The organism is Pedobacter sp. UBA5917, from assembly GCF_002432345.1.
Classification (GTDB): Bacteria; Bacteroidota; Bacteroidia; order Sphingobacteriales; family Sphingobacteriaceae; genus Pedobacter.
In genome coordinates, this window is sequence record NZ_DJDT01000151.1 from 1 (window position 1) to 57,671 (window position 57,671).

The following is a 57,671-nucleotide window of genomic DNA, read 5'->3' on the forward strand; positions in this document are numbered from 1 at the left end:
AGCAGGATGAACAAAAAGACCGAGGTAATTACCGTGAGCTTAACCGTTTTTACCGTAATTGCTGTGGTCATTATCTTTTACGCCAAAACTTTTGATAAGATCTTAAATTATACCATCTTTTTAGAAAGCATCAGTATGGCCAGTTCTGCAGCCACCATTTTTATCCTTCGGAAAAGAACCGCACATCTTGATAAAAAAACCATCTACACTGTTCCATTATATCCTATATTGCCTATCATATTTATTGCGGCCTATACTTTTGTGGCTTTCAGCATTTATGCTGATGACCAGAATGCGGCGCTAAATGGTTTATATATTTTTGTTGGCTTTCTGATCATCTATTTTGTATCGAGATTGTTTAATAAAAAATAGTTTCCCCCTGATCAGACCTTGCAGGTTTTAAAAATCTGCGAGATTAGTTAGGCAGACCTAAGTAAAATAAACCTGATTGGAATGAACATCCCGATTTTTCATCGGGATAAAATGGAAAGCAGGACTGATCTAACCTATAAACACAGAAACCTGCTTTACAAAAAATAAAGAATTCAACTTAAAGATTTTAAAAACCCAAGATTTAGAAAGAACTTTAAACAATCAATGAACAAAACACTCTCTTTAAAACAGGAAATTGCTTACGCTGCCGGTATGATTGGCTGGAGCACGATGACGAACATTATCATCGTAATGCTTCCCTATTTTTACCTGCCACCAAGCAACGCTGGTTTACCACCATTGGTACCGCAACTTGTTTTACTGGGTGCTTTCAATATCCTTTCCATCATTGCTGCTTCGGGCAGGCTGGTAGATGCCATTTACGATCCCTTTATAGCCTCGAGGAGCGATGCCAGCACAAACAAAAACGGCCGCAGGATGCCTTTTATGAAATGGGCCATTGTTCCGGCCATGCTTTTCTGTGGGTTGGTATTCTATCCCATCCAAAAAACAGAAAGCCTGCATAATGCCTGGTGGCTAACCATCACGCTTTGTTTATTTTTTATATCAGTTACCACTTACATTATTCCTTACAATGCTTTACTCGCCGAAGTAACCAATACACCCAGGCAAAAAGTTAAACTATCCAGCTACCAGCAGGTAGGTTTTGTGATCGGGATTATTTTATCGGCCTGTACCAATAACTTTGCCGATCTGGTTGAGGATAATTTCCATGTGGCCAACCGTAGCGAAGCCATCCAGGCTGCAATTTGGGGTTTATGTATTTTATCTGGACTGGTAATGCTGCTCCCGATTTTCTTTATCAACGAAAAGGAATTTTCGGTTGCCAAACCTACACACATACCCTTATGGCCGGCCATAAAAAGCACCTTTAAAAACAGTAATTTCAAATATTACCTGATCTCCGATTTTGCCTTTTATACCGCATTGAGCATTATTTCGAGCGGTTTATTATTTTTCTGCACCGTTTTATTGGGATTACCGGAATCGGAAGGAGGTAAATTTATGGGGGCTATGGTAATGGCTTCGCTGTTATTTTACCCACTGGTAAACTTCGGATCGGCTAAAATTGGGAAGAAACCCTTTGTACTGCTCGCTTTCGCCGTACTTTGCCTGATTTTTGTTACCATTTTCTTTTTAGGAAAATTACCTTTTGGCCCGCATACACAGATTTACATCCTGGTATTATCGGCATCCTTTCCATTAGCTGCCCTGGGGATTTTACCAACGGCTATCCTGGCCGATATTGCGCAAAAAGATACGCTGGAAACCGGCGAAAACCACGAGGGCATGTTCTTTGCTGTTAAATATCTTTTTGTAAAACTTGGTCAGACATTGGGAATTGCTATTTTTGCCATGCTCACCATTTATGGTAAAGACCCCGGAAACGATTTTGGACTGCGCCTAAACGGCATTGTAGGTTTTGGACTTTGTTTAATTGCGTTGCTGTTTTTTAGTAGATTTAGGGAGGAGAAATAGCTGAGCGCTGTGGGTTTGGCGTTTAGCGAAACACAATTTTTGAAAAATGAACGAATCGCTTGTACAAAAAGACTTTAGATTAAGGTACAGATCATTTATAATTACCGAAAAGGGACTCGAAGTAAAACACAAGAGCCTGCTCCGCTCAGGAGAATACCTGCTGGCCTACGAAAATGTTGGCACGCGAACCTACACCGATAACCGGGGAATTTATGGGCTGCTATTTTCATCGGCATTGCTGGGCCTTGTATCGGTTCTATTATACCTGTTAAGAAATGATGGAGAAGGTGTTGACAGTTCTGTTTACCTGCTTTATTCCGGGATATCGATGATATTACTGATCTTATTTCTAATTACCTATAAACGAAATTTTTATCTGGTAAAATATGGAAATGCAGATGCCATTGAATTTTTGCAGAACAGGCCATCGAAAGCTGAAGTAAATATATTTATCGAAACGCTTATCATTACCAGAAATAATTTTTTGCTAAATAAATATGGTAAAACGAATTTCAGTCTCAGCTACCAGCAAAACCATCAAAATCTGGTGTGGCTAACAAACAACGAGGTAATAGACAATGCAGAGTTCAACAATATGGTTAATAAGCTGAACTTCGAAATGCAACAGCAGCCAAACAAAATAAGCTTCGATTTTAGCCTAAATTAAAACCTTCTGTAAGCAATAATCAATTTAAGCAATAATCATAAAATACACGAACAGGGCTATGGCAATAGTACCATTTCACCCTGCCCATGTATTCCTTTTATATTTTAAGCATTTTTAGTAGCCCGGACTCTGTTTAAGTGTACCCTTGCTCCTGTCTATCTGATCCTGGGGTAAAGGAAAATACTCATCCCTGCTTTCTATACTAATGCCTTTTAAATAGTCGAAATATCCCCCCTCAAAAGAGAAATAGCTTTCCAGTGTCTGTTTGGCTATGCCCCAGCGTACCAGATCGAAAAACCGGTGTCCTTCCATCGCCAGTTCGAGCCTGCGTTCGAACCTAACCGCATTCCTGGCATAGGTATCGTTAGGGAAAGAAGTATATGCGCTTACCTTATATGCGGCAGCTGGTGCACCATTTACCTGTTGTGGGGTTATTTTGGCTGCCCTGGCCCTTACTATATTTACGAGTGCTAAAGCCCTTGGCAGATCACCTTTTTCTACCGCACATTCTGCTGCCATAAGATAAACATCGCCTAAACGGATCAGGTTTACATTCAACCCGGTTACATTGGTATTGCCCGGCGCTGTTCCGCTGGTAATCTGTGCCGCCTCAATTGTATTTTTAACAGCAACAAAAGGCCCACCATTAGAAGCATCACGGATCCATGTATCGCCGGCCATTATTCCCCAATCGCGGTAAGGAACACCACGCCTGCCTATGGTAGATTCGATACGCGGGTCAAAAGGCAGGGTTTTATCCACTACATAATTGTCTTTTGCGCTTCCGGTTAATCCAAAATCCGATTTATAGGGATTGGTGCGGTAGCTACCATCCAACAGGGGCAAACCGGCTATATCTACTTTAAAAGAATTGGCCAGATCAATAGAAGGCTGGAAGAAACCACAGCAGTTGATCGGCGTATTTCCATAAGGAAAATTCAGGATATCGCCAACGTTTCCATTGTCTCCACCCGTGCCATCAGTACCAACCGAATGCTGCACAGACATGATCGTTTCAGGCCCGTCTTCCTTTGTAATGTCGAAATTATCTGCATAAGGCATGGTGGTTAGATCTGGTTTAGCCAAAATTACAGCATTCAGCAGATCGTAGGCTTCCGGATATTTTTTCTGGTATAGAAATACTTTACCAAGGTAAGCCTGTGCGGCATATTTATCAACTCTTCCTTTTTGACTTTTAGGTTTGGTTGTGCTTAAATTGGCTACGGCAAACTGAAGATCATCTACAATATTTGGGTAAATGTCTTTATCATTTGGAACAAAAGTACCGCTGGTGGCTTCGGTAACATAAGGTACCAATTTAAACACCCTCACTAAAAAGAAGTAATAGTGCGCACGCAATAAACGGGCCTCGCCCTGTATTTCTTTGGCGCGGGCATCGGCAAATTTGGCCGAACCATTACCTGCCTGTAAATTTGCCAGTATTTTAAGGGTGTTGTTACAGCGTTGGATCCCCTCAAAACACCTGTCCCAAAGATTGGATAAATTATCGTTGGTACTGGTTGGCGAATGCTGTTCGATGGCATTCATTGGGGGCTGATCGCCGACACTACTGCCTTTATGGGCATTATCAGAAGCCACTTCGCCAAACAGCCATTGACTGGGTGCAGCGCCATAATTGCCGTAGGTACCATTTACATTCCCGTTTAGCAATGAATAAGCACCTACCAATAAACCTTCTACACCATCTTGTGTGGTTAACTGCCCTTCGGTAAGCTCGCCCTGGGGCTGCAGGTTCAAAAATTCCTTTTTACATGAGAAAGTAGAAAAGATCAGGAAAGAGAGCAGGATATATTTTACATGTTTCATCTTTGTTTCTTTTAATTAAAATCCAACATTAATACCAATTAAAAACTGACGGGGAGAAGGGTAAACGCCCTGATCTACCCCTGGCGCAGAGAAGGTATCCGTAATCTGGCTCACCTCCGGATCCATGCCCGTGTACTTTGTTATTGTGAATAAATTGGTTGCACTTACATACACCCTCAATTTGCTGATTGGCGAATTCGCACCAAATGCTTTAGCAGTAGGGATCGAATAACCGAGCTGTATGTTCTTTAACCTTAAAAAACTTCCATCCTGAATGTAATAGCTCGATGAGGCAAACTCCAGATCCGAAGCACCGGCATAAGCTGAAGGTATTAAACTGCCTGGATTTGAAGGACTCCAGGCAGTTAACAATCTGGTACTTTTTGCACCATCAAAAGATGGGAAATCAGTAAAATAACGTGTGGCCTGAAAAATATCATTGCCCTGAACGCCATAAATAAATGCGGCAATATCAAAGTTTTTATAAGATGCATTTAAATTTATCCCAGCGGTAAAATTAGGATTCGGATCTCCGATAATGGTACGGTCTTTCGGATCGATTACCCCATCGCCGTTAATGTCCTGATAACGCAAACCACCAACCCTGGCACCTGCGTATGATGGGTTGTTCTGGATATCGGCAGTACTCTGGTAAATCCCGGCAGTTTTATATCCAAAAAACGATCCAAATGGTGCACCTTCCTGCAATACACTGGTTTGTAAACTTCTGTAATTGCCATAAATCTGGTTAAAAATGCCCGGGGCCAGCCTAACGATCTCATTTTTGTTTTTAGAGAAATTCAGTCCGATATCAAATTTAAGCGGGCTATCATCTTTGATTCCATAATGATAAGCAACATTAAACTCAATTCCTTTATTGCTCATATCGCCGATATTTACAAATGGCGAACTGCCCAAACCAACCACGCTGGATGGTAAAGGAAGATTATAAAGCATATCTGATGTTTTTTTGTTGTACCAATCAACCGATCCATCTACAGCTCCGCCCAGTAAACTAAAATCAAGTCCGATGTTAAGCGCTTTTAACGATTCCCACTTTACGTCGGCATTTTGATAGGCATTTTGCCATACCCCGGTAGTTAATCCATTTCCCCCTCCAACAGCATAGGCCGAATTGATGATCGAACTCTGGAAACGGTTAATATACTGATAGGGAGGTATCCGCTGATTTCCGGTTTGGCCGTAACCTACACGGAGTTTCAGGTCATTTATCCATTTAACGCTCTTCATAAATTCTTCTTCCGATAATCTCCAGGCCACACTTGCTGCCGGGTAATTACCGTATTTATTGTTAGGGCCAAAGTTCGAAGATCCGTCGCGCCTGAAGGTAATACTCGCCAGATAACGGTCGTGATAAGAATAATCTACCTTTCCGAATAGGGAGAACAGTGATCCGATAGAGCCAAAACTGGTATTGCTGATATTGGAAGAACCGGTACTGAGGTAATAATAATCCTGATTGCCGATAATAAAGAAATCATTTCTGCCTGCGTTTAACTGGCGCGACCGTGACCTGATTGCCTCTGTACCAATAAGCACATTTACGCGGTGCAGCTCATTAAAAACCTTACTATAGTTCAAGGTATTGGTCCAGGTCCATTCTGTATTGTAGCCCTGATATTCGTTCAGGTTATTGGAGTTGTTACCTTCTGAAAACTCTAAATTCGGATAACGCATAGACAGGCCGTTAAAATTTTCGTAACGTAAACCAAAGTTGGTTCTTAATACGAGGCCCGGGAGGATATCACCTTCGGCAAAAACATTTCCGAAGAAAAAGTTGCTTTTGTTCTTGTTGTCCTTTGCCCTAAAGAGAAAGGCAAGCGGGTTTTCGGCATTCCCTAACTGACTTCCACGGCTACCGGCAAAATTTCCGGCAATATCATAAACCGGAATGATGGTTGGAATACGGTATGCCCAGCCCAATGCACTGCCCTGATCCTGGTAACTTCCGGGGGTATTGGGATTAACACCAAAGCCATAGCCTTCCGAATAGCTGTACTGGGCATTTTCACCAAAACGTACATGTTTGTTAAAAGCAGAGATACTGGTATTCGACCTAAGATTATATCTTTTAAAACCGGTGTATTTTATGGTTCCTTTCTGATCAAGGTAGCCGCCCGAAAAACTATAGGTAGCGTTTTCGCCGCCGCCTGTGGCACTGATCTGATAATTCTGGATGGGTGCCGATTCTGTAATCTCATCAAACCAGTTGGTTCCTTCCTTATTTGCCCTTGTAATCTGATAAAACAGATTGGGATCACGGCTATAGTTATACTTAGAAGGATCTGCATCCGCAGCAGTAACATCCTGACCCAATTTTGAACCGGCTACCAGGTAATCAGGTAATACAGGAGTTGGCCCCGAGCCATAATTTTTACCTGCTGCAATTGCTTTTCCTGCATTTTTATAGCCATCAAACACATATTGGGCGTATTGCTGGGGATTCATCATTTCAGGAAAACTACCCTTTCGTGGCGCCTGTGTACCAAAATAAGAATCGAGCGTAATTTTAGGAGGTCCGGCTACGCCTTTTTTGGTGGTGATGATTACGACACCATTATTGGCCCTCGATCCGTAAATAGATGCTGAAGAAGCATCCTTTAAAACCTGCATACTTTCGATATCGTTCTGATTAAGCCAGGATAACTTACCTTCAAAAGGTACCCCATCAATTACGTATAGAGGTTCGTTGTTATTGATAGTACTGATACCCCTGATGCGGATCTGCGGGGTAGAACCCGGTGCCCCATCATTTATAATCTGTACTCCTGTGGCCTTACCCTGTAGCGCTTCTACTGCACTGGCTGCGGGCTGGGCTTTTAACAGCTCCATGCTCACCACAGCTACTGCACCGGTAAGATCCTTTTTCCGCTGACTCGAATAACCGGTTACCACTACTTCAGATAATTTGTTGTTTTCGGCCAGTAAAACAATAGCAATATTGCTTTGGCTACCTACAGTAACTTCTTTTGATCCGTAGCCGATAAACGAAACCACCAATACATCGGCAGGTTTTGCCGCAATAGAAAATGCACCGGTTGCATCAGTAGTGGTACCACCAGGCCCGTTTTTGATTTTTATTGTTGCCCCCACTATAGGAAGTTTATCGTCACTCGCGGTAACTTTCCCTGTTACTTTAGATTGGGCACCTGCTTCAATTGCAAACAGCATACCGAGGCACAAGAGAAGATAACTCCTCCTGAAGAAAGATAGGTTTTGTTTCATAGGTTATAATGATAGTTAATGGTTATTAAGGCTTTGCACTTAAAAAAATGCCAATGCATGGCCAAACAGCAATAAAATTTGCAGCTCTTTTTTTTACTAATAATTAAAAGTTGAGCGGTTAATCTGCTAAATCTGGAGCAGATGCGTCAAAATCGACTTTTTAAAATAGGGATGTACTGTTTTTTTCATAGTGTAGTAATTGGTTAGATAGAGGTGGGATATTTATATTATTTACATAGTTGACTTATAATACAAAACAATAAAACTAAAAAATACATATATAACAAAATAAATATACAAAAATAAAATCAAGAGACCTATAAAATTGCTACAAATTGAGCTTTCGGTAACAATAGCTGCGCATGCGGATTGATTTAATGCAACAACTTGTTTTATTGGGCAGTAAATGGCCATGCATTATACATGTTTACGTTTTCCACATATAATTTGTATCTTTGCCCCCGAAGCAGGAATAAGGGCTTGTCATTCTGAATGACATATTCTCTCCGCAAGTTAGTCCTTCAATAAATGATCGTTCTAGCTTCTTCGATAAATATTACATAAAAACATACATGTTATTCAAAGAATTAAACCTCATTGAGCCGATTTTAAAGGCCCTTGAGACCGAAGGTTATACACAACCTACACCTATACAGGAGCAATCTATCCCAACCATATTAAAAGGAAAAGATTTATTGGGCTGCGCACAAACCGGTACCGGAAAAACCGCTGCCTTTGCCATCCCGATGTTGCAGTTACTGCACGAAAAACACATCAATACCAAAGCCACCAAAAACATTAAAGCCCTTGTTTTAACGCCTACGCGCGAATTGGCCATCCAGATTGAAGAGAGCTTTAAAGCTTATGGTAAAAATCTAAATTTACGCCATCTGGTAATTTTTGGCGGTGTAAACCAGTTTTCACAGGTAGAAGCGCTTAAAAAAGGTATCGATATTTTAGTGGCTACCCCTGGCCGTTTATTAGATCTAATGAACCAGGGTTTTATCAGTTTAAACACCATCGAATTGTTCGTTCTGGATGAGGCCGATCGTATGCTCGATATGGGTTTTATCCACGATGTGAAAAAAGTGGTGGCTAAATTGCCTGCAAAACGCCAGACCTTGTTTTTCTCGGCTACCATGCCTGATGAAATCCAGAAACTGGCCAATACCATTTTATCAAGTCCTACAAAAGTAGAGGTTACCCCTATTTCTTCAACTGCCGAAACCATCGTGCAGTCGGTTTATTTTGTTGATAAGCCAGATAAAAAGAAATTGCTGATCCACCTTTTGGAAGATAAAAACATTCAGACGGCTTTGGTATTTACCCGTACCAAACACGGTGCTGACCGGATTGTAAAAGATTTGGCTCATGCAGGGATTAAAGCGGCCGCCATCCATGGAAATAAATCGCAAAATGCCCGCCAAAGAGCTTTAACCGATTTTAAAGATCGAAAAATCCGTGTGCTGGTAGCTACCGATATTGCTGCACGTGGTATTGATATCGACCAGTTATCGCATGTGTTCAACTTCGAATTACCGAACATTCCCGAATCATACGTCCACAGGATTGGCCGTACAGGTAGAGCAGGTGCAAACGGTATCGCCATTTCTTTCTGTGATGCAGAAGAAAACGAATATTTATTGGATATCCAGAAACTGATTAAAATTACCCTTCCGGTTGTGGATGACCATCCTTATCCCTTAAGCTGGGAAAACATGCTGGCCAAAAACCAGATTAAACGTAAACCACAGGCGCAATCGAAAGGCGGTGGTGGTGGTAAAAAAAGCGGTGATGGCAACATGAGCGGCAAACCACGTAACGCCAGCAATAACAGAAGATTTGGCGGAAACAGAAGAAAGAAAGATTAGTTTTTAAGCTTAAAGACTAAAGCAGAAAAACTAAAGGTTTCAGCCCCATATATTAAAAACCCAAGTTGTGAAATACAGCTTGGGTTTGTTTTTTTAGTACATGCCAATGTTTATTAATTCCCCTAGTATCGTCATTTCGAGCGGAGTGTAACGAAGTCGAGAAATCTATCTCGAAAGCACCTTTAATTTAGATCTCTCCGTTGCGCTATGCTTCAGTCGAGATGACGGCATTTATGTAGGAATTTGCCCTAAGAAAAAAAATCCCCGAATTTCTCAACTCGGGGATTCTCTATATAAAAATTGCAGGAAGCTTTCTGCTTTGGTCTTTAGACTTTCAGCTTATTAAACTACCACATTAATAATCTTTCCCTTAACGAAAATGATCTTTTTAGGTGCTTTTCCATCCAAAAACTTCTGGAAGTGTTCATCGCCTAATAAAATGTTTTCTACCTCTGGCTGGGCTAAAGTTAAGCTCAGATTCAGGTTCATTTTCATTTTACCGTTGATCGAAACCGGATAAGCAAACTCATCTTCTACCAGATATTCGGGTTTAAATGTTGGATATGCAGTATATGATAAAGTTCCGGCTTCGTTACCCAATAATACCCAAAGTTCTTCACAGATGTGCGGCGCATAAGGTGAAAGGATAACAACCATATCTTCCAAAATCTGACGGTTTTTACATTTCAGATCGGTTAATTCGTTTACCGCAATCATAAAGCTCGATACAGAAGTATTGAACGAGAAACGCTCGATATCATCCTGTACTTTTTTGATGATCTTGTGTAATGCCTTTAACTCCGCTTTTGTAGGTACAGCATCGTTTACATGGAAAGCCCATTCTTCGTTGTGGAATAAACGCCAGAATTTGCGCAGGAATTTAAATACCCCTTCAATGCCGTTTGTATTCCATGGTTTACTCTGCTCCAGCGGACCTAAAAACATTTCGTACATACGCAAAGTATCGGCACCGTAACGCTCAATCAAATCATCCGGATTAACCACATTGAACTTCGATTTCGACATTTTCTCTACCTCAACACCGCAGATGTATTTTCCACCTTCAAGAATAAATTCGGCATTGGCATATTCTTCTCTCCAGGCTTTAAATTTATTCAGGTCTAAAATATCGTTCTCTACAATGTTAACATCAACATGCAATGCCGAAGTTTTGTATTCTTTTCTTAAACCGGCAGAAACATAAGTGTTGGTAGGTTTACCGTTCTCATCGCTAATGCGGTAAACAAAATTACTCCTGCCCTGGATCATGCCCTGGTTGATCAGTTTTTTGAAAGGTTCTTCCTCTTTGGTATAACCCAGATCCTTTAAAAACTTATTCCAGAAACGGCTGTACAATAAGTGCCCTGTAGCATGCTCAGAACCACCAATATACAAATCCACATCTTTCCAATATTCAACAGCTTCTTTCGAGGCGAAATCGTTATTGTTATTGGCATCCATGTAACGGTACCAGTACCAGCTACTTCCGGCCCAGCCCGGCATGGTGCTCAATTCGTAATGTCCGCCGGCTGCAGGCAACCAGTTTTCGGCCCTGGCCAAAGGCGGTTCACCTGTTTCGGTCGGTAAATATTTGTCTATTTCAGGAAGCAATAACGGCAACTCCTCTTCATTTACCAGATAAGGTAATCCATCTTTAAAGTAAACCGGAATCGGTTCACCCCAATAACGCTGACGGCCAAAAATCGCATCACGCTGACGGAAATTTACTTTCGCTTTACCTACACCTTTTTCTTCCAGCCAGTTGTTTAAAAACGCAACCGCTTCCTTATAAGTTAATCCGTTAATGAAACCCGAATTGATGTATTTACCTTCCTTAGTAGGGTCGGCCTGAACATCTATGTCTTTTTGTGCATCTAAAATCTGTACAATCGGCAAATTAAAGTGTGTAGCAAATAACCAGTCGCGCTGGTCGCCACTTGGAACGCCCATTACCGCACCTGTTCCATAACCTGCCAACACATAATCGGCAATCCACAACTGCACACGTTCGCCGCTAACAGGATTAATCACATAAGTACCCGTAAAAGCACCCGAAACCGTTTTGGTATCGGCCATACGGTCTAACTCCGATTTCTTTTTGGTTTGGGAGATATAATTTTCTACATCCTGTTTTTGTTCAGGGGTAGTTAATTCAGCAACCCACTCGTGCTCCGGCGCCAATACCAGATAAGAAACACCAAAAATAGTATCAACTCGTGTAGTGAAAACTTCAATCTGTTTATCGTTACCTTCCACCTGGAATTTAACCGATGCACCTACACTTTTACCGATCCAGTTGCGTTGCATTTCTTTAATCGGCTCAGGCCAATCGATGGTATCCAAACCTTGTAATAAACGATCAGAATAAGCGGTGATGCGCATACTCCACTGCATCATTTTCTTTTGCTCAACAGGGAAACCACCACGTTCAGAGAAACCATCTTTCACTTCATCGTTCGCCAAAACCGTTCCTAATGCTGCACACCAGTTCACCGTACTCTCGCGAAGGTAGGTTAAGCGGTATTTTAACAATTCGATCTGTTTTTCCTCATCGGTAAACGTTGCCCAATCGCTCGGCATAAAAGATTTGGTGTCTTCATCACAAACCGCCTTTACATCGGCTGTTCCAGAAGCATTAAATTTTTCGATCAAAGTGGTGATATCTTCTGCCCTATCGTTTTCGATATTGTACCAGGAGTTGAACAATTGCATAAAAATCCACTGCGTCCATTTGTAATAAGACGGCTCGCTGGTACGAACTTCCCTGCTCCAATCGAAAGAAAAACCGATCTGATCTAACTGGCGACGATAAGTTGCTATGTTTGCCTCAGTGGTAATGGCAGGATGCTGCCCGGTTTGTATCGCATATTGCTCTGCAGGTAATCCGAAAGAATCGTATCCCATTGGATGCAATACGTTAAAGCCTTTGAGGCGTTTGTATCTCGAAAAAATATCCGATGCAATGTATCCCAGTGGATGGCCAACGTGCAAACCTGCCCCTGATGGATAAGGGAACATATCTAACACATAGTATTTTGGCTTTTCAGAATTGCTTTCGGCTTTAAATGTTTGATGATCTGCCCAGAATTTCTGCCACTTTTGCTCTATTTCTTTGAATTGATAATCCATTGCAAGTTTTAAATTTTTAAAGGGGCGAAAATACGGAAATTCAGGGGCTTAAAAAAGCAGATCAGCGATATTATTTTGCCAAAAGAAATGCAGAATAAGAAGAAGTTAGGTGTGCGTTTTTTTTATTGACGGTCGTCACCCTGAATTTATTTCAGGGTCTATTATACAGGAGATGCTGAAACAAGTCTATTTCAGACGAAACATTTTTTTTTAGTGCCGATTAGTAACAACCCACCCCAAAAAAACGCCCCATTGATCTAAAAAATCAATGGGGCAGATATATTATAGAATATTTAATTCCTTATCGCGATAAATAGTACACTTTGGTAACGTTTGTTTTATCAATTTTAGCGGTAAACTGCAATTGACTGCCCGAAATACTGTTTATTTTACAATAATTTAATCCATCATTGATATCCATAGTAAACTGATCAGAATAAATGATTGCATAAGTACCAATTGTCCTATTTCCCGACAAACTTAACTCCACCTGGTCATCGTTATTCGATTTATAATCAACATAATCGCTGGTAGTGCCATACTTAACATCGCCATTTACTTTTTTAGGATCTTTTAAAGTATCTTCTGCGGTGTAACCTGTAGTCACAATCCTGTTTAAAGTCCACCTGCCTAACATTTGGGCTTTTAAAGAAGTAGTATCTTTCTTACATGAAATGATAGTCGACGTGAGAAGCATTAACAAACTTAGGATAGTAATTTGTCTTTTCATAGTGAATTTAGGTTTAAAGAATATCTAATTAACGCCCTGTTCTCAAATTTCGTACCGAAATTTTGAAAAAGCTAATTTTATGAAAGAACCTGCCGGTCAAACTAAAAGCCAAAGCAACGCGTTTATATTCATTTAACAATCATTAATTGGTGTTTATCAGGTATAATTTATATTTTCGCAGAAACAAAAATGAAATACATGGAAGAATTCGAAGTAAGTGAGGCATCTAAGAAAACCAAAACCATTTATATCTCTACTATAATCAGTATTGCATTGGTTTTATTAATGCTGGGACTGCTTGGGTTGGTACTTGTACACGCCAAAAACCTGTCTAACTACGTTAAGGAAAACATTGTTTTAAACATTATTGTTGATGAAGGTGCAAAAGAAGCCGATGTTCTGGCCTTTCAGAAAGAGCTGAACACAAACCCTGCGGTAAAACAGACCCAATATGTAAACAAGGAACTTGCTGCCAGAAATTTAACACAGGATTTAGGCGAAGATTTTGTCAACTTTTTAGGTTATAACCCCTTAACCTCCACTTTCGATGTGTATTTAAAAGCAGAATATGCGAACAATAAAAGCATCGATGCATTGAAGGCAAGCATTTCTAAAAACCCGGTTGTTAAAGAAGTGGTTTACCAGAGTTCTTTAATCGACATGGTAAATAAGAACATCAATACCATTGGTTTAATTATTTTTGCTTTTGCAGTACTACTTTTAATTATATCTATCGCGCTGATTAACAACACCATACGGTTAGCTATTTATTCGCAGCGCTTTTTAATTAAAAGTATGCAGCTGGTTGGTGCAACGAAAAATTTTATCCGACGTCCTTTCTTACTGTATGCTGCTTTGCATGGTTTAATTGCCGCATTTATAGCCATCATTATTTTATTGGCTACTTTAATTTATGCCCGCAAAGAAGTACCAGAAATTATTATTTTAAATAACTACCAGGAATTTGGCTTTGTATTTATAAGCCTTTTAATAGTTGGTATTTTTATAACAGGCATTAGTACATGGTTTGCGGTAAGCAGATATTTACGTTTAAAATCTTATCATCTTTATAGATAATGGCAGAAAAAAAAACAGGTCCGGTTTTAAAGGACGTTAAAGGCAAAAATGAAAGCGAACTGGTTTTCACTACACAGAACTACAAATTGTTATTGATCAGCATTGCAGTTGTAGTAGTTGGTTTCGTTCTAATGATGGGTACAACCGGCGACATTTACGATTTCAGGAGAACGTTATTAGCACCTGTAGTGGTATTGGCAGGTTTTGTTTTTGGGATCTACGCCATCTTAAAAAAATAATTTATTCTAAAAGAATTATACATGTAAACGCTTAATTTATTTGATTAAGCGTTTTCTTTATTTCTTATCTTTTCATAAAAATATGAACGCTTTTGAAGCCCTTGTCCTTGCTGTTGTTGAAGGATTAACTGAATTTTTGCCTGTATCGAGTACCGGCCACATGATTATTGCATCATCGTTGATGGGCATCGCATCAGAACCATTCGTAAAATTATTTACCATTGTGATCCAGTTGGGAGCTATACTTTCGGTATTGGTGCTTTATTTCAAAAGATTCTTTAAGTCAATCAATTTCTACATCAAATTATTGGTCGCATTTATCCCTGCGGCAGTATTTGGCCTGTTATTGAGCAAAAAGATCGACGAATTACTGGAAAGCCCGATGGCCGTAGGTATTTCTCTTCTTATTGGTGGTGTTATTTTATTATTTGTGGATAAATGGTTTAACAAACCAACGGTAGAAGAAGAAGAAAAAGTGACCTATTTAACCGCTTTAAAAATCGGTTTCTTTCAATGTATCGCCATGTTACCGGGGGTATCACGCTCAGGAGCAACCATTGTTGGTGGCATGAGCCAGAAATTAAGCAGAAAGGTAGCCGCCGAATTTTCGTTTTTTCTTGCAGTACCTACTATGTTTGCTGCAACTGCAAAAAAACTTTACGATTTTTACAAAGAAGGACATACCATTACCCACGATCAGACCAATTTTTTAATTATTGGTAATGTGGTTGCTTTTATTGTGGCACTTTTGGCCATCAAAACTTTTATCGGCTACCTGAACAAACATGGTTTCAAAGTTTTTGGATGGTACAGGATTGCTGCAGGTTTAATTATCATCATCTTATTGCTTAGCGGACACAACTTACAGATTATATAATTCCTAAAATATCTTAACCGTAGATAATAAACGTCCGTGTTTATCTGTGTGAATCCGTGGCAAAAATTAAACACCTGATAATCAGAAAAGTGATGGGCACAAACAAAGAATAATCACGGTGTGCATCCATAGTAAAAAAAATTAAGCAAACCACATTGAATCCGTATCTTTGCGCAAAAAAGATTTGTGAGTACCGAAAATTCAAAATTTAAAGATTTCAATTTTGCTGAAGGCGAATTGCTGTTGATCAATAAACCATACAAATGGACATCATTTGATGTGGTGGGCAAAATCCGTAATTCTTTAAAACCATTAAAGCTAAAAGTTGGTCATGCCGGCACTTTAGATCCCCTTGCTACAGGCTTATTGATTATCTGTACAGGTAAATTAACCAAACAGATCGATACCTTTCAGGCCGAAGAAAAAGAGTATACCGGAACCATGATTTTGGGTGCCACTACCCCATCATTCGATATGGAAACCGAGGTGGATGAGACTTTCGATATCAGTAACATTACCGAAGATGAAATTTATGCAGCCTGTAAACCATTTATCGGCGATATAGAACAATATCCACCGGCCCACTCTGCCGTAAAGGTAAATGGGGAACGTTTATACGTAAAAGCCAGATTAGGCGAGGAAGTGGAGCTGCGTAAACGTTTTGTAAGCGTACCCGAATTTGAAATTACAAGGATCGAACTGCCTGAAATAGATTTCAGGATTGTGTGCAGTAAAGGCACTTATATCCGCTCACTTATCTCCGATTTTGGCAAACAGCTTAACAGCGGTGCCTATCTTTCTAAACTTACCCGTACCCGTAGCGGAAACTTTTTGCTTAAAGATGCGTTTGAGGTATTAGAACTTGTAAATTATATCCGTAGCAGGAAAGAAGAAGCTAAAACACAGGCAGAGGTATGAACCACATTAAAAACAGGAACACCAGGTTTATAAAAGAAATTCTCTTAATTATTGCAGGTGTAACTTCGGCATGTTTTGGCTTAAAAAGCTTTTTAATGCCCAGCCATTTTATTGATGGAGGTGTTACCGGTATTTCCCTTTTGGTAAGCACCTTAACCGGATGGAATTTATCCTATCTCATCGCCATTATCAACATTCCATTTGTTATTTTAGGTTACCGGCAAATTGGTAAGGGTTTCGCCTTTAAAACAGCTATTGCTATTGCGGCCCTTTCTGTAGCCTTAATTTTTCTGCCTTTCCAGCCCATTACCCACGATAAATTACTCATTGCATTTTTCGGCGGGTTATTTTTAGGCGGAGGCATCGGTTTGGCCATGCGTGGTGGTTGTGTAATTGATGGAACGGAGGTTTTGGCGCTATATATCAGTAAAAACAGTATTTTGACAGTAGGAAACATCATCCTGATCTTAAATATCATTATTTTTGCCTTTGCTGCTTATTTCCTGAATATCGAAACCGCACTATATGCCATTTTAACGTATTTATCAGCATCCAGTACGATCGATTTTATAGTAAACGGACTCGAACAATATACCGGTGTCACCATCATTTCGGAACATCAGGAAGCCATTAAAGGTTTCATCATCAACGAAATGAAACGTGGTGTTACCATTTATAAAGGCGAAGGTGGCTACGGCGAAAAGAAAGACATTGATATTGTTTTTACCGTTGTTACCAAGCTTGAAATGAGCAAATTACAAAGTGCCATCCGCCAGATCGATTCGGATGCTTTTGTGATTCAGCAACAAATTGCCGATTTAAAAGGCGGGGTGGTTAAACGCCACGCTTTACATTAATTTCCTATCCCATTGAAGATATACAATAACCTTTCGGAATTTAAAAAATTAGATAATGCCATTGTTACCATTGGCACTTTTGATGGTGTGCACTTCGGACATCAAAAAATCATTAAACAACTGGTAGAAAAGGCAAAAGCCGATAACGGGGAAAGTGTAATTTTAACCTTTTTCCCTCATCCGCGGATGATTATCGATCCTGAAAACCAGGATCTCAAAATGATCAATACCATTAATGAAAAAGCCGATATTTTAAAAGGCCTGGGTGTTGATCATTTGATCATTACGCCTTTTACCCGTGATTTCTCTAATCAGTTGCCTGAAGATTATATCAAAAACACACTGGTTGATAATATAGGCACCAAACACATCATTATCGGTTACGATCACCGTTTTGGCAAAGACCGTTCGGGTAATTTAAGCGATTTAAAAGCAGCTGGTTTACATTATGGTTTTACCGTGGAGGAAATTATGGAGCAGGATATCCACGATGTTGCCGTAAGTTCGACCAAGATCCGCCAGGCACTTTTAGCAGGCGATGTGGGTTTGGCCAACGATTACCTTGGTTATCCGTTTTCCATCTTCGGAAGGGTAATCAAAGGCGATAAAATCGGCAGAACCATCGGTTTCCCTACCGCAAATATATTTATAGAGGAAACTTATAAACTCATTCCGGGTGATGGTATTTATGCAGTTACCGTTGAGATAAGTTCGGAATTTAAAGACGACTCTGAATCGACAAGTGAACTTCGGACTTCGGACTTCGGACTTCGGACTTATAAGGGTATGGCCTACATCGGGCAGCGCCCAACTATTAACGGAATGACGAGAAATATTGAGGTAAACATTTTCGATTTCAACCAGGAAATTTACGGACAGGACATCAAAATGAACTTCCTTAAATTCTTACGACATGATGTAAAATTTACAGGTTTAGAAGCATTAACTATCCAATTACAAAAAGATAAGGAGGCTACGCTGGCTTATTTTAAGGGGTAATTTATTTCTATAGGCCTAACGCGATCGTCATCTCGACTGAAGCGCAGCGGAACGGAGAGATCTATCACGAGTTAGATTTAGCTTCGCTGAGCACTTATGTGGTTCTCGACTACGTTGCACTCCGCTCGAAATGACGACCCTATTATATAAAATCTGTCATTCTGAACGCAGTGAAGAATCCCAAACCGACAAAGCACAGAACCCAAATTGCGAGAACAATTTTCCGTTAAACAACAAATAATTTTCTAGGATTTGTAGTCAAAAGATTCTTCATTTCATTCAGAATGACAAATTCATGTTTCAAAAAAGCCTTATTTTCGTTATATTAGCGGCAATGAGGCTTTTTTACATCATTTTCTTTCTTTCCCTTTCCATAAATTTTGCGGCCATCGCATTGCCGGAAAAAAGAAATGATGCAGCATTAAAAAATATCAAAATCAGTTTCATTTCCTGTAAAAAAAACATCAAATCCAATCTTGGATTCAGTCAGGACAACGAGAGTTTACAAAAGGATTTGATCAACAGTCCTTTTATAAAAATTGCTTCCGGGGCCTGTATCCTCCTCTCATTTTTATTGTTCCTTTTTTTAAAGAACAAAACCGTTAATACCAAAGTTGTAATCAAGAGATTAACATATAATTATTGGTGCCTGTTTAAGATGCTCTATCCAAAACATGTTTTTTGGTAAGTAATTTCATTTTATTGGAATTTTTATAAATGCCGGGCACTCGCAATGTCCGGAAATAGATTATTTAACATCATTACCCATTTTTATAGATGCATTTACCTGATTTAATTGCCGATTTAGGCTTGATCCTTGCTGCCGCAGGAATAACCACACTTATATTTAAAAGAATTAAACAGCCCCTTGTTTTGGGCTATATACTTGCCGGGCTACTGGTTGGTTCGCACCTCGATTTTTTTCCGTCTGTTACCGATACCAAAAGCATCAACATCTGGGGCGAAATAGGCGTAATTTTCCTTTTGTTTAGCCTGGGTTTAGAATTCAGTTTCAAAAAACTGGTTAAGGTAGGCGGTTCTGCCTCCATCACCGCCATTGTTAAGGTCCTATTTATCATTTTGGCCGGCTACCTGGTAGGTAAGGCAATGGGCTGGAAAGATATGGATAGCCTGTTTTTAGGTGGAATTTTATCCATTTCATCAACCATGATTACCATAAAGGCTTTCGAAGAATTGGGCTTAAAACATAAAAAATTCGCCGGCCTGGTATTTGGTGTTTTAATTGTAGAAGATCTGGTTGCCATCTTACTCCTGGTACTGTTCTCTACACTAGCGGTAAGTCAGCAATCAGCCGGAACAGAAATGCTTTATTCTATTTTAAAACTGGCTTTCTTTCTGGTATTATGGTTTTTGGGCGGAATATTCGTGGTACCGTCGTTTCTTAAAGCCACCAAAAAGTTAATGAACGACGAAACCATGTTAGTGGTATCGCTGGCTTTATGTTTGGTGATGGTTTTACTGGCCGATAAGGTTGGCTTCTCTCCTGCTTTGGGTGCATTTATTATGGGTTCTATTTTGGCCGAAACCACACAGGCCGAAAGGATCGAGCATTTAACCAAATCGGTAAAAGATTTATTTGCAGCCGTATTTTTTGTTTCGGTGGGCATGCTTATCGATCCATCCATGCTGGTTAAATATGCTGTACCTATTTTAGTAGCAACAGTGGTTATTATTTTCGGAAAAATTCTCTTTACCATTTTAGGTGCTTTACTTTCCGGCCAGCCATTAAAAACCTCGGTACAATCTGGTATGAGTTTGGCCCAGATCGGTGAGTTTTCGTTCATTATAGCCTCTTTGGGCTTAACGTTAAAGGTAACCAGCGATTTCCTCTATCCCATTGCCGTAGCCGCAGCAGCAATTACCACTTTTACCACTCCTTATCTCATTAAATTATCAGAGCCTTTTTATCAATATTTAAACCGTGTTTTACCTAAAAAATGGCTTGATGGGATCGAACGGTACAGTTCGAGTACCGAAGGCATTACCACCTTGAGCGATTGGAGGATTTTATTACGTTCTTACATTTTTAATACCATTATCCATTCGGTAATTATCATTGCCATTATCTTTTTGGCTTATCGTTATGTCCAGCCCTTTATTGTGAGTAATATTGCCAATAGTTTAACTTCCATTATCATCAGTGTAGTGGTATCGTTTATATTAATGTCGCCATTTTTATGGGCATTATCCATCCGGAGGATCCAGCGCACGGCATATTCACATCTTTGGCTGAATAAAAAATATACACGCGGTCCTTTAATTGCGATCGAATTTTTCAGGGTTGCATTGGGAATTTTCTTTGTAGGTTTTTTGATGTACGAGTTTTTCGACACCTGGGTTGCCGCGGTAATTGCACTTGGATTGATTATCCTTGGTATGGTGATCTTCTCCAGAAAACTTCAGTCATTTTACGATAAACTCGAAAGGCGTTTCATGCTGAATTTAAATGCACGCGAAAACCAAAAACCTGATATTTTACCTTGGGATACCCATTTAACCGAATTGAAAGTTTCGCCCGAATCGGAAGTGGTTGGGAAAACACTCACCGAGTTGATGATCAGGGAAAAATATGGCGTAAATATCGCCCTGATTGAGCGTGGAAGAAATAATATACCAACTCCTGGGCGGGACGAAAGGCTCTATCCCAACGATAAATTATTGCTGATAGGTGCCGACGACCAGTTAGCAGCTGTTAAAGCACTTCTGGAAATCGACACACCTGAAATTGCCGAAGAAGATAACTTCCCGAACAAGGAAATGACCTTACAAAAAGTGGTGGTTCATGCCGAATCGCCGGTTTACGGATTAAGCATCAGGAATGCCGGTATCCGCGAAAAAGCGCAGGCTTTGATTGTAGGCATTGAACGTGGTGCCGATAAGATATTAAATCCATCTTCCGACTTTGTTTTCGATACGGGTGATGTGATCTGGATCGTAGGGAATAATAAGAAGGTGAAGGAGGTTTTATAAAGACCGGGGTCGGAAGACCGAAGACGGAGGTTTGAATGCATATTTGATATTTTTTTTCACTTCGGACCTCTGACTTCCGACTTCGGACCAAAAAACCTATATTCGTACATAACCTAACCTATGAAAGTCGACAGAGAAAAGAGTGAATTTCTTGATGACATGATCGAGCAGTGGCAGAGCGATGGCATTATCAACGAAGAAACAGGAAATAAACTCCGTAAAAGTTACGAAGCAAAAAATTTCGACTGGTTGCGCCTGGCGCAGTACGCTTTTTGGGTAGCGTTGGCCTGCGGTTTTATTGCTCTCGGTTCGTTACTGATTGATAATTCGATCTTAAACTATTTAAAACGGGTATACAATACGCCAAATATCGTTATTGCCATTATTTCTGGAGGACTGGCAGGCTGGCTTTACATCCTGGGCTTTAGAAGAAAAAAGAAGCTCGCACATTTAAAATTCAGCAACGAGGCCATTGTTTTTTCGGCGATTTTATTAACGGCGAACGCCGTTGCTTATTTTGGAAAGGCATTTGATAATGGTACAGGCAATTTCTCTATACTCATCCTTGCTTCGGTATTTATTTACGGTGCTTTAGGTTTTATTTTCAATTCGCGGTTAATCTGGATTTTTGCCCTAATCTCTTTAGGTGCATGGTTTGGTACCGAAACAGGCTATTTAAGCAGGTGGAATTATTATTTCCTGGGCATGAATTATCCTTTGCGTTTTGTGATTTTCGGCGCTTCGTTAACCTCGGCATCTTTTATCATGAAAGCTTTCCCCAAAACACAGCACTTTTTCCAGGTTACCTACATTGCGGGCATGGTTTATCTGTTTGTATCGCTATGGGCTTTATCGGTATTTGGCAACTTTGCCAGTTTGGAAGAATGGTATAGGGTTAGACAGTTAAGTTTATTTTACTGGGCCTTGATTTCGGCTACCATCTGCGTTGCAAGCACTTTATTTGGCTTAAAATACCGCGACGATATTGCGAGAGAATTTGGCATTACATTTCTGTTTATCAACCTTTACACCCGCTATTTCGAATATTTCTGGGACAGCTGGCATAAAGCATTATTCTTTTCGGTACTGGCCGCATCTTTCTGGTTGATTGGTAGAAAGGCAGAAAAGATATGGAATGTGGAGTTTTTGAAATAGGCTATCCGTCATTTCGAGCGGAGTGCAGCGTAGTCGAGAACCCGAAGGCTCAGCGAAGCTAAATCTAACTCGAGATAGATCTCTCCATTCCATTGCATTCCAGTCGAGATGACGACCGTTTTATTAAGTTGTCATCCTGAGCAGATTTAGTAATTAATTCAAATGAAAATATATCAACAGGCATTAACACTTAGAGAAAGAAGAAGGGGTTTCCACATCATTACCGATGAGGTTGAAGATGCCCTACCCCAGCTGGATGAGATCAATATTGGTATTTGCCAGGTTTTTATACAGCATACTTCTGCTTCACTCACCATCAACGAAAATGCAGACCCTACTGTACGCATGGATTTTGAAATGTTCTTTAATAAAACTGTTAAGGAAAATGATCCCGATTATGAACATGATTATGAAGGATCGGATGATATGCCTGCCCATTTAAAAGCTGCGCTTTTAGGCAGTTCGGTAACCATTCCGATCAGAAATGGTAGGCTGGTACTTGGTACCTGGCAGGGCATTTACCTTTGTGAGCACCGTAACCGCGGCGGACAAAGGCGATTGATCATCACTGCCTGGGGAGAATAACTATGCTTTTTTCACTTCCTCTTTAATTTCAGGATGATTATCCTGAATAGATTTACCTTCTGTTTCTACCTCTATTTCTTTAGTGGTAACCGCATAATGCGAAGGATAGATTTCCGAACCGAAGGCTACGGCATAAGCCTTGGTAAACTCGGCACCAAAATATAAAATGATAGAAGAATAGTAGGTCCAGAGCAATACCACTACCAGTGAGCCGGTTGCACCATAAGTACCACCAACATTACTTTGCCCGATATAAATGGAAATGGCAAATTTGCCGATCATAAAAAGCACTGCTGTTACAACTGCGCCGGCAATTACATCGCGCCATTTGATAATCGCATCGGGCAATACCTTAAATATCACCCCAAATATTAAAGAGATCACAGCAAGCGTAACGAGTTGGTTCAATACATAAAATACAATAACCGATACCTCAGCAAACCTGACCTGTAAACGATTGCTGAATGCATCCAATACCGATGTTACCGCAAGTGATACCAACAATACAAAACCAAGACTTATAATCACCGAGAACGATAAAAAACGGTTCTGCAGCAATTTTACCCAACCCCGTTTAGGTTTTGGTTTTAAACCCCAGATGGTATTGATAGAATCCTGTATATCGCCGAAAACTGTGGTAGCACCGAGTAACAGTGTAAAAATCCCGATAATCAATGCAATGGTGCTTTTTCCATCCAGGTAGGCATTTTTAATTAGCTGTTGTAGAGAAGTGGCCGATTCTCTGCCTAAAAAGCCTTCCAACTGTGCATAAACCTGTCCTTCGGCAATTTCCCGGCCCAAAAATATCCCGCACAAAGAAATAATTACCACCAGTAAAGGTGCCATCGAAAAAACAGTATAGTAGGCTAGCGAACCGCTTAGCTTGGTTACCTTATGATCGTTAAAACCGGTAAACGATGCCTTTAAAACGCCCCAGATTCCTTTTAAAGTGATTTTGTTCTTTGCTGCCATAATAAACGGATTAGGTGATACCCTTTAAATTAAACCGCCCATTTTTTGAATTGTTTTTTCATTATACAACAATAACCACAAAAAAAGCCCCGGTAAAACCGGAGCTTTCAATATTAGAATATGATTGATGATGCCTTATTTTGTTTTGATCCAGGTAACAAGATCATTCACCAGAACATCCGAAACGCTTGCTGCAGCCTGGTACTGTGCCATGGTTCCTTTTCCTGTTTGCGGACTTAATAAATGGTTTAATTCCGGATAGAATTTAAGGGTAACGTTTTTCTTTTTGTTTAAAGCTTCATCCCATAAATCGAAATCGGTTTTGCCAACCTGAAAGTCGTTTCCGCCCTGTAAAACATAAATTCTTTGTTTTGATAAGGTTTTTGCTACCGCAACCTGATCATAACTGTTTAAATCGGCCCAATATTTTGCAGGCAAACCTAATATTACCGAGTCAGGCTTTATCGTTGTTCCCAGCGAAGAAATCCTACTTTTATCGATTTCTGCCATTGCATTGGCCAACTGTTGCTTAAATACAGCCGATGTATCATTGGCCTGCTCGAACATAAATTTATTCTGATCAACAATAAGATCCGTCAGTTTTCTTGCAGGAGCTGCAGCTAAAATTATCCCTGCTAAATCAGGAGAAAGTGTTGCCATTTTTGGAGCAAGCATGCCACCCAGGCTATGGCCGAATACATAAATATTTTTCGGATCGGCCCCTACTGCAGTTTTTGCAGCAGCAATTGCGGCGGTTTCATCGTCCAAAACCTCTTCTTTTACAGTGTATGGTCCGGCAAATTCGTTCGCATAAATAAGTGTTCTTTTAACATAACGTACAGAACCTATTCCTTTAGAAGCCAATCCGCCTGCCAGATCTTTAAAAGGCTTGTTGGCACCAACGGTTTCATCCATATCGCCAGGTCCTGAACCATGTACAAAAACCACCATTGGGAAATTCTTAACATTTTTGGGTATGGTGATAATGGCTGCCAACTGTTTTCCCGGAGGACCGATATAGGTCGATTTTTCAGTATACAAAGCTGTATCTACATATATTGGCTTTAAATAGGTGGTTATTTTTTTCGAAGGTGCAAGAAAAATTCCCACAATCTTCTGCGTTTTGTTAAAACCTACAATAAAATTCTGGTCGCCATTGGCAAATTTGCCTTCAACGGTTACGGCAAAAAATGCGCCCTCAGCTTTACTCTGAATGGCATCGAAAGATTCGGCTTTCCCAAATTTGGAACCGATATCACTCCAAAGTTTTTTTAGGCTTTCCTGCGGTAATTTGGTTTTTAGGGTATCGTCAAAAAATGCATGTGCATCGGCAAACTTTTCTTCCTGTAATAATTTAAAAAAATCGTTTGCACTGTTAAACAGCTGGATCACATTTTGGGAAAATGCCGAAGTGGTAAATAATAAAGCGATTATGAACAAAAGGCTCTTTTTCATTCGTATAAATTGTTTTTAGGGATCGTGGAGCAGCCATGATTTAAACTGAAAATCAAAACGGTTCCACAGTTGTGTTTGGTTGTTTACAATACCCAAAGTTAACAATATTTGACTCTGAAAAGCCTTTATTAAAACTAATTATTTAGTTTTAACTATTTTTAACATTTGCCCCTAATTTTTTCCATAAAACATATGGAATAAACATAATACATAATGCAACAAGTGGTGGGATTAACAGCGATATGCCATCGCCAATAAATGCCCTGGAGGCAAATGCCCCGATAAAATTGATGGCAAAACCTGCATAGGCCCATTCTTTAATGGTGGTATATTTATTCTGGAGGATTGATATTGCGCCCAACAGTTTGGCAATACCAACAATAATGAGCAGGTACATGGGGTAACCAAGGTGTTTAAGCACTTCTTTACCAGCTTCCTGCTGTGTTACCCCACCAAAGCCGTCCATTATCATCATTAATGCGAAAATAATGGTCGCAATCCAATACCAGGTTTTTAATTTTTTCATGTTTATCTGTTTTTATCGTAATTAATTAACCAATTGTTGCCGAAACGATCTGTTAAATCGCCAAAAAGCGCCCCCCAGAAAGTTTCCTGTAAAGGATGGGATGCCCTCCCTCCCGCTGAGAGTTTATCATAATACGCTTTTGCTTCTTCTTCCGAATTGCAGTTGAGCATCATGGATATGGAGTTGCCTTTAACTAGTCCCCGTTCTTCCACCATATCGGTACCCATAATTACCAGTTCATCTTTAGCTAATACAGCATGCATAATGCTCCGCTTCATATTCACAGGGATTTTATCTGCAGCTACGGATTCTCCAATGGTTTCGAGGGTTAACTCTCCGCCCAGGCAATCTCTATAAAAAGTCATTGCTTCGCGACAGTTGCCATTAAACGTGAGATATGAATTTATACTTGCCATTTGATCCTATTTTTGATGCCCCTCAGCACATCGGTTTCCACTATTATACATTTTGGCATCAGCCTTTTAACATCACAAACATACGTGGGGATTGCAAAAAGCTAAATATGTAGAAACGTCAATTGCAGGGGTTGTTTACGACAAATAGCCTCACTATATTTGAGATATGAAACATGTATCTATCTTAATTCCAGAGACTGCCGTGATTGAGGCCATAGCAGATCCCCGTTATTTATTTACGGCTGTTAATGAATTTTTACAGGCATCGGGCAAGCTACCGCTATTTAAAGTTGAGCTGGTTGGAATGACGAAAGAGGTAAAATTAAACAATAGCCTCTTTTCAGTGCATGCTGATAAATTGCTGCATGAGGTGGAACATACCGACCTTATTTTTGTGCCTGCTATAAGTGGTAACGTTGGTTATGCCATGGAAGCCAATGAAGAGCTGATCCCATGGATTGTAAAACAGCATGCGAAAGGTGCAGAAGTGGCCTCACTTTGTTTGGGCGCCTTTTTATTGGCTGCTACAGGCTTGTTAAATGGGCGGAAATGTTCAACACACTGGTTATTTGCCAATCAGTTTAGGGAAATGTATCCAGATGTGGAATTGGTTGATGGCAGTATCATTACCGATGCACAGGGCTTATATTCGAGCGGTGGAGCAAATTCGTACTGGAACCTGCTTTTATACCTGGTAGAGAAGTATACCGATCGTGATACGGCCATTTTAGCGGCAAAATATTTCGCTATTGATATAGATCGCGAAAGTCAACTTGCTTTTATGATGTTTCAGGGGCAAAAGGGACACGAGGATGCGAAGATTAAAAAAGCACAGGAATTTATAGATGGAAACTATCAGGAAAGGATTACAGTAGATCAACTGGCAGATATGCTGGCTTTGGGTAGAAGAAGTTTTGAGCGCAGATTTAAAAGTGCCACCAAAAATACAGTGATCGAATACATTCAAAGGGTTAAAATTGAAGCGGCAAAACGGAGTTTCGAATCGAGCAGGAAAAATATTACCGAAGTGATGTTCGATGTGGGTTATACGGATACCAAATCATTCAGGGATGTTTTCAAAAAAATAACAGGTTTAACACCGATCGAGTACCGGAATAAATACCATAAAGCAGCACCGATTTTACAGGCTTAGTAAAAAATATTAAGCTCTACACAATATATTCTGTTTACAGCGTTTATGTATGTGAGAGCGTTAATTTAGATGACGGGGATACTGCCTTAATGGTGGAATCCCCGTTCCTTTTTTAGGTATATCTCAATTGTTAATACCAGAGTCGTCACCCTGAATTCATTTCAGGGTCTATCTGCATGAAAGATGCTGAAATAAATTCAGCATGACGATCGTACATGAAAAAGGAACTAAATAATCAATCCCGCATTTTTAGGTACATTTTGTTAAACATATTCTACACTAACAAAAAACATTGTAATAAATTTTAAGCTCAACACAATATATTCCGTTTATAGCGTTTATGTATGTGAGAGCGTTAATTTAGATGACGGGGATACTGCCTAAGGGTGGAATCCCCGTTTCTTTTTTAGCACGGGGCAGCGTGCAAAGTGCATGGCTCAAAGCCTGAAGGCATACGGAGCTCCATGCTCAATACCCTATGCCAGTATGCACAAAAAAGGGACATTGTTAAAAAATGTCCCTTTTTAAGATATATGATGGAGTTAAGAATTTTAGCTTTCTTTTTGGGTAAAGTCAACTGGTTTCTTTCCGAAATACTGATCAAAATTTTGAACTTTTTTGGGTTTAAGGATCACATATAAACCTAATCCGATTAAAACCATAGGTATGCTGATTCCGGATAAATTGAAATCAAAAATACTGATGTCTCTAAGGGTGAATATGCCTCCGATAATGGTTAATGCCAACCAGCTGCTTCCCTGAAAGTTTTTGCGGTAACCCATCCACAAACCTGCACCAAACATAATGGTGTGCCAGCTCAATACCCAATGTGGAACATCTACACCGGTATTTCTAAGCAAGAATACCGAACCGATTACCAGGATTAAAATACCTAAACCTAATTGTTTATCTGCGTGATTTTTTTTGATTAAAGTTTCCATGACTGTTTGTTTTTATGATTCAAATGTAGCACAGAAACCCAGGCTGGGGAATGGCTTTTCCCTTAATTGCGACGTTTTATCGGTGAGCGGAATAAAACCGTCGGTAAAAAACTTGCGGGAGTTTGAGCGAGGTTGAAAATATCGGTGAGTGGGGGTTAGTCTAGTCCTTAGTCTTGAGTCGACTTTAGTTGGGAGTTGAGGGTTTGGAGTTGGGAGGGCCTAGCGATAGTGCCTGGCGACAATTAAACCATTTATCGATAATCAGTTTTCAATTGGCAATTTGCAGTACCAATGAACAAATGGCTAATAAATAAGTGAACCATATAAAAGATTGCTTCACACCTCCCACATGCCCCTGCCCTTCGGTTCGCAATGACGAACGGGGCTAGCAGGCGGTTGGTAGCAATTAACCGATTAACCAATTTATACAGTTAACCTAATACCCAGTTTTCAATTAGCAGTTTGCAGTACAAATGAACAAATGACAAGTGAACCAGTGAACTATCCGCTATTCAAAAACGATAATATCCGTTCCTTCGCTCATAATTACTTTCGAAGTGAGGTTTATAAACAGGCCATGGGCCAATAATCCGTTGATCTGGTTGAGATCGGAAGCCAGTTTTGCAGGGTGATCAATCAGACCAAAGTCGGCATCGATGATCAGATTTCCGTTGTCGGTGATGAAAGGTTTATGCGCTACCGATCTTAACTGGCCTCTCCCACTGAGTTCAGTAACCTGATCGAAAACATACTGGTATGCTAAAGGAATTACTTCGATAGGCACGGTAAAAGCACCAAGTTTTTTTACTTTTTTAGAGGCATCGGTAATGATAATGGCATTTTTACTTAATGAGGCTATAATTTTCTCTCTGAATAATGCACCACCTCCACCTTTGATCAAATCGAGTGTTTCGGTAAATTCATCAGCGCCATCAATACTAACATCAATTGTACTTAAACTACCCAGATCGAGGATCTGGATGCCAAATGATTTTGCTAGCTCTTCAGTACGGATAGAACTTGCGGCAGCAGTAATCTGGAGGCCTTCTTTTACACGCTTACCCAGTTCTTTAATGGCAAATGTAGTAGTAGATCCTGTACCTAGGCCCACAACATCACCATCTTTTACAAATTTTACTGCTGCCAGGGCAGCCGTTAGTTTTTCAGCATCCTGTTGGGTTTTATCTATCGTAGCCATAAAGTAAAAATAGGTTTAAATGGCAAACATCGCAAAATAAGATTGGAAGAAATGATTGGAAATGATTGGTTCGTGGAGACACGAACCAAGGACAGGACAGACAGGACACGAACCTAGGCTATAAAAAAATTACGGTCAATACAATAAATCCTATTTATAGCGTTTATGTATATGAGAGCGTTAATTTAGATGATGGGGATTCTGCATAAGTGGAATCCCCATTTCTTTTTTGCGCATTGTCTTTCCAAGAATTATGTCACCCTGAACCTGTCGAAAGATTTTTTCAATAGATTTCTCTCCGGAACATTTGGGATTACACTCCAGTCGAAATGACGACGCGGATGGTTAAACACGCTAACAAGAAAAAAAATTACGGCCTACACAATAAATCCTATTTATAGCGTTTATGTATATGAGAGCGTTAATTTAGATGATGGGGATTCTGCATAAGTGGAATCCCCATTTCTTTTTCCAAGCGCATTGTCGTTCCAAGAATTATGTCATCCTGAGCCTGTTGAAGGATTTTTTCAATAGATTTCTCCATTCCACTTCGTTGCAGTCGAAATGACGACCAGGCGCTTGATGTACGTGATGATAGAACACTCGACTAAAACCTTCCTACCAAACTTACACCGTAAGTTTTCGGATTACCTAAATGGGCGGCTCCAAAATCGTATGCATAATCGATATAGGTTTTATTGGATAGGTTTCTTCCCCAGAAAAACAGATCATATTTTTTGGCGGAAAAACCAATTTTCGCATTATAAACGCTATAACCTTTTTGCTGAATCTGGTTGCTTAAATCATAAAACTGATTTCCGGTAAACAACCATTCGCCACGGGCAATGGCATTTAATTTTGAATTTTTGTCTACCTCATAACTGTACTGCAAGGCAAGCATCGAAGTGGTTTCTGGCGTGTAAATCTGTTTATTACCTGCCAGTTCAACTAGTGCACCATTCTTAGATATGTTCAGCGACTTATAACTTGCATCGGTATAGCCAAAGTTATAATCAACACTTAAACCTTTAACCGGACGGGCTGAAAGTTCTAATTCAACACCTTTACTCACCAATTTACCGGCATTGCGTGTGGTGGTTAATGCATCGGGCAAAATCAGAACCGGAATCTGCGCATCGGTGATATTTACATAAAAGGCTGCAATATTTGTGATTAAACGCTGATCGAAAAAGGTATTTTTTGTGCCGATTTCGAAATTATTACTGTATTCGGGTTTATAGGTATCGAGCGGTTTTGCTGTTGGATCGGAAGCCAGTTGCGTTATCCCTCCTGCACGGTAACCACGACTATAAATTGCATAAACATTATTGCTGCTGCTTATGGCATAAGCAAAGCTTAATTTGGGTGAAATGGCATTAAAGTCTGCTTTGGCCAAAGTATCTCCCTGCGTAACAATTGGATCCATTGTTGGGATAAGGTATTCGCCGGAAGCCAGTAATCTTTTGTGCTCATAATCGTACCGCAAACCTGCAGTAGCGGTTAACTGTTCGATTATCTGATAAGAAAGCTGCCCGAATGCCGCAAAACCAGCACTTTTCCCCGAATTAATGTTTACAGCGGTAGTGTAAGGATCGGCTCCGAAAACGGTACCATCAGCACCAAAATACGAGCCCTGTTTTACCGGATTTTTTTGATAGAAACCATACAAACCAGCTACCCATTTAAATTTTGAAGTATTGGACGCAGGTGAACTGAATTTAAATTCCTGGGTATAAACCTGCACCTTGTTCCAGTCTTTACCATAGTTATTTACGATAGAAACAATATCGGCAGGAGAAAAATCTCCATCAATTGGTTGTTTGTAATATCTGTAATTGGATTGATAAGCCGTTTGCGAAGTGAAATTGAAATCATTTCCGCTATAATTTGCCGATAAAGAAGCGTTAAACAGGTTATCGACCATTTCTGTTGTTGAGTTTTGGTTTAACTTGAATGGATTGGCCAGGGCTTCATCAACCGAGCCGGTTAAAGGAAAAGTGCCATTGTTCCTGTTTTCGTTATGCTTCACGTTTAGGGTAAGGGCAAATTTTGATGTGGCCAAAAACTTCAGGTAATAATTACCCAAAAAGCCATGCAGTTTATCAAATTTGGTGTTATTAAAGGTATTGGTATAAAAGCCGTTCTGCCTGTTATATAATCCGGCTGCACCAAAAAAGAGTTTATCCTTAATCAAAGCAGTGCGGATGCCGAGGCTATAACGCTGCTGACCATAGTTACCCACATCAATGCCCGCAAAACCCGTAGTTAAATTAGTAGGCTGTTTGGTGATGATGTTAATTACCCCTCCCATCGCGTTGCGGCCGTATAGGGTTCCCTGCGGTCCGCGCAGTACTTCAATTCTTTCGATATCAAATAATGATGAAATATAGGTATCTAAACCGAACTGGTTTACTCCATCGATATAGGTTGCAATAGCCGGATCGTAAGAAGTAGTACCAATTCCCCTTATCGAGGTCACATTTCTGCCATCGCCTGGGTTACTGCTGTATAAATTGGGTACAAGCGTGGCTAAATCTCTTGTATTCTGAATGCGGTAATCGCTGATTTTCGAAGCCGAAAATGCAGTAACCGCAGTTGGGATGTTCTGCACATTTTCTTCGGTTTTTTGTGCTGATACGGTTACCTCATCCAGTTTTGAACTGGTTTCGGCCAATATGATATCAAGATTTTGATTATTGATGATGGTTTTAATAGCCGTAGCATAACCAATGGCACTAAATTTTAACGTTAATTTTCCGTCAGGAACATTTGTGATTTCAAAATCGCCATTGGCCTTGCTCACTGTAGATAAATTTGTGTTTAATACCTGCACGGTTACATTGGCAATGGCCACGTTTTTACCATCTTTAACGGTGCCCGATATTTTATGCTGCTGTGCATCGGCTGCAAAACAGGTTAACAGGAATACGCCTATTAACAATAAAATGTTCTTCATTTTTTTTCTTGTAAAAGTAAAAAAACGGCTAGCATTTCTACTAACCGTTCCTAACAACTATACTAACTAACTTATTTGTTTAATGAATTGATCCAGCCGGCAATTTTTAAAGCTTCAGCTTTGGTTACCTGCGGCATTGGAGGCATTTCTGTTGAGTAACCCGGCCAGTTTTGAGGCTGTGGGTTATGGATCAACTGAAATATTTTTTCTGGTGAATATTTACGTTTCGCAATTTCTGCAAATGGCGGCCCAATCTGTCTTTTGGTTGGGTTGTGGCAAGCCAGGCAGGTATTTTTGGTTAAAAGACCTTCAACTTCTTTATAGGTAGGTGCCTTTGCTGCTGTAGTAGCCGGTTTAGCTTCAGTTGTAGCTGCTCCTTTGGCTTCTGGTGCTTTAGCTCCTTTTGGTGCTGTTGTTTTCTTTGCAGGCGCAGCTGGTACTTCCGCAGAGTTTTTAGTACTTACTTCGCTGGCAGAAAGTTTGTTTCCGTCAGGAATCTGGTTTAAGGTATAATAAGCCACCGGGTGAACCAGCGAGTAAAAACCATCCTGTGAGCGGATACCATCAAGGGTTAAGGTGTGGATATAATACTGGCGCAGGTTTGAAACGATAATCCTTGCTTTTAATCCATCCGCCGAAACTTTCACACCCGAGATTTTTAATTTCTCGGTATTTACCGGAGGTGAACCATAAACCGGATGGTATTTATAAATGAAGCTTTCTGCGTTATACGAAGCCAGGTCTTCTGCCGATTTACGATCAACAGGCATGGTAAACTCTACTTCAAAACCATCAGGCATTGCCCTTACGGCTTTCATTTCGAAAGGTGTTTTGTTGTTGTAAACCAATCTTTCCAAACCTTCGTTGGCATCACCTGCCGATCCCCAACCACGGTTGGTTTCGCCTACAAATAATGATCCATCAGTACCCCATTCTAATCTTAACACACCCGAACGGAAACCTTTACGGAAAAGGAAGGCTGCGCCCTGCTCTTCACCTTTTACGGTTTCCATAAAAATCCTCGAGATGATACTCATACCCTGATCACCAACCAAAATCTGACCGGCGAACGGACCGAATGTATTGGCCGGAATTTTAACAGGCTCTGCAGATGAGATACCCAAAATGCCATAAGGCAACCAAACCGACGGTAAACGCAGTTCAGGGAATACCTTTTTCATTTCGAATAAGGTTTTGAAAGTTTCGTTTACCCTGTTTTCCGGTTTAATGTATCTTCCCTGTTCGTTTTTAATACGGCGTTCGTCCATTTGTGAATAGAAGAAATCGGATTGTAACTTAACAGGAGAATTTGGAAGGTTTGTCCACCTTAAACTTGCAGGGTGTCCCATAAAATCGCCTTTGTTTATTTTCCATAAACCTCCCGATCCTACCCAATCGCCCTGGTTTTCGGTGTAATAAAACTGACCGTCGATACTACCGATACCGGCAGGAGAACGGAAACCCGCAGCATAAGGGCTCATTTTACCATCTTCGGTAATGTTCATCGCCCAACCACGCATTGGTACACGGCTTTCGGCACGCCACCATTCTTCATCACCAAAGGCTACGTTAGCGGTAACCATAAAGGTACCATCGGGCATTAATTTAGGTCCGAAACTGTATTCGTGGTAGTGCCCGCTTAACGGCCATGCGTAAACTGTTTCGTAAACATCAGCTTTGCCATCCTGGTCTTTATCAACCAGTTTGGTTAATTCGCCACGTTGCGCAACATAGATTGCACCATTTTTATAGGCAATACCTAAAATTTCGTGCAATCCGTAAGCAAATCTGCGCCAGTAAGGTTTGGTGCTTGTAGGATTTTCTACAATATATACTTCACCTCTACGGGTAGAAAGGCCTAAATCGCCATTTGGCAGGGTAATTAAACCACCAACTTCCAAAATCGGTCCTTCGGGTACGCGTACTTTATTTATTCTGAAAAAATCTTCTTCTTTCGGGGTTTCTTGTGCAAAAACTGCAGAAAAGCTAAAACTTAATGCCAGTATTGCTAATTTTTTGAATGTATTTCTCATTGTCATCTCAATTAAAACAAAATGGTATAATTTAACTTGGTTCCGATGGCTACAATAAATTGTTTTTTGCCATCAACATCTCTGATTACCGGTTTGGCAGATCCATCGGCCAACTGGATGTAATAAGATTTATCGTCAACCAGGTATAAACCTTTACCCGCTTCTTCGATGTTTGAAGCAGTTGCCAATAAGAAATATAGGTCTTTTGATGGTTTGTCAAGCGTAATTTCGCGACTTAACCCTTGTCCGTTTTCCAATACTTTAACAGCATCGGTAACATGAGTGCCGTTAATGATATATTTAAACTCCGGGCGATCTTGTTTATCCGTTACGTAACCTTTGGTTCTGAAACCTGTTCCGGTTGTATCGGAAATCCATGCAGCCTGATCGTTTGCCAGTTTTGAGATCGCTAATACCGGTTTTCTGGTAAAACGGGTAACACTACCCAACGGGCGTGAAGTTCCGTTACCACGACCATCCCACATTGGGGTAGCATCAACGAAATCGCCATGCCAACCTTGTAATAAGGTTCCATTATCCAAATCATAGCTGTAAGCTGTTTTTTCCGGTCCGCCAACCGAAATGGCATGTACCGAACGTACACCTGGTATAACATCAACAAAACTTCTGATCATGTTGTTACTTGCTGCCTCGATATAAATCGGATCCGCACCTCCCCTTTGTTCTAATCTTGGAATATCAGCTAATTCGGTGATTGAGATATTTTTAAAAGCTACCGAACCGTGGTCGCCCTGTAAACGTAAAGGGCCTTTTGCTTTTTCGGCACCTGCTGCACCTCTGGTTGCACCAAAAAGTTCAACATTTTCGTGGATCAATACCCCGTTTAATTCAACGCCGATGATTTTTGCATTTTGTGTTTTCGTTCCTGAAGCATCAAATTTTGGTGCCTGGAAAATAATTTTAATGTGCTGCCATAAACCAGGTGCTTTACTTGCATTCTGACGCGGAGCAATACCTCCAAAACCTTTTTCGGCTTCTGGTTTGCTATCATCCCAACGCTGGTAAATACCGCCATTGTTTGATGAAGTTGCATTTTTCAATCCCCAGGCATCATCAATCTGGATTTCGTAATTGCCCTGAAGGTAAATACCGGAATTGGTTCCTTTTGCCGTTAAATAATCTAATTCTACAGCTACGTTGCCATATTCGTTAGTGGTGTATAAATCAGAACCGGCTTTTTTTGCGGTTGATTGGTTTACTAATATGCCTTCGCCCTTGGTTGTTCTTAAAACATTTTCGGCATTAAGATCGGCAACCACATTTTGTGCAAGCGACCATGAATTTGAAGGATTTTTGAAGGCAGAAAGATCTTTGAGATCAATACGCTGACCGAATGCCAGCAGGGTTCCGCAAAGCCAAAGTATGGCCGTAAAACCCGTCTTCGAGACGTTGATATTCATATATTTGGTTTGTTAGTTTAATCCTTGTTCAGGGATTAAGGTTTCCTTAAATATTAGGCTGTATCATAATTAGTAATTCGATTTTTCCTTCGACAGGCTCAGGATGACAAAATCCATTTTTATGATACAGCCTTTATTGTTTTTCTATTTTTCTGTTGATAATGAATAAGGGAAATCAGCAGGATTTGTACCTCTTGTTTTGTTCGGAGCTGCGGTCATGTTAAAATCTAACACAGCACCTTTTTGTAATCCACTATGGCTGATCCAGTTTTTAGAATAAGGTTTACCATTCATCTGCAAAGTTTGCACATAGCGGTTATTATCGCTGTTAGCTGGTGCATTGATTACAACAGTTTTACCGTTTTCTAACGTAATGGTTACCTTTTTAAATAATGGTGCACCTAAAACATACTGATCAACCGCTGGTGTTACCGGGTAGAAACCCATTGCCGAGAAAACATACCAGGCAGAAGTTTGTCCGTTATCTTCGTCACCGCAATAACCATCAGGGGTAGCTTTATACATTCTGTTCATGGTTTCGCGTACCCAATATTGTGTTTTATAAGGGGCACCACCGTAATTGTACAGGTAAATCATGTGCTGGATAGGTTGGTTACCATGCGCATACTGACCCATGTTTGCAATCTGCATTTCACGTATTTCGTGGATTACACCACCGTAAGCACTTTCGTCGAATACCGGAGGCATAGAGAAAACCGAATCGAGTTTGGTTACAAATTTATCATGTCCGCCCATTAATTTGGCTAAACCATCAACATCCTGGAAAACCGACCAGGTATAGTGCCAGCTGTTACCTTCGGTAAATGCACCGCCCCATTTAAATGGACTGAACGGGCTTTGGAAAGTACCATCCTGGTTTTTACCACGCATTAAGCCAGAAGCCGGATCGAAAAGATTTTTATAGTTCATGGCTCTTTTCTTATAGATATCGATTTCTGATGCCGGTTTACCTAAAGCCCTACCCAATTGATAGATGGTAAAATCATCATAAGAATATTCTAAAGTTTTAGCTGCGTTTTCGTTCTTTTTCACATCGAAAGGCACATAACCCAATTCGTTGTAATATTTAACACCATCGCGACCTACAGCTTCCATCGGGCCTTCGTTGTTGGCGCCATGTTTTACCGCCTGCCATAAGGTTTCGATATCGTAACCACGCATCCCTTTGATGTATGCATCAGAAACTACCGAAGCAGAGTTGTTACCCACCATAATGTTGGCATAACCTGGGCTGCTCCACTCTGGTAACCAACCACCTTCTTTGTAATCGTTGATCAAACCCTGTTGCATTTCTTTGTTGATAGAAGGATAAACCAGGTTTAGGAAAGGATATAAAGCCCTGAAAGTATCCCAGAAACCGGTACCAGCAAACATATAACCTGGTAAAACCTGACCATTGTATGGGCTCCAGTGTACAATCTGGTTCTGTGCATCAACTTCGTATAATTTGTTCGGGAAGAAAAGGGTACGGTACATGGCCGAGTAAAAAGTACGGGCCTGATCGATGGTACCACCTTCAACAGAAATTTTGCTTAAAGTTTTGTTCCAGGTTGCCCTGCCTTTTGCTTTTGTAGCATCGAAACCATCGTTGGCCAGTTCCCTTTTTAAATTAAGATCGGCCTGTTCGAAACTGATAAAAGAAGAAGCAACTTTTGCAATTACCTGCTCGCCTTTTTGCGTAGCGAAACCGATAACAGCACCTGCATGATCAACAGTTAATTCAAGGTCTTTATCATTTAATTTTTTATCATCCCATGTTTTGGCCAGTTTGAAATCTTTATTGAAATAGATTACAAAATAGTTTTTAAAGTTTTTAGGCAACGGACCACGGGCATATTTGGTGGTATAACCGATGATTTTTCTTTCTGCCGGAATGATTTTAATGTACGATCCCCTGTTTTGGGCATCTACAACTACATAAGAGCTATCGGTTTTAGGGAAGGTAAACCTGAATTGGGCCGCTCTTTCGGTAGGTGTAATTTCGGTGGTTACATCAGCATCGGCTAAATAAACACTGTAATAATATGGTTTAGAGACCTCTGCTTTATGGCTGAACCAACTGGCACGGTCGTCATCAGTAAATTTCAATTTTCCGGTTACGGGCATGATAGAGAAAGCGCCATAATCGTTCATCCATGGTGATGGCTGGTGGGTTTGCTTAAAACCGCGGATTTTATCGGCATCGTAAGTATAAGCCCATCCGTCGCCGCTTTTACCCGTTTGTGGTGTCCACATGTTCATACCCCATGGCAAACCGATTGCCGGATAGGTATTTCCGTTTGATAGTGCCGGTTTGGACGCTGTTCCCATTAAAGGGTTTATCCAGTCTACCGGATCTGTAACCTTGCCTATTGTTTGTGCGAAACTGGTTGTTGTCGCAAAACCCAATAAAGCGATAAATAGTCGTTTCATTTGTTGTGTTTGTGTTTTTATATGGGGGTAATTATTTTCTAAACTTGCGAATTTTTAACGTAATCTGCCCAAAGTGCATCTAAATCTTTACCTGTTAATTTTGCCCAGATTTCTTTGGTATAAGTATGGTCTCTTAAAGAAGCGTCAACAGCTTTAATGGTACCAGGTTTTACGCTTTTTTCGATCCATGCAAAAAATGCAGCGGTAATGCGGTAGCTGTTTTTATAGCTATGATCTGGCTTTAATGCCGGTAGCGACCATTTGGCACCGGCATTATCCACACCGAATTTATAACGGGCATAATCAGCAATACCTTCGGTTAACCAGCCCGGACCAACACTGCGGCCATAATCCTGCACAATGTGCATCACTTCGTGGGTAACCACATCAATATCTTCGGGGTGTTTAACCATCCAGATGGAGCTAAAAGTTACTTTACCATCGGCCGTTGCAGCCACACCTTTATAGGCTGTATCTACAAAAAACTTTACCTCTTTAATGGTAGATGGATTGTACTCTTTTGCAAGCTTGGGATAAACTTCGAAAAATGTTTTGATTAAACGCTTTTTCAATTGCGGATCAAGTTCTTTGAAATTGCTTTCGAACGATAAGGTGTAACCGCTCTTTTTAATAATTTCCTGTGCTTTTAACTGCACTGATAAAGCAGAAATAAGCATCATAAAAACCGAAAGAATAGATATTTTTTTCATTTATACGGGATATTAGTATTTTGGTTAGCCTGTTTGATTCTGCAAATTAAATATTTTATGTAAAACGTTTTAGTAAATAATCAAAAATTTTACTTTAGTGATGGTTATTTTTACAAAACAGGCTTAAAAAGCTGTCGTCATTTCGAGCGGAGTGCAACGCAGCCGAGAAATCTTTCTAGGTAGATCTCTCCATTTCGCTTCGTTCCAGTTGAGATAACGGTCGTTTCATTAAGCTGTCATCCTGAGCGGAGCCGAAGGATCTCCATTCCACTGCGTTCCAGTCGAGATAACGGTCGTTTCATTAAGCTGTCATCCTGAGCGGAGTCGAAGGATCTCCATTCCACTGCGTTCCAGTCGAGATGACGACGATGGGTGAAAAAGACTTCTCTATTATTTTTTACTGCTATAGGTTAGCGTTACTTTTTCTGATTCCTTGCCATAATCTGCCCAAAGCTGATCTAAGGTTTTTCCGGTTAAGGTTTCCCACGATTGTGCGTTGTACTGATGTGCCCTTAACTGTTGATCTAATGTGGCGATCAAACCTGGTTTTACGTTCTGCTCTAACCAGGCAAAAAAGCGGGCAGTAATGCGGTAACTGTTGGTATAATTTTGTTTTTCGTTGTAAGCGGGCAAACTCCATTTAGAGCCGACATTATCTACACCATATTTATAACGTACATAATCGGCAATGCCTTCGGTTAACCAAACCGGACCCGCACTATAACCATAACCCTGTACAATGTGCATGGTTTCGTGTGTAACCACATCAATATCGGTTGGATGTGCTTTCATGTAGCCCGCACTGAACAAAATCCTGTTTCCACTGGCTTCTGCTACTGCTTTGTAAGCGGTATCTACCACAAATAACACATCGCGGGTAGATTTATCGTTAAATGTTTTAACCAGGGTTGGATAAATCTCAAAATAAGTAGAAATTAAGTTTTCCCGAACCTTCGGATCTAAATTAGGGTCTTTACTGATGAAAGTTAAGGTATATCCTTTATGTTTTTCTTTACTGTAGGATGCCCAGTTTTTGATAAAAGCTTCAAAAAGTGCTTTTTCAATCTTTTTTTCTGATTTATTTTTTGCCCAATCCTTATTTACTTTTATTTCTCCTGCCTTGGCAATAACCGTTGGTGTTTCGTCTGTTACAAAATCAAGTGTTACCTGCCTCTTGGTGCGATAGCCGTCTGCCTGGGCAAAAAACGGATATACTTTCATAACTGCATTTCTTAATTTAAGATCAACGTAACCATTTGTTGCACTATCGGGATCGTTAATGGTTAGTTTATATTCCTTTTCCCTTTTCTGTGCAAAAGCGCTGGTAGTTACGAGTAACATCAATGCCATGATTAAAAATTTCTTGTTCATCTGTTTTATTTGTGTAATTGTGATAAAAATAGGAAAGATCCAGGTTATTATCCTGAATCTTCCGTTGTAATAAATTTAATAGGTAATGCCGGGGAAATCGGTTTTAGCTTTTGCAAGCATTGGTGCCCAATCGACCCCTTTTTCGTCCTTTGGTCCGAAAGCGCTTAATGCAAGCGCTGCCAGATCTGCTTTGGCTGCGCCGCTCCAAAAGTGGATAAACTCACCAAAATTCATTTTCCGGGTGTATTGCTGATAGCTTTTGCCCTGCACGGTAATGGCCTGCTTAGGAAATTGTTGCGATAACAGGGTAAAGAAACCATTTAGCACCTTCGTTTTTCCATAGTTTTCGTAAATCGGTAAAAACCAGTTTTTAAACCATTGAGTACCTGCCCTTGGATAACTGTCGGTTGTGTTCATCATTTTGTTCGACCAGCGCTGTGCATCTGCAGGTCTGTTTAAACCCAAATACACATCATATTGATAAATCTCCATCCATTTACTATCATGCCAGATATCGAAGGCTGGCGATTCTTTTACACCTTTTGATGCACCTTCTACAATATGGCCGATTTCGTGTGTGGATAAATCGATATCGTTATCTACCCCCGTTGTCCATGCGTTTAAATCGTTAGATCCGCAATCGGTTACATTGCGATAGTCGTGGCCGGCATCGAGGTATGTACCAGGGTGGCCGCCACCATATTTACCTGCGTGATAAATGACAAAGAGGCGGCTATCGTCGCCAAATTTACCATAGGCTTTTTTAGTGTAATTCCAGGCTTCGGCCATATAAGTTTTTGGCCAGGTAACAGTTGGTTTAACGTCGCCATCATAATAAACCACCACACTGGTATCGTAATAAACACGGTTTAATAGCTGAATGTGCTCAAACCAATGCTCTTTCCAGGTTTTGGGCGGTGCATCTGCAGGATCTACGGTTTCTACCAATAGAGGCGCTGGTTTTGCTGTTTCTACTGCAGCTTTTTTCGTATTACAGGCCAGCAATAAACAAACTGCAATAACAGATAATGGAAAAATGTTTTTCATAGGATCAAGTTTAATGGGTTAAAAAAAGCACCGGGAGTTCCTCCCGGTGCCATTATATTACCAGCCTGTATTTTGTACAATTACAGGTACTTTTTGAATTTCGCCACTAGGTATTGGCCATAAATAGTGTTTCTTTTGGAAAACCCTGTTTTCGGTAACCACAGGCGTAAAAAATCCCGGAGCATTTTGCGTAATATTTAAACCTTTTATCTGCGTATCGGTAGTTTCGGCAATTTTCCATTCCCTGGTGTAGAAATAACGGTCTAATTCGAAAGCCAGTTCTACACGCCTTTCTCTACGGATAGCATCTTTCATATCGGTTGGTACCGGCAGTGTACCGCTTCCGTAAGCCGGAATACCAGCCCTGCTACGGATTCTGTTTAGGTAAATCAGAATATCCGGATCAGAAGGATTCGACTCCTGTAATGCTTCTATATAATCTAAATAAATCTCTGCCAACCTGATCATTGTAAAAATAGTTCTGCCACTTGTCCAGCCTGCTACCGTTAAATGTTTTCGGGAAGTATAACCGGTTTTGGTATAATCGGTGTTTGCAATAGCCGCTTTACCTGCATTACCATTAAATTCAAAACTGGTAACGATGTTTGATGAAGTGTTGATCCACTTACGGCCTGAATAAGTAATATTGGCATAAAAACGGGGTTCGCGGTTCACAAACATATTGCTGATTACCCTTGCTACGCCCTGATCATTCGGATCTGGTGCCTGATAGGCCGAAGTACCATTTGCGGTGTAAGATGGATCGTTTTCGATTGGCAAACCATTAGCGGTGAAATAGGCATCAACCAACTGTTGTGATGGAGATAGGAATGAACCTCCTTTATCTCCACCGGATGCTCCTTGATGATTGGGTGCCAAAGAGTATTGATAAAGTGTTACATCACCTCCCCTACCGAAAATAATCTCTGAGTTCCAACCGTTTAAAAAAACATCTCTCGTAGCTATAAAGGCTCTGTTAAAAGCATTATTTTGCAAACCTGTAGGTGTTGCGCTAACATTGTAAAGTGCATAACTGGCATAATTGGCATTATTTAAAAATGCTTTTGCAGCATTAGCCAATCTTGTCCATTTTGCAACACTGTAGGTTTGGTTGATCAACTGCTTACCGTCCTGATTTTTAAGACCTGCATAATCTGTATTTCCGTTAAATAACGGACGTGCAGCGGTTAACAATGCTTTAATTTTATAGGCATCGCTAACTGAAGCTGTAACATGCCCATAATCTTCCGCAGCTTGTGGGGTAGCGGGCAGATTAGCGCTTGCTGCGTCTAATTCACTTACAATGTAATCAACACATTCGTCCATCGAGTTACGTGGTTTACTTATTGCTGCCAGCGGTGCATCAGATGCGATAGGATCATTTCCCAATAAAATAACCGGACCATATTGCCTAACCAAATAATAGTAATAAATTGCCCTTAAAGCCTTGGCTTCGTTATAATAACGTTTAACGATATCGATGCCGCCCAGATTACAATCGGTACATTTGCTTACGTTTGCCATAAAAGAACTGGCTGCCTGTATACCCTTGTAATAATTTTGCCAGTGGTAATTTACCTGACTGCTTGTTGCATCCCATGCACCTGTGTTTACATTTTCGCTAAAGTTTGGTAAAGTATAGTCTGCTTCATCAGAAGCGGCTGTCCATGGACCAATATTACCAAGCGCCGATGGCGAACGGTCCTGATCCTGATCAGGGAGTGTTGAATAAACATTTGCCAGTGCGCGCTCAACAGTAGCCTTTTTCTCGTACATCTGATCGAAGGTTAACCTATCATCAGGTACCTGGTTTAAAAATTTCTTACAGCCATAATTACCAACGAGTAGCAATGCACCAACTGTATATATTAATATTTTTTTCATCCTTATTATTTTAAAAATTAGCGGTTAAACCTAAAGAATAATTAGAGGTTAACGGGTACCTGGTACCATTATCTGTACCTAATTCGGGATCCCAAAGTTTGAATTTGCTAATGGTAAATACGTTATAACCCATTGCATAAATCCTTAAACGTTTAACACCAAGTGATTTGATTCCATTTTTAAGGGTGTAACCAAAATCTGCATTTTTTAACCTTAAGAAACTGATATCGCGTTTCCACCAGGTACTTGGCTGATAGTTGTTGTTATTGGTACCACCGTAAGATAAACGTGGATAAACGGCATCCTGGCGCGGATTTGTAGGTGTCCAGCGATCAGCGGCTACGGCTAACATATTACCTAAACCACCCGAATTGGCAAACGAAGGGATATTTAATAAAACATCAGCATTATCCTGCCCCTGGAAGAATAAACCAAAATCGAAGTTTTTGTAAGTTAATGAGAAACCAAAACCATAAGTGGTGCTTGGAATATCTCCCCTGCCAATTACAGTTTTGTCGAACGAATCGATTTTACCATCACCGTTTAAATCTTTATATTTGATATCGCCCGGCATTAAGGTTCCGAACTGGGTTGCGCTGGCATTGATCTCTGCCTGACTATCAAATAATTTTTCGGCAATGTAACCTACACGTGTGGCAGCTAAAATATTAAGACCACGTTGTTCCATCCATGGATAAGCTTGTGGTGCCTGATCGTTCTCAATTACCTTATCCTTATTGTAGGTAAAATTAGCCCTTAAATTAAGCGACCAGTTTTCACCGAATCTTGCATCGTACTGTATGGTACCATCAATACCTTTATTTTCTACAATGCCCAGGTTACCAATAGGAGTATTGGCCAAACCGATATAATTTGGTACGGTACCCCTGGTAATAAACTGATCTTTCCTTCTTTCTTTAAAGAAATCGACAATTAACGAAAGGTTATTATTTAATGTTTTTATCTCAAAACCTAAATCCTGCTTACGCGTTTCGGCCCAGGTTACATCAACACCATAAGCCGTTACACCCAAACCACCTTTTCCTGTATCATTTCCGGGTACAATATTTCCGTTCTGACCAAAAGAATAACTTGGCGACTCGCCTACTTTAGTTAAATAGTAAAAGCGCTGGCCTTCGTTATCAGCATAACTGTTGCCACTTCCCCCGCTACCTGCAATACCATCAGAATAACGGAATTTAACCATCTGAATAGCATTTTTAAGCGGTTCGAAAAATTTCTCGTTCGAAAGCAACCAACCTAAACCTATCGCCGGGAAATAACCATATCGTTTATTAGGAGCAAAGTTTTCGGAACCATTATAACCCATGTTAAATTCGAAGAAATACTTATTATCATAAGCATAAGTAGCACGGGTTGCAATTCCCTGTAGCCTGTATGGCAGAGAAAGTGTTAAATTATCAACAAATGGATTGGTATTATCATTCTGGTTGTACAATAATAAACCGGTTACTGCATGCTTTCCGAATGTACGGTTATAGTTAAAGCCAAGCTCAAAATATAGTTTCTTATCGCCCCTGTTGGTTCGGCCATAATTTAAGAAATCCTGTCCCTGCAATACCAAATTATATTTATAACCCGAATTTGGATTTCCAGGGGTATTATATGGATTATTCTGGTCAATCCTATATATCGTTTCCCTTTTAATCCTATTGATAAAATTGGTATTACTGGCATCAAAAGAATACATTGAGGTAACAGATAAACCAGGGGTTAATTCTTTTAAATCCTGTGTTAAACGAAGGTTGGAATTTACCTGATTGGTATATCCTACCCGATAGCCATTCCGGGTTACATCGCCATAAGGATTACGCTGATCGGCCTGCGGACTGATACCCGGCAAACTTCCATTTGGATAAAGAATGGGGAATGAGGTTGGATTGATCTGGAAAGCCTGGCTAAAAATATCCTGTGCAGTGAAGTTACTTGGGTAGTTATTTTGAGATAATATTCCCTTGATGCCCAGGTCTAATTTAGTGGTACCTGTAATGTCCCAGTTTAAGTTTGCACTTACATTGTAGCGACCGAAGTTCTGTTTAACCGCGGAGTTTACGGCATCATCGGTTTTAAATAAACCATCTTCACCGTAATATCCTAACGAGACATAATATTTAGCATTACTTACACCACCGGTTAAATTAGCAGTTGCAGATCTGTTTCTTCCAAAATCGTTGTAAATGGCATCAAACCAGTTTACGTTTGGATAAAGTACAGGATCGGTACCCGCAGCTGTTTTCTGGATGGCATCTATAGAATATGCTGGCGAAAATGCGCCTGCAGCTCCAGCTCTTAAATAATCAGAATATTTGGCTTCGTTGGCCAGGTTCATATAATCAACACCATCAATCAATTGCGGTCTTTTGGTAAACCTGCTCACTCCTTCATAATATTCGACATTGATTTTCGGCGTACCGATTTTACCTTGTTTGGTATTGATCAAAATTACACCGTTTGCACCACGGATACCATATACCGCTGTAGCAGCTGCATCTTTAAGTACGGTGAAGTTTTCTACATCGTACACGCTGATATCGTTTAAGTTACGGTTAGGTACCCCATCAATAATCACCAAAGGGCCCCGATCTGTACCGGTTAACGATGATATACCACGGATAAAGATATCTGATCCGGTTGCACCCGGTTCACCATTTCTGCTAACGTTTACCACACCAGGTATACGACCGGCCAATAACTGGCTCATGCTCGAAACCGGTTGTTTTAAATCGGCAACATTAACAGACGATTGTGCACCTACCAGACTTTCTTTTTTCTGTGTACCAAAACCTACAATGGCAACCTCTTGTAAATTGGCACCAACCGTTTCTTTTAAACGGATATCAAGCACCGTTTGTGTACCCACCGGGATTTCTTTTGTATCATAACCTACATAGGTAATGATCAGTACCGTATTCTGATCTGGCACTGTAATGGTAAAGGCACCATTTACATCAGCCGCTGCACTGGTAGAACTTCCTTTTACCTTTACACCTGCACCCGGCAAAGGTGCTCCTGTTTCATCTTTAATTATACCACGGATTACAATATCTGCCTTGGCCTGATTAACCTTAACCGAACTGCTTACATTAATGGCTGATGCCTGAGCCGTTGCATAAAAACCGCTGCTTAGGGCCAGCGTAAAAGCGATAGCCTTAAAAGCACAATCTTTAAGCCTGAGCCTGCCCCCGGTTAAATTTGTATTTTTTTTCATCATAAAATTTTTGTTGTTAACAGCGTTACTGTTATTTGGTCTATTGATCAGTTGAAATAAATTCTATTGCCTGCCAATTGCTGGCAGAATAAATCTTAAAATGTTCTCTTTACAGAAACAGGAACATATTACTGTTGCTCTTCTGGCACCTCAATTACCCTCCACTCAGATAACTGGAATAAAGAACCACCATTATTCGATGTAATACTAAGCCTGTAATATTTATACAGCACCTTGTTTTTAAAGTTGTAGGTTTTGGTTAAGTTACGGCCCGAAAATGTTTCACCCGTCCTGGTATCCAGATCTACCCAGTTGTTGCCATCTGTTGAGCCGCTCAATTTCCAGTTTTTAGGATCCCTGTCGGGCGCATCGCCACCGGATGTTAAAGTATAAGATGCCACTTGTTGCGGTGCAGTAAAGGTTAACTGCATATAAAGGCCCGATTGATAAGGATTGATCAGGAACTTTGAATTGATGTCGTTATCCACCAGTTTTAAAGATCCTTCGCCTGCAGAGGCACCTCCCGAATTCTCAATGTTAACTGAAAGTGTTGCTTTTGTTGTAACGTCTACCTTGGCTTTCCAGGTAAAAAGATCCACTGCGGGGTATTCTTCTTTACCACATCCGAGAAGTAAAGCTAAAGCACAGCAGAGCCCGGCAGCTTTCTTGGTCATTTTTAAAAGATTCATAATTGATTGATTTGATATTTGTTGGTTATAAAATATTCATTATTTAGCCGTTAAACCGATTACAGATCTGTAATTCAACCGGTTAAAAAAAAGGAAATGATTAAAGGGTATTGAAATGCTTTTAATTGTGGCACAACAAACCATATACAGATTAACCCGATGTTAACCGTTTAATGGTAATTGGTACAATGTAACTTTTGGTTGCTTTAAGTATTAGCCTCTTCGGTTTACGATAAAAACACTATGGTGCGCACAGCTGAGCTGGTTTGGTCATTTTTTTGGTCATGATTAGTTGGTTTGGTTGGTTTGTTGTTATGCCGGAAGGTAGAATGAGGTGTATAAGAATGTAGAATTTACTTCATTTAAGGTCTCCTTTTATTTTTACGAATGGTTAGTTATTTTTTAATATCACTAAAACGTTTTAGTATCAGTCTATAAAAAAAAGCCCCAGTTTTATTAAACCAACACTTTGTTTTATACTATAACCAATAAAGTCTAAATAACTGGAGACTAAAACGTTTTATTAAACAATAATAAGCATATTATTAATAAATCAAGAATTATTTGATTTTTTTCGGGAAGAAATATAAAAAATTTTTGGCCAATAAAGCGAACCTGCAGAAAAATAGCATAAAAATTTCCTGCAATAACTGCACATATAGATCAAGAGAGAAAGAAAAAGGGATAACTGCAGAGTAAATATGGGTAAAATACCTACTCTGCAGTTATTTAGGATATAATCGAAAGCTTTTTAGCCACAATATCCTAAGTAAGGCTTAAATCACAGCAGCTTGCAGCACCGATTAGGGCGGCATGCTCTTTAAGTTCAGAGATTTTGATCTCTGTTTCGATACCATTGCCCTTTAATGTGGCAATTAGCTCGGGAGCAAACGCACTAAATGATTGTGCAATATTCCCCCCAACAATTACGGTATCTATTTTATGTTTTTTTATGATCGGGATTAAAAACTGGGCCAGGTTATAACCAAATTCCATAAACACCCTGGTGGCAAAATGATTGGTCTGTACAATCTCCACCAGCTCTTTTACACCATCTACAAACTCGCCGCTAAGCTGGTTAAATCGTTTTACGAACCAGCGCGTAGATAAGTAATCCTCTGCAATTCCGTCCAAAAATTCGGAGTTCCATAAATCCGCATCAAAAGCCTTATAGTTTAAACAAAGCGATGAGCCAAGCCCTGTACCCAGGGTTAAACCCAATACACTTGTATTTCCTTTTGCGGCACCTGCAAAAACCTCACCCTGTAGAAAGCCGGCAGCATCGTTTATAAAATGGATATTTTCTGTAGGAATATCCAAACGTTTGGCCAGCTCTTCTTTAACATTAACCTGGTAAAGTGACTTAAACTTATCCTGATCTTTGATCAATGAAATCCCCTGGTCGTAATCAAACGGACCGGGCATGGCAATTCCTACATTCCTTGTACCGTTCTTAATGTTCTGAAAAGCTTTGCTGATAATATCGCACCATGCCGATAAGATCACTTCTTTATTCTCCTGTGAATTTACAGGGCTACGTTTAATGGAATTTTCGACCAAAGTTCTCGTTTCCAAATCCACCAATGCGGCCGTAATGTGCGAGCCGCCAATATCTACACCTAATGCAACAGGCTTTTCCATTCTATTCTTATATTTCTGTTATCTATTTTTCTTATTTATTGAGATAGTGCGCCAAAAATAGCGATTCAATATCTATTTACTGAGCGAAAACGGCTTATCATCTTCTAAAATCCCCCTATTTAACGAAGGTTTAACATTCATCTCTAATTTTAATACCCCGCCTTTTAACAAATCGCTATGGTTAATAAAGTTTTTGGTAAAATTTTTACCGTTTAAGGTAGCAGACTTGATGTATACGTGCTCCGCATCATTTCCGTTTGCTTCGATCACGAATTTTTTGCCGTTTTCTAAATTAATGGTTGTTTTTTTAAACACCGGACTGCCCAAAACATACTCTCCGGTACCCGGTGTTACGCTGTAAAAGCCCAATGCACTTAATACATACCACGATGAGGTTTGTCCCTGATCTTCATCACCCGGATATCCGTTTTCGGTAGCATCGTACAGTTTGTGCATTACCTCCCGGGCGTGGAATTGAGATTTCCAGGGCTGACTGGCATAATTATACAAGTATACCATGTGCTGTATAGGTTGGTTCCCATGCGCATATTGCCCCATGTTTGCCATTACCATTTCGGTCATTTCGTGTATCATGCCACCATAAGAGCCCACATTTACTTTATTGGGTTCAGTAAAAACAGAATCGAGTTTGGCGGTAAAATTGCCATTCCCTCCCATCAGGTTAATGAGCCCTTTGGTATCCTGGAAAACCGACCATTGCCAGTGCCATGCATTGCCTTCAGTAAAAGGTCCACCCCACTCTGTTGGATCGAAATTTGGCGACCATTTTCCTTCTGCGTTTTTCCCTCTCATAAAACGGGTTGAAGGATCGTAAACATTTTTGTAATTGTACATCGGCTTTTCGAAAACCTCCATATAATGTTTATCGCCTGTCATTTTAGCCAATTGATAGGCACAATAATCATCGTAGGCATACTCTAAGGTTTTAGCGGTAGCCTCCCTATATTTTGGGTAAGGCACGTAACCCAACTGGTTATATTCGGTTACGCCATCCCTCCCGTTTGCGGCCCCCCAGGGGCCTTTATTCATCGCCTCATGGTAATAGGCATCTAATGCTTTTTTGGGATCGAATGTCCTGATTCCCTTTGCCCATGCATCGGTCAGTAAAGAAATGGCATGGTTGCCGATCATACTTCCGGCTTCGCTAGGGAACGACCACGAAGGCAGCCAACCACATTGTTCGTAAGCATCGAGCATGGCCTGCATGTATCTTCCATGCATTTCGGGCTGTACCAATGTGTTTAAGGGAAACTGTGCACGGAAGGTATCCCAGAAACCGGTATCGGTAAACATATAACCATCGTGCACTTTACCATCGTAAGGACTAAAATAATATGGCTTTCCGGCTTCATTTACCTCATAAAACTTTCGGGAGAATAAACTTGCCCTGAAAAAGCAGGAGTAAAAAGTTTCCATATCGGCTTTAGAACCGCCTTCTACTTCAATTTTACCGAGCGATTTATTCCATACCGCAGCGGCATTGGCTTTGGTATCTTCCAAAGTTTTATCATTACCAAGCTCTCTTTTTAAATTAAGTTCGGCCTGTTTTAAGCTGATGTACGAAGAGGCTGTTTTAACCTGTACTTTTGCGCCCGTTTCGAACTGGATAAAAGCACCTTTGCCCAATCCTTCAGCCGTTAACGAATCTTTGTTAACCGTATTGCGTTTGTTTTCCCAGGTTCCATAAGATTTGACAGGCTGATCGAAGCGGATTACAAAATAACTTTTCCAGCCACGTTTAAAGCCTTCGCCATTGTTTACCCACCCGGTAATTTTATTTTCTTTCGGATAGATCTGTATACCACTTAAACGTGTGTATCCATCGAGAACCAGGAAACTTCTTTTCCCTTTCGGATAACTAAAACGCAGGTGCGCACCACGTTCTGAAGGTGAAATCTCCGTGGTAATATCATTTTCGAACTTTACTTTATAATAATTCGGTTTGGCAATTTCATCTTTATGGCTAAAGCGGGTTTCGCGTTTATCTTCGTCAACAACCAGATCATCAACCATTGGCATTAAAGAGAACACAGCATAATCCCGCGTCCACGAGCTGCATTGGTGTGCCTGCTGAAAGCCCCTGATTTTATCTTTAAAATACTGGTATTTCCAGCCGTCGCCATTTTTACCGGTTTGGGGCGTCCAGGTGTGCATGCCGAATGGTAAAGCTGTTGTAGGATAGGTATTTCCCCTCGTGAGTTCGTGTTTGGAATTGGTACCCTGAAGCGTGTTTACATAGTTTACCCAATCTTTCTGCTGTGCCAATAACCCTTTGGCAGTTAAGCAGCATAAAATGGATGCGATTAATTTAAGTTTCATTTGTGTTTGTTTGTGTGTTGTTCTTTTCAGCCGGTGCAGCCAAGCCGTATATTTAAAAAACCAGCTTTTGCCTGCATAGGTAAGTGATTGCAGACAAAGCTGATTAATGCTTTTATTTAATATTCCATTTATCGGCCAGTACTTTTATAAAATAGCCACCAACTACACTCCTCGCCTGGAAACCTGTCATTTTTCCATTGGTGGTTTCATGCCAATCGCTCAATGGCACCTTGCTTTCCGTTTCGGTGGCATAGCGGTAAACAGGACTTATAAATTTCTGAAAATCGGCTCCATTGTCGGTCAAAGTAGCGGTCCACATGATCCAGTCGGATTTTGAATAGGTTCTGCGGCTATCCAAAGGCAATCCAAAATCTTTCTGTTTGGTTAAATAGAAATCGATTTCCTTTTTATACACTTCCTTCGAAAAAAGATCCAGTTTTAAAAGTTTATCCCAAACCAGGTTATATTTCTGGCTCCATGTATTTTTATCATTGAAAGTTAGCGCATAATGGTCGCCGGCATCGGCAAGTTTCATCCAGTTTTGGGCCATCTGTAAAGCAGCCGTGCGGTATTTGGTGGCTATGTCGGTTTTACCTAATGCTTGCGCCATCTGGGCGTAACCGCCCAAGGCTACAATGGCCTTTACCGATAAGTTTGAATTGCGGGCCAGGTGACCTGCAAAATCATCAGTACACAATTGGTTGGCGGGATCAAAACCTTCCCTTAGGAGGTAATTTGCCCAGGTTGAAAGTACTTCCCAATGCTTTTCGGCATATTTTGCATTGCCCTCTGCTTTGGTAATGGCAGCGGTTAAAATAATCATGTTACCTGCTTCTTCTACCGGCATATCTTCGCCATAAGTTTGGCCGTTTGCCAAAGGATAGGTCCCTAAATCGTGTGCGGCAAAAGGTTTTTTCCATTTCCCGCTTTCAGAGTAGTAGAAAATACCGTTCAGCATACCTTTTAACAGTTCGGGATTGTACACCAAAAACTGCGGTGCCGATGGATAGGTTACATCGACGGTATTGATGGAGCCGTTACTGAAGTTTTCTTTAGATAGGAAAAGGATATCGCCATTGGGTGCATAAACAATTTTATGCGCGGCAATGGCCTGCCTGTAGGCGAGTTTACACATTTCTGCATATTCCCGGCCTCCTGCTTTTTCGGCATCGGCATAAAGTTTTGCGTCAAATTCGGCACATTTCGTTTTTAATGATGGGTATTGGTTATTTGCTTCTGCCAGTTGATCTTCAAATTGCTGCGAACCCGATTGTTTCCAGACCGGGGAAAGTTTTTCGCCAAAATATTCAACCGATTTTAAATCATCGTAACCGAGCATTACATATTTCTCAACAGGAGTAGAAGAAACCGAACCAAAAGGAATCACGCTGCTCAGGTTTAAGTTTTTAGCATTCAAAACCTGATTTTGGCCAGGATATTTTCCAGCCATAAAACTTTTTAAACTCTCATTCTGCGAAGCAATAAATTGTGTTGCATTAAATTTTGCCGGAACAGCCACATATAAATAACCCCAATCAATACGCACATCGTCGCCACGTTTTTTTAATATAGGTTGCTCAACCGTACCCGTTTTTAGGATCGAAAGGTTGCTTTTAGTACTTTTCCATGCCGAAACTGCCTGCATTGGCGTATTTACTGCAATATTTGATGATGCGCCGAAGAAAACGTCCACATTGTGCGCTTTTCCGTCAGTTGATTTTACAGCGTAATTGATATAACTGATCGGTCTGGCGGTTAGTTTAATGTCGTTAAGCAACAATGGCGAAGTAAAACTTACCTGTAATTCTACTTTACCACAGGTAAAGCTATATTTTGTTGTGGTAGCCTGTATCGAAACATTGGTTTGGGTTGCAGGTGTAATATTTACATTTTGCGCATCTTCTTCTACAATCCCGGCATCGAGGTGCCTTCCACCCGCGGTATTTTTACAATGGATGGCCAGTACATTTTTGCCTTTTTGCAAAATGCCGTTTTCAATCGGCAGGTAGATGTAATCAGAAACCCATCCATTTTTTTTATAAATCACCTTACCGTTCAAATAAACAATTATGTTATCATCATGGTTAAGTTTCAGGTATTTTTTTGTAGTGTTAAGGTCTGCAACTTCGAAAGTTCTTCTGAAATAAAGGTTATCGGTATTCCATTTGGTTTTATCGGCACGGTCATCACCAAAAGGTGCGTCGCCTTTTTTCCATGCAGCATCATTAAAGCCAGCCGTTTCCCAATCTTTTTCCGGTTGATCGAAAGTATAGGCCGCCTGATATTTAATTTCGTCGGCAGCTGGCAATATGGTTTTAAAGGTTTTGCTTTCTTCTCCCATAAAGCGGTAAAACTGGCCGTCTACTTTAATTACGCCCAATAAAGATTGTTCCTTACCCGTCCAATGTTTGGTTACCGATTTGTTTAAGCCATCGCCGAAAGACCAGATGCTAAAATAGGCATCGTGCGTAATCAATGGATAAGCAGGAGCTTTATCCTGTGCCCTGACGATAAAATTAAAAAATAGGCAAATTGCCAGTAGGGAAAAGTTTCTCATAGTTCAATATTTGGTTCGTTGCAATGGATAAATCGTTTTACTTGATTTACCGGCCAAATATTTATTCTAAAATTGAATGAAGATGAGGATGATAATTCTAGTGATGATGGATTTTCGCTCGTTGAAGCCGCAATAAAGTAAAACGTTTTACTAATCCAATTATAGATAATTTAAAAATCATTTTAAAGTCATGATAGGTAACTTTTAAGTTACAATCATTAATCCCTGATGATCAGTTTGGCCGGAATAATAACCTGCTGGTTATCTAGTTTGGTTTTGGACGAGAGCTGTTTAAGGATCAGCTTGATCACATTTTCTGCAATTTCCTCTAAAGGTTGCTGCAGGGCTGAAATACCAGGGGTATGAAGCTCAAAAGCCTCGTGATCATCGTAAGCAATAACCGCAAAGTCGTCTCCTATTTTCTTTTTAATCTGCTTCAATACCTTCAATCCACTAATTGCGAGGTAATTGGTTGCAAACAATACTGCATCAATGCTTTTCTGTTCGAAAAGTTTTTTCATCTGATCGCTTGTTTCGCTTTCTTCCTGGTTAAAATGGATTTTCAGCACAAGGCTTTCATCGTATTTGATCCCGTTGTCTTCTAATGCTTTTTTGTAGCCATCGTAGCGTTCAACAATCTGCTCAACATTGATATCGGTGGTTACAAGTGCGATATTTCTTTTACCCTGATCGATAAAATTCTGGATGGCCTGATAAGAAGCATTAAAATGATCGGCCCCCACATAACTGGTGTTTATGTCAGGGAGTTTCCTATCAAAAAAGATTACAGGATTGCCATCATCCAAAAGCATCCGGATATCTTCTTCTATCCCCATAATGGGCGAAATGATATAAGCATCTACCTTACGCGATTTAAACATGTTGATCAGCTCTTTCGCTTTATCAATGCTGTTTTCTGTACTCGAATAAATGATTTTATAACCTCTTTTGTACGCTTTATCTTCGATTAATCTTGCTATCCGCGAAAAGAAGGAATTGGAAATATCCTCAATGATCAGCCCGATGATATTCGAATTACCGGTGCGCAAACTGCGGGCTATCTGGTTTGGTTTGTATCCGCTTTCGGCAATTATTTTTTCTACCTTTTCTATTACCGCCTCACTTATCGATTTCTCTTTTGCTTTACCGTTAATAATAAACGAAACGGTGGTAATGGATACATTTGCCTTAACAGCAATATCTTTGATGGAAAGCGATTTCATCTGGTTGGAATTCTTTTAAGTTAATCGATTCAAAGCTAAATAAAAATTGCAGTTTTTAAATTTTTGCCCTTTATAATAGTGCAATTTAACATTTTTTATGTTAATCGTTTTAGAAACCGCTGCTAAAGGTTAATACGATCTAAAAATAGCCCCATTAAACAACAAAAGGCGCTTTTTAAGCGCCTTTTGTATCAAAATTAATATCCGGGATTTTGGGTGAGTTTAGGATTAAGATCCCGTTGCCTTTGCGGGATAGGGTATAATGCCTTTGTTGCTGATGAGGCTGTGTGGTCCCACCAGGTTCCGCTAACAAATTTACCAAAACGGATCAGGTCGTCTCTTCTGAAACCTTCAAATATAAATTCCCTGCCACGCTCGGCCAGAAGTTCATTTAAATCGAGGGTTGCAGTTGTATAGGCTTTAGCATCGCGTATGGCAGGTGCATAAGCCCGTTTTTTAGTGGTATTTATAAGTGCTACGGCTTCTGCATTTGCACCACCGCTTTTGCGCATCAGTGCTTCGGCCTTGGCAAAGTAGATCCATGTTAAGCGGTAAACATTCCAATCGGTATTATTATAGTTCGGATCGGGCTGAACAGCTGTATAAGTAGTGCCATTGCTTACAAAACCCGGGATCGAATTACCCAATTTGTATTTATTGAAACGCACACCACTGTTCTCTTCGCCTTCGCTCATATTGGAAACGGTAGAACCCGATTTGTTTTTCCTGATGTTATCTACAAAAACCAATGGCTGGCCCTGGTATTCAACTGTACCTAATACGGCCCTGGTTTTAACGTTGGTATCGGCGAATTTGTATTGTGGCCCAATTAGCAGCCATTCCTTTTTACGTCGGTCATCAGTCTCGTAAGTATCGTAAACCCCTGGAATAAGCACAATACCATCATTACCGTTTCTACCGCCACCATAAATATCTTTTTGGGCAAAATGATAAAATTCGCCTGTCCATGATGGTTCAAATTTGGCCCTTGTATAATCGTAGGCGATAGAAAATATCACTTCTTTAGACAGGTCGTTTGTATTTTTAAATTGGTCGGTTATTGTAGTATCCAATTGCATTGTACCATTTTGACCGCCTGCTTCGTTATTGATCAGTTTATCGGCAGCAGCAATACAATCATCCCAACGGGGAGTACCCGACCATACTTCGGCATTTAAATAAAGTTCTACCAGCATGGCATAACCGCTTGCCTGGCTCATCCTTCCCAGCATTGCCCTCGATAATTTCGGCACATTATTGATATTGTCTTTAATTTCTTTCTCAACAAAATCGAATACTTCCTTTCTGCTCGAAGTAGTTGGATAAACCGGATTTGCAGGATCGGCCGGTTCGGTTACAATAGGTACACCACCAAATAAATCCATCAGTTTCAGGTAGTGAAAAGCACGCAGCAATTTCAGTTCAGAAATAAACTCGTCCTTCTCCTTCTGGGTAATTCCCATTGACGAAATGTCGCGTGTACCGATGTTTGCAATCGGATCGTTACAATATCCGATACCACCATAAATTAACGACCACGCATTGTTTAAACCTGCTTCATCAACAGTCCAGCTATGGTAATGGAGTCTTTTCCATTTTCCGCTATCTTCGCCATGCGGCCCTTTTGTAGGCCAGGCGAGCTGATCAGCAGATAACTCTGCCGGTCTCCACCATCCATCCTGCCCCGATGGTGTTACCCAGGCATTGGCATGTGTGTACGGACGTAAAACAGCTGATAATACTTCGTTTTTATTGGTATAAAATTTATCAGAAGGAATCTGATCGTACGCATTCTCATCTAACTTGGTACAGGCACTTACTATACCAACCAATAAAATTAATGCTGTATGTAATATTGATTTATTTTTCATTGTTATATTATTAAAAGCCTACGTTAACACCAAATAAAAATGATCTTGTGCTTGGGTAAGCACCGCGGTTATCGATACCCGGCCCTAAACCTGTATCCTGGATAAAATCAGGATCATTTCCTGAATATCCGGTGATGGTAGCTAAATTCTGTCCGGTTGCATACACACGGATGTTACGGACCATTTTGGTTTTAAGTTTGAAATTATAACCGATGGTTACCTCGTCAAGCTTAACATTTGTTCCATTTTCGAGATAATAATCAGAATACATATAGGTATCCTTAATCTGGCTGTATTTCCCGAATGCTTCTGCTAAATAGTTGATACCCGAGATTGATGGATTGCCATAAGAAAGTGCAGTGGTATTTAAAATCTGGTAATCAAATTTACCGCGTAAAAATACCCTGAAATCAAAATTCTTATAGGTAAAGTTTGCAGTATATGAGGCATAATATTTCGGGATAGCGTTACCTATTGGAGCAAGATCTGTTAAGTTTTTATCTTT

39 protein-coding genes and 1 pseudogene (1 of these 40 running past the window's edge) are annotated in these 57,671 nt (G+C 40.3%); 14 read left to right on the forward strand and 26 right to left on the reverse strand.

The window, feature by feature from the left end; all coding sequences use genetic code 11:
- The 3 genes and pseudogenes from B2V92_RS09275 to B2V92_RS09285 all read left to right on the forward strand — a co-directional run.
- A pseudogene (locus B2V92_RS09275) lies at window positions 1-372 on the forward strand (serine/threonine protein kinase); the annotation flags it as partial.
- 225 nt (window positions 373-597) lie between these two features.
- Window positions 598-1,932, forward strand: coding sequence for an MFS transporter (locus B2V92_RS09280; protein ID WP_293307169.1), 1,335 nt, complete (start codon window positions 598-600; stop codon window positions 1,930-1,932).
- Between the two features lie 46 nt (window positions 1,933-1,978).
- The gene (locus B2V92_RS09285; protein WP_293307171.1) at window positions 1,979-2,599 is read left to right on the forward strand and encodes a hypothetical protein; all 621 of its coding nucleotides are present in this window, start codon (window positions 1,979-1,981) and stop codon (window positions 2,597-2,599) included.
- Between the two features lie 114 nt (window positions 2,600-2,713).
- Here the strand turns inward: B2V92_RS09285 and B2V92_RS09290 are convergent, their stop codons facing one another.
- Together B2V92_RS09290 and B2V92_RS09295 are read right to left on the reverse strand one after the other, a co-directional pair.
- The gene (locus B2V92_RS09290; protein ID WP_293307173.1) at window positions 2,714-4,426 is read right to left on the reverse strand and encodes a RagB/SusD family nutrient uptake outer membrane protein; all 1,713 of its coding nucleotides are present in this window, start codon (window positions 4,424-4,426) and stop codon (window positions 2,714-2,716) included.
- Window positions 4,427-4,441: 15 nt separating this feature from the next.
- On the reverse strand, window positions 4,442-7,672 hold the full coding sequence (locus tag B2V92_RS09295) for a SusC/RagA family TonB-linked outer membrane protein (RefSeq protein ID WP_293307175.1): 3,231 nt from the start codon (window positions 7,670-7,672) through the stop codon (window positions 4,442-4,444).
- 572 nt (window positions 7,673-8,244) lie between these two features.
- Between B2V92_RS09295 and B2V92_RS09300 the strand changes: the two genes are divergently transcribed.
- Window positions 8,245-9,543 carry a DEAD/DEAH box helicase gene (locus tag B2V92_RS09300; protein ID WP_293307177.1) on the forward strand — a complete coding sequence of 433 codons (1,299 nt, stop codon included), beginning with the start codon at window positions 8,245-8,247 and terminating at the stop codon, window positions 9,541-9,543.
- A 342-nt stretch (window positions 9,544-9,885) separates the two neighbouring features.
- Here B2V92_RS09300 and leuS read toward each other — a convergent pair whose 3' ends face one another.
- Both leuS and B2V92_RS09310 read right to left on the reverse strand, forming a co-directional pair.
- Window positions 9,886-12,672 (reverse strand): leucine--tRNA ligase, encoded by a 2,787-nt coding sequence (gene leuS / locus B2V92_RS09305; RefSeq protein WP_293307179.1) that lies wholly within the window; start codon window positions 12,670-12,672, stop codon window positions 9,886-9,888.
- A gap of 301 nt (window positions 12,673-12,973) precedes the next feature.
- Window positions 12,974-13,309: a hypothetical protein gene (locus B2V92_RS09310; RefSeq protein WP_293307181.1), complete on the reverse strand. Its 336-nt coding sequence runs from the start codon at window positions 13,307-13,309 to the stop codon at window positions 12,974-12,976.
- Between the two features lie 291 nt (window positions 13,310-13,600).
- On the opposite strand from B2V92_RS09310, the gene B2V92_RS09315 reads away from it, so the two are divergent.
- From B2V92_RS09315 to B2V92_RS09355, 9 genes are all read left to right on the forward strand, one after another.
- Window positions 13,601-14,479, forward strand: a complete 879-nt coding sequence (locus tag B2V92_RS09315) for a cell division protein FtsX (RefSeq protein ID WP_293307183.1) — start codon at window positions 13,601-13,603, stop codon at window positions 14,477-14,479.
- Window positions 14,479-14,718 (forward strand): DUF3098 domain-containing protein, encoded by a 240-nt coding sequence (locus B2V92_RS09320; protein WP_293307185.1) that lies wholly within the window; start codon window positions 14,479-14,481, stop codon window positions 14,716-14,718. Before B2V92_RS09315 ends, B2V92_RS09320 begins: the two co-directional genes overlap by 1 nt.
- Window positions 14,719-14,800: 82 nt before the next feature.
- The gene (locus tag B2V92_RS09325; protein WP_293307187.1) at window positions 14,801-15,595 is read left to right on the forward strand and encodes an undecaprenyl-diphosphate phosphatase; all 795 of its coding nucleotides are present in this window, start codon (window positions 14,801-14,803) and stop codon (window positions 15,593-15,595) included.
- Between the two features lie 186 nt (window positions 15,596-15,781).
- Entirely contained in the window at window positions 15,782-16,513 is a 732-nt protein-coding gene (gene truB / locus B2V92_RS09330) for a tRNA pseudouridine(55) synthase TruB (RefSeq protein WP_293307189.1), read from the forward strand.
- Window positions 16,510-17,370 (forward strand): YitT family protein, encoded by an 861-nt coding sequence (locus B2V92_RS09335; RefSeq protein ID WP_293307191.1) that lies wholly within the window; start codon window positions 16,510-16,512, stop codon window positions 17,368-17,370. The genes truB and B2V92_RS09335 overlap by 4 nt, the downstream gene beginning before the upstream one ends.
- Before the next feature lie 12 nt (window positions 17,371-17,382).
- Window positions 17,383-18,369 carry a bifunctional riboflavin kinase/FAD synthetase gene (locus B2V92_RS09340; protein ID WP_293307193.1) on the forward strand — a complete coding sequence of 329 codons (987 nt, stop codon included), beginning with the start codon at window positions 17,383-17,385 and terminating at the stop codon, window positions 18,367-18,369.
- 777 nt (window positions 18,370-19,146) lie between these two features.
- Window positions 19,147-21,360, forward strand: a complete 2,214-nt coding sequence (locus B2V92_RS09345) for a cation:proton antiporter (protein WP_293307195.1) — start codon at window positions 19,147-19,149, stop codon at window positions 21,358-21,360.
- A gap of 120 nt (window positions 21,361-21,480) precedes the next feature.
- A complete protein-coding gene (locus B2V92_RS09350) occupies window positions 21,481-22,515 on the forward strand; it encodes a DUF2157 domain-containing protein (RefSeq protein ID WP_293307197.1) in 1,035 nt (344 codons plus the stop codon).
- A gap of 162 nt (window positions 22,516-22,677) precedes the next feature.
- A complete protein-coding gene (locus B2V92_RS09355) occupies window positions 22,678-23,100 on the forward strand; it encodes a secondary thiamine-phosphate synthase enzyme YjbQ (RefSeq protein WP_293307199.1) in 423 nt (140 codons plus the stop codon).
- Here B2V92_RS09355 and B2V92_RS09360 read toward each other — a convergent pair whose 3' ends face one another.
- From B2V92_RS09360 to B2V92_RS09375, 4 genes are all read right to left on the reverse strand, one after another.
- Window positions 23,101-24,072, reverse strand: coding sequence for a YihY/virulence factor BrkB family protein (locus tag B2V92_RS09360; RefSeq protein ID WP_293307201.1), 972 nt, complete (start codon window positions 24,070-24,072; stop codon window positions 23,101-23,103).
- A 135-nt stretch (window positions 24,073-24,207) separates the two neighbouring features.
- Window positions 24,208-25,527: an alpha/beta hydrolase gene (locus B2V92_RS09365; protein WP_293307202.1), complete on the reverse strand. Its 1,320-nt coding sequence runs from the start codon at window positions 25,525-25,527 to the stop codon at window positions 24,208-24,210.
- 148 nt (window positions 25,528-25,675) lie between these two features.
- Window positions 25,676-26,053: a DoxX family protein gene (locus B2V92_RS09370; RefSeq protein ID WP_293307203.1), complete on the reverse strand. Its 378-nt coding sequence runs from the start codon at window positions 26,051-26,053 to the stop codon at window positions 25,676-25,678.
- Window positions 26,054-26,055: 2 nt separating this feature from the next.
- A complete protein-coding gene (locus B2V92_RS09375) occupies window positions 26,056-26,469 on the reverse strand; it encodes a VOC family protein (RefSeq protein ID WP_293307204.1) in 414 nt (137 codons plus the stop codon).
- Window positions 26,470-26,635: 166 nt separating this feature from the next.
- Between B2V92_RS09375 and B2V92_RS09380 the strand changes: the two genes are divergently transcribed.
- Window positions 26,636-27,622, forward strand: coding sequence for a GlxA family transcriptional regulator (locus B2V92_RS09380; protein ID WP_293307205.1), 987 nt, complete (start codon window positions 26,636-26,638; stop codon window positions 27,620-27,622).
- A 551-nt stretch (window positions 27,623-28,173) separates the two neighbouring features.
- On the opposite strand, the gene B2V92_RS09385 is transcribed toward B2V92_RS09380, so the two are convergent.
- The 18 genes from B2V92_RS09385 to B2V92_RS09470 all read right to left on the reverse strand — a co-directional run.
- The gene (locus B2V92_RS09385; protein WP_293307206.1) at window positions 28,174-28,563 is read right to left on the reverse strand and encodes a LiaF transmembrane domain-containing protein; all 390 of its coding nucleotides are present in this window, start codon (window positions 28,561-28,563) and stop codon (window positions 28,174-28,176) included.
- Window positions 28,564-29,071: 508 nt separating this feature from the next.
- Window positions 29,072-29,761, reverse strand: a complete 690-nt coding sequence (gene rpiA / locus B2V92_RS09390; RefSeq protein WP_293307207.1) for a ribose-5-phosphate isomerase RpiA — start codon at window positions 29,759-29,761, stop codon at window positions 29,072-29,074.
- A 607-nt stretch (window positions 29,762-30,368) separates the two neighbouring features.
- A complete protein-coding gene (locus B2V92_RS09395) occupies window positions 30,369-32,717 on the reverse strand; it encodes a TonB-dependent receptor (RefSeq protein ID WP_293307208.1) in 2,349 nt (782 codons plus the stop codon).
- 71 nt (window positions 32,718-32,788) lie between these two features.
- On the reverse strand, window positions 32,789-34,750 hold the full coding sequence (locus tag B2V92_RS09400; protein ID WP_293307209.1) for a hypothetical protein: 1,962 nt from the start codon (window positions 34,748-34,750) through the stop codon (window positions 32,789-32,791).
- A gap of 11 nt (window positions 34,751-34,761) precedes the next feature.
- Window positions 34,762-36,171, reverse strand: coding sequence for a 3-keto-disaccharide hydrolase (locus B2V92_RS09405; protein ID WP_293307210.1), 1,410 nt, complete (start codon window positions 36,169-36,171; stop codon window positions 34,762-34,764).
- A 144-nt stretch (window positions 36,172-36,315) separates the two neighbouring features.
- Window positions 36,316-38,604: a GH92 family glycosyl hydrolase gene (locus B2V92_RS09410; protein ID WP_293307211.1), complete on the reverse strand. Its 2,289-nt coding sequence runs from the start codon at window positions 38,602-38,604 to the stop codon at window positions 36,316-36,318.
- A gap of 38 nt (window positions 38,605-38,642) precedes the next feature.
- Window positions 38,643-39,314, reverse strand: a complete 672-nt coding sequence (locus tag B2V92_RS09415; protein WP_293307212.1) for a basic secretory protein-like protein — start codon at window positions 39,312-39,314, stop codon at window positions 38,643-38,645.
- A gap of 390 nt (window positions 39,315-39,704) precedes the next feature.
- Complete coding sequence (locus tag B2V92_RS09420; RefSeq protein WP_293307213.1) at window positions 39,705-40,685, reverse strand: basic secretory protein-like protein; 981 nt, start codon at window positions 40,683-40,685, stop codon at window positions 39,705-39,707.
- Window positions 40,686-40,760: 75 nt separating this feature from the next.
- Window positions 40,761-41,732, reverse strand: coding sequence for a hypothetical protein (locus tag B2V92_RS09425; RefSeq protein WP_293307214.1), 972 nt, complete (start codon window positions 41,730-41,732; stop codon window positions 40,761-40,763).
- Window positions 41,733-41,789: 57 nt separating this feature from the next.
- On the reverse strand, window positions 41,790-43,616 hold the full coding sequence (locus B2V92_RS09430) for a RagB/SusD family nutrient uptake outer membrane protein (protein WP_293307215.1): 1,827 nt from the start codon (window positions 43,614-43,616) through the stop codon (window positions 41,790-41,792).
- Window positions 43,617-43,626: 10 nt separating this feature from the next.
- Window positions 43,627-46,848, reverse strand: coding sequence for a SusC/RagA family TonB-linked outer membrane protein (locus tag B2V92_RS09435; protein WP_293307216.1), 3,222 nt, complete (start codon window positions 46,846-46,848; stop codon window positions 43,627-43,629).
- A gap of 125 nt (window positions 46,849-46,973) precedes the next feature.
- Entirely contained in the window at window positions 46,974-47,534 is a 561-nt protein-coding gene (locus B2V92_RS09440) for a discoidin domain-containing protein (RefSeq protein WP_293307217.1), read from the reverse strand.
- Window positions 47,535-48,299: 765 nt separating this feature from the next.
- On the reverse strand, window positions 48,300-49,175 hold the full coding sequence (locus tag B2V92_RS09445) for an ROK family protein (protein ID WP_293307218.1): 876 nt from the start codon (window positions 49,173-49,175) through the stop codon (window positions 48,300-48,302).
- A 72-nt stretch (window positions 49,176-49,247) separates the two neighbouring features.
- Window positions 49,248-51,647 (reverse strand): GH92 family glycosyl hydrolase, encoded by a 2,400-nt coding sequence (locus B2V92_RS09450; protein WP_349681423.1) that lies wholly within the window; start codon window positions 51,645-51,647, stop codon window positions 49,248-49,250.
- Complete coding sequence (locus tag B2V92_RS09455) at window positions 51,628-54,072, reverse strand: glutaminase family protein (protein WP_293307219.1); 2,445 nt, start codon at window positions 54,070-54,072, stop codon at window positions 51,628-51,630. The genes B2V92_RS09450 and B2V92_RS09455 overlap by 20 nt, the downstream gene beginning before the upstream one ends.
- 218 nt (window positions 54,073-54,290) lie before the next feature.
- Window positions 54,291-55,295, reverse strand: a complete 1,005-nt coding sequence (locus B2V92_RS09460) for a LacI family DNA-binding transcriptional regulator (RefSeq protein ID WP_293307220.1) — start codon at window positions 55,293-55,295, stop codon at window positions 54,291-54,293.
- A gap of 197 nt (window positions 55,296-55,492) precedes the next feature.
- Window positions 55,493-57,166: a RagB/SusD family nutrient uptake outer membrane protein gene (locus B2V92_RS09465; protein ID WP_293307221.1), complete on the reverse strand. Its 1,674-nt coding sequence runs from the start codon at window positions 57,164-57,166 to the stop codon at window positions 55,493-55,495.
- A 10-nt stretch (window positions 57,167-57,176) separates the two neighbouring features.
- Window positions 57,177-57,671, reverse strand: the end of a protein-coding gene (locus B2V92_RS09470) for a SusC/RagA family TonB-linked outer membrane protein (RefSeq protein WP_293307222.1). Its footprint extends 2,721 nt past the window's final position; 495 of the gene's 3,216 nt are visible here — the last part of the coding sequence; its start codon lies off the right edge, out of view; it ends in the stop codon at window positions 57,177-57,179.

What these genes read in the sequence shown, in the direction of transcription:
- B2V92_RS09280 (WP_293307169.1), top strand. Translation starts at nt 598, where the DNA reads ATGAACAAAACACTCTCTTTAAAACAGGAAATTGCTTACGCTGCCGGT.
- B2V92_RS09285 (WP_293307171.1), top strand. Translation starts at nt 1,979, where the DNA reads ATGAACGAATCGCTTGTACAAAAAGACTTTAGATTAAGGTACAGATCA.
- B2V92_RS09290 (WP_293307173.1), bottom strand. Translation starts at nt 4,426, where the DNA reads ATGAAACATGTAAAATATATCCTGCTCTCTTTCCTGATCTTTTCTACT.
- B2V92_RS09295 (WP_293307175.1), bottom strand. Translation starts at nt 7,672, where the DNA reads ATGAAACAAAACCTATCTTTCTTCAGGAGGAGTTATCTTCTCTTGTGC.
- B2V92_RS09300 (WP_293307177.1), top strand. Translation starts at nt 8,245, where the DNA reads ATGTTATTCAAAGAATTAAACCTCATTGAGCCGATTTTAAAGGCCCTT.
- leuS (WP_293307179.1), bottom strand. Translation starts at nt 12,672, where the DNA reads ATGGATTATCAATTCAAAGAAATAGAGCAAAAGTGGCAGAAATTCTGG.
- B2V92_RS09310 (WP_293307181.1), bottom strand. Translation starts at nt 13,309, where the DNA reads ATGTTAGGCAGGTGGACTTTAAACAGGATTGTGACTACAGGTTACACC.
- B2V92_RS09315 (WP_293307183.1), top strand. Translation starts at nt 13,601, where the DNA reads ATGGAAGAATTCGAAGTAAGTGAGGCATCTAAGAAAACCAAAACCATT.
- B2V92_RS09320 (WP_293307185.1), top strand. Translation starts at nt 14,479, where the DNA reads ATGGCAGAAAAAAAAACAGGTCCGGTTTTAAAGGACGTTAAAGGCAAA.
- B2V92_RS09325 (WP_293307187.1), top strand. Translation starts at nt 14,801, where the DNA reads ATGAACGCTTTTGAAGCCCTTGTCCTTGCTGTTGTTGAAGGATTAACT.
- B2V92_RS09335 (WP_293307191.1), top strand. Translation starts at nt 16,510, where the DNA reads ATGAACCACATTAAAAACAGGAACACCAGGTTTATAAAAGAAATTCTC.
- B2V92_RS09345 (WP_293307195.1), top strand. Translation starts at nt 19,147, where the DNA reads ATGCATTTACCTGATTTAATTGCCGATTTAGGCTTGATCCTTGCTGCC.
- B2V92_RS09350 (WP_293307197.1), top strand. Translation starts at nt 21,481, where the DNA reads ATGAAAGTCGACAGAGAAAAGAGTGAATTTCTTGATGACATGATCGAG.
- B2V92_RS09355 (WP_293307199.1), top strand. Translation starts at nt 22,678, where the DNA reads ATGAAAATATATCAACAGGCATTAACACTTAGAGAAAGAAGAAGGGGT.
- B2V92_RS09360 (WP_293307201.1), bottom strand. Translation starts at nt 24,072, where the DNA reads ATGGCAGCAAAGAACAAAATCACTTTAAAAGGAATCTGGGGCGTTTTA.
- B2V92_RS09365 (WP_293307202.1), bottom strand. Translation starts at nt 25,527, where the DNA reads ATGAAAAAGAGCCTTTTGTTCATAATCGCTTTATTATTTACCACTTCG.
- B2V92_RS09370 (WP_293307203.1), bottom strand. Translation starts at nt 26,053, where the DNA reads ATGAAAAAATTAAAAACCTGGTATTGGATTGCGACCATTATTTTCGCA.
- B2V92_RS09375 (WP_293307204.1), bottom strand. Translation starts at nt 26,469, where the DNA reads ATGGCAAGTATAAATTCATATCTCACGTTTAATGGCAACTGTCGCGAA.
- B2V92_RS09380 (WP_293307205.1), top strand. Translation starts at nt 26,636, where the DNA reads ATGAAACATGTATCTATCTTAATTCCAGAGACTGCCGTGATTGAGGCC.
- B2V92_RS09385 (WP_293307206.1), bottom strand. Translation starts at nt 28,563, where the DNA reads ATGGAAACTTTAATCAAAAAAAATCACGCAGATAAACAATTAGGTTTA.
- rpiA (WP_293307207.1), bottom strand. Translation starts at nt 29,761, where the DNA reads ATGGCTACGATAGATAAAACCCAACAGGATGCTGAAAAACTAACGGCT.
- B2V92_RS09395 (WP_293307208.1), bottom strand. Translation starts at nt 32,717, where the DNA reads ATGAAGAACATTTTATTGTTAATAGGCGTATTCCTGTTAACCTGTTTT.
- B2V92_RS09400 (WP_293307209.1), bottom strand. Translation starts at nt 34,750, where the DNA reads ATGAGAAATACATTCAAAAAATTAGCAATACTGGCATTAAGTTTTAGC.
- B2V92_RS09405 (WP_293307210.1), bottom strand. Translation starts at nt 36,171, where the DNA reads ATGAATATCAACGTCTCGAAGACGGGTTTTACGGCCATACTTTGGCTT.
- B2V92_RS09410 (WP_293307211.1), bottom strand. Translation starts at nt 38,604, where the DNA reads ATGAAACGACTATTTATCGCTTTATTGGGTTTTGCGACAACAACCAGT.
- B2V92_RS09415 (WP_293307212.1), bottom strand. Translation starts at nt 39,314, where the DNA reads ATGAAAAAAATATCTATTCTTTCGGTTTTTATGATGCTTATTTCTGCT.
- B2V92_RS09420 (WP_293307213.1), bottom strand. Translation starts at nt 40,685, where the DNA reads ATGAACAAGAAATTTTTAATCATGGCATTGATGTTACTCGTAACTACC.
- B2V92_RS09425 (WP_293307214.1), bottom strand. Translation starts at nt 41,732, where the DNA reads ATGAAAAACATTTTTCCATTATCTGTTATTGCAGTTTGTTTATTGCTG.
- B2V92_RS09430 (WP_293307215.1), bottom strand. Translation starts at nt 43,616, where the DNA reads ATGAAAAAAATATTAATATATACAGTTGGTGCATTGCTACTCGTTGGT.
- B2V92_RS09435 (WP_293307216.1), bottom strand. Translation starts at nt 46,848, where the DNA reads ATGATGAAAAAAAATACAAATTTAACCGGGGGCAGGCTCAGGCTTAAA.
- B2V92_RS09440 (WP_293307217.1), bottom strand. Translation starts at nt 47,534, where the DNA reads ATGAATCTTTTAAAAATGACCAAGAAAGCTGCCGGGCTCTGCTGTGCT.
- B2V92_RS09445 (WP_293307218.1), bottom strand. Translation starts at nt 49,175, where the DNA reads ATGGAAAAGCCTGTTGCATTAGGTGTAGATATTGGCGGCTCGCACATT.
- B2V92_RS09455 (WP_293307219.1), bottom strand. Translation starts at nt 54,072, where the DNA reads ATGAGAAACTTTTCCCTACTGGCAATTTGCCTATTTTTTAATTTTATC.
- B2V92_RS09460 (WP_293307220.1), bottom strand. Translation starts at nt 55,295, where the DNA reads ATGAAATCGCTTTCCATCAAAGATATTGCTGTTAAGGCAAATGTATCC.
- B2V92_RS09465 (WP_293307221.1), bottom strand. Translation starts at nt 57,166, where the DNA reads ATGAAAAATAAATCAATATTACATACAGCATTAATTTTATTGGTTGGT.